Consider the following 56449-nt stretch of genomic DNA (forward strand, 5'->3'; position numbering starts at 1 on the left):
GCAAGCCGACCACCATCCCAAACAAACAATGCAACCGGCTGCTTAAACCCGCCCCTTGACATAGGAGCAACGCACGCCCGCGCTGCGCGCGCGCTTACCTCGCTCGGCGGGCCAGCCTCTCGGAGTCCGAAATGAGCACGCTCTTGCCCTCCAAGCGGATCCAGCCGCGATGGGCGAAGTCGGCCAGCGCCTTGTTCACGGTCTCCCGCGAAGCGCCCACCAGCTGGGCGATCTCCTCCTGAGTGAGGTCGTGGGTGACACGCATCGCGCCACCCTCCTGGGTGCCGAAACGCTGGGCTAGCTGCAGCAACTGTTTGGCCACCCGGCCGGGCACGTCGGTGAAGATCAGGTCGGCCAGGTTGTTGTTGGTGCGCCGCAGCCGTCGGGCCAACACCCGCAGCAACTGCTCGGCGATCTCCGGACGATCGCCGATCCAGGCCCGCAGCGCGTCGCGGTCCATTGACACCGCCCGCACCTCGGTGATCGTGGTCGCGCTGGATGTCCGCGGACCCGGGTCGAAGATCGACAATTCCCCGAACATGTCCGACGGGCCCATGATCGTCAGCAGATTCTCCCGGCCGTCCGGGGAACGCCGTCCGATCTTTACCTTCCCGGAAATGATGATGTACAGCCGATCGCCCGGCTCCCCCTCGGCGAAAACCGTGTGTCCGCGCGGGAAGTCGACGGGTTGCAATTGCTTGGTCAGCGCGGCGACCGCGCCGGGCTCAACCCCTTGGAAGATTCCTGCCCTTGCCAGGATCTCGTCCACGTTGCCTCTTCAGCTTTCCAATTTTGTGATACGGGCAGGCCAACCCTTGCCCGTGTGACGTAAGTCTAGAGCTAGGCCAATTATGTCCAACGTGCCACGCTACACACGATCGACATAACTGGCGCCACTAAATTCCGGATTGACGCGCGAATGGGTTCGGAGGTGCGTCGGTCATCCGACCTGACCGCGGTCAGCGAAGGCGGGGGCAAACTCCGGTGCGGCGTGACGCGGTCCGATGTAGGCGCGGGCCGGCGGCGAATCGGCCGGCCGCAGGGCCTGGCGCCGGTGCAGGTATTCCAGCGCCTCGGGCATGCCCTCTCGGGCCAGCGTATGCACATCGACGGCCTCCGCACACTCGAGGAACTCGTCGACATCGGTCGCCGTCACGGTGTCATGGGCCAGCTCTTTTTCCAGGCGCCCCAGACCGAGCGTCGCGAGCATCAGCAGCCCGGGAACGCACGCCACCAGCAACCATGACACAAGGAGAGTAAACATGGCCTTGAATCAACACGAGGTCTCAGCCAGATCACGAAATCAGTACTCTGTCGTAGGTGACAGCGGCAAAGTCATCTGGGCGCTCCAAGTCGATGCCGGCCAATTCCGATGGTCCCCTCGCCCGTCGCTGGGCGCAGGAAAGCCGAGTGGGGTTGGTGCGACGAGCCCGCCGGATGAATCGCGTTCTGGCCCAAGCGTTTCCGCAGGCCCACTGCGAGTTGGATTTCACCACGCCGCTGGAGCTGACGGTGGCCACCATCCTGTCGGCGCAGAGCACCGACAAACGGGTCAACCTGACGACGCCGGCGTTGTTCGTGCGCTACCGGTCGGCTCTGGATTATGCGAAGGCGGACCGCGCCGAACTGGAGAACCTCATCCGTCCCACCGGCTTCTTCCGTAACAAGGCGACCTCGCTGATCGGGCTCGGGCAGGCCCTGGTCGAACGGTTCGACGGCGAGGTGCCGTCGACCATGGCCGAGCTGGTCACGCTGCCTGGGGTCGGGCGCAAGACCGCCAACGTCATCCTGGGCAACGCTTTCGGCATCCCCGGAATCACCGTCGACACCCATTTCGCGCGGTTGGTGCAGCGGTGGCGGTGGACCGCTGAGAAGGACCCGGTCAAGATCGAGCACGCGGTCGGTGAACTGATCGAACGCCGCGAGTGGACCATGTTGAGCCATCGGGTGATCTTTCACGGCCGCCGGGTTTGCCACGCCCGCAAACCGGCGTGCGGCGTATGCCTGCTCGCCAAGGATTGCCCCTCCTTCGGCCTCGGCCCCACCGAGCCGCTGCTCGCCGCGCCCCTGGTGCAGGGTCCGGAAGCCGAGCATTTGCTGGCCCTGGCGGGGCTGTAACACCGGGGCCGGCGACCTTGAGCGCCAAGACCCGCTGGACCATTGCGATATTGGCGGTGGTGGCGGCGCTGACGGCGGCGCTGGTGACACAGCTGCGCGACGATGCGGCGACGACGCCGACGACCGCGACCACCCAGCCCGTCGCAGACCGGGAACACCGCGACGCCGACACCCCCGCCGCGTTGGCCGGTCCGCGGGAGCGTGCCAACCTGCCACCCTGCCCGGCGCCCGGCGACGGGGCCGGCCCGGCCGCACTGCGCGGTGTGACGGTGGAATGCGCCGCGGACGGTTCGACCGTCGACGTGGCCCGCGCGCTGGCCGGCCACCGGGTGGTCCTCAACTTGTGGGCGTATTGGTGCGCGCCGTGTGCGGCCGAACTCCCCGCCATGGCGGAGTATCAACGTCGGGTCGGGACGGACGTGATGGTGGTGACGGTGCATCAAGACGAAAACGAGGCCGCCGCCTTACTGAGGTTGGCGGAGTTGGGCGTTCGGCTGCCGACACTGCAGGACGGTCGTCGCCGCGTCGCGGCGGCCCTGCGGGTGGTAAATGTGATGCCCGCGACGGTCGTGCTGCGGTCGGACGGTAGCGTTGCCCAGACGATGCCGCGGCCCTTCGCCAGTGCCGACGAGATCGCGGCCGCAGTCGGAAACGACGCGGGATAGGCAGTTGGAGAGGGAGGCGACGGTGGGTTCAGCCCTTCCGCTGACACCTGACGTCTGCCCATCGTGGTTGCGGCCGTTGGTCGATAACGTCGAGCAGATCCCCGACGCGTTTCGGCGTCGGCTCCCGGCCGATGTGCTGGCGATGGTGACCGCCAAGGTGGCGTCCTCGGTGGCGTCGTTGCGTGGCGACCAGCGCGAGGCCGCGGTTCTGGTGCTGTTTTCCGGTCCGGAATCCATGCCGGCTGGCGAAGGTTTTCCCGACGACGCCGACCTGTTGCTCACCGTGCGCGCCTCGAGCTTGCGCCACCACGCCGGCCAGGCCGCGTTCCCGGGCGGCGCCTCCGACCCCGGCGACGACGGTCCGGTGGCCACCGCCCTGCGGGAAGCCCACGAAGAAACCGGTATTGACGTCAGCCGGCTGTATCCCCTGGCCACCATGGAGCGGACGTTCATCGCGCCGTCACAGTTTCACGTGGTCCCGGTGCTGGCCTATTCGCCCGACCCGGGACCGGTGGCCGTCGTCAACGAGGCCGAAACGGCGGTAGTGGCGCGAGTTCCGGTGCGCGCCTTCGTCAATCCGGACAACCGGCTGATGGTCTACCGCAGCAACCTCGGCGTGCGTTGGGCCGGCCCGGCGTTCCTGTTGAACGAGATGCTGGTGTGGGGATTCACTGGCCAGGTGATCTCTGCGATGCTCGACGTGGCCGGCTGGGCCTTGCCCTGGGACACCAGCGACGTGCGTGAGTTGGACGAGGCGATGGTGTTGGTCGGTAATGAGGGTGGGGATCGATGAATTCGATGACCCCGTCGCAGTGGCTGGACATCGCGGTCCTGGCGGTCGCGTTCATCGCGGCCATCTCGGGCTGGCGTTCGGGCGCGCTCGGCTCGCTGCTGTCGTTCGTCGGAGTGTTGCTCGGCGCGATCGCGGGCGTACTGCTGGCACCCCACATCGTCAGTCACATCGCGGCGCCCCGCGCCAAACTGTTCACCGCGCTGTTTTTGATCCTGGCGCTGGTCGTCGTCGGCGAGGTCGCCGGCGTGGTGCTGGGACGCGCCGTGCGCGGTGCAATCCACAGTCGCACAATCCGTTCCATCGATTCGGTGATCGGGGTGGGGGTCCAGCTCATCGTGGTGCTGACCGCCGCCTGGCTGCTGGCCACGCCACTGACGCAGTCCAAGGACCAGCCCGAGCTGGCCGCCGCGGTCCGGGGTTCGCGGGTGCTGGCTCAGGTCAACGAGGTCGCACCGCCGTGGCTGAAGACCGTGCCCAAACGGCTGTCGGCGCTGTTGAACACCTCCGGGCTGCCCGCGGTGCTGGAGCCGTTCAGCCGCACTCCGGTGATTCCGGTCGCATCACCTGACCCGGCCCTGGCCACCAACCCGGTGGTGACCTCCGCCGCGCCCAGCGTCGTCAAGGTGCGCAGCCTGGCGCCCAGCTGCCAAAAGGTGTTGGAGGGCAGCGGTTTTGTGATCGCGCCCGATCGGGTGATGACCAACGCACACGTCGTCGCCGGGTCCAGTAGCGTCCAGGTCTACGCCAGCGGGAATCCCCTCGACGCCACCGTGGTTTCCTACGACCCTTCGGTCGACATCGCGATCCTGTCCATCCCGAACCTGCCGCCGTCGCCGCTGACCTTCGCCCAAACCGAGGCCAAGAGCGGCGAAAGCGTTGTGGTGCTGGGCTATCCCGGCGGCGGCAACTTCACCGCGACCCCGGCCAGGATCCGCGAGGCCATCAAGCTCAGTGGGCCCGACATCTACCGCGACCCGGCGCCGGTCACCCGCGACGTGTACACCATCAGAGCCAATGTGGAACAAGGCAATTCGGGTGGACCGCTGATCGACCTCAACGGTCACGTGCTTGGTGTTGTGTTCGGCGCGGCCGTCGACGACCCCGACACGGGTTTCGTGCTGACCGCCGACGAGGTGGCCGGTCAGCTGGCCAAGATAGGTGCAACGCAACAGGTTTCGACGGGTACCTGCGTCAGCTGACCGCCGGCCCGATTCTCGCTCGCCCGCGCCCGCGCTTACCTCGCTCGGAAACCGTGCAGCTGCTCGAAGAACCTCATCAGGTGTCTGTTGATGTCGTCGGGTGCCTCTTCGTGGCTGAAATGCCCTGCGCCGGTAATGGATACGTAGCGTCCCTGGGGCGCATAGCGCTGGCTGCGGTCAACCGGGTCGGCCAGCACGTAGGGATCGCCATCACCGCGCAGGTGCAGCAACGGCATGCCCAGCTGCTGGGACATTGAGCGCATGAATCGCCGGCCTTCACCGCGCAGCTGGCTGCGGACAGCCCAGCGCTGGTATTCCAGCGCGCAGTGCGCGGCCCCCGGGATCTGTATCGCCGTCCGCAGATAACCAATGGTCTGGGAAAAGTCCTCGGAGGCAACCCATTTAGCACAACTGCGGCTCCGGACCAGGCGCTCGATCTCGGCCGCGTTGTCGCGAGTCAGCAGCCGCTCCGGCCAGATGGGCACTTGGTATTGCAGCAGCGTCGGCAGCAGTGCGTAGCCCTGGTCACGCCGCGTCAGCGTGGACCGCCGCAGCGCGGCCGGGTGCGGCGAGCTGATCAGCGCGATGGCGCGCACCAGCCGCGAATGCAGCAGCGCGGTGGCCCAGCAGGCCAGCCCGCCGTCGGCGTGGCCGACCAGGGTCGCCGACGAATGGCCGAGCGCGCGAATGAGTCCAGCCGCGTCCCCTGCGAGCGTCCAGCCGTCATAGCCGCGCGGTGGCTTGTCGCTGCCGCCGTAGCCGCGCAGGTCGACCGCGACCACCCGCACACCGGTCAGGCCGCGCAGCTGATGACGCCAAGACCACCAGAACGAGCCGAACCCGTGCAGCAACATCACCAGCGGCCGCGCCGTCGCCGGCGTGCTCGGATCCTGGCCCGCCGGCTGGCCAGTGGGAAGGGCTTCGACGACGTGGAAGCGGATGCCGTTGGCATGGATGTCCAGATGGCGCCATGGCCCGTCGATGCGGGTGACCGACGGATCTGGTGCGGGCATCTACCAACCCGAGGGATCGGTAGGGTTTTCCTTGCCCGGCGATTCGGTGAGCTGCTTCGAATCGGGGGCGGGCTTGTCGTGGCCGGGCGTGAGCGCGGTGCGCGTCTCCTTGACGGATTCGATCGTCTGCCGTGGCCCGCGGATCCGGCGCACCTTCAAAAAGCCCAACAGCCCCAGCACGGCCCCGACCACCACCATGATCGCGAACACGATCAGGAAAGCCACCCAGCGCCACAGCCACGTGTCGAGGAGCTCGGCGACGAAGAAGAAGAAAAAGAACGTGGAGTAGAACAGCACCACCAGGGCGGCGATGAAGTACACGCTGCCGGTGAGGCCCTTCTTGACGTCGCGGGTGATCTCGGCACGGGCCAGCTCCACCTCGGCGCGCACCAGAGTGGACACCTGGGTGGTCGCGTCTTTGATCAGCTCACCGATGGACGGATCGGCCGCCTTGGCATGCGGGTCGGCCAACGGAATCGTGGTCAGGGTGCTGGGCACACCGTTCGTGCGATCGACTTTGCTCACAGAGGGTCCTCTCGCTTCACTCGTCGTGGTTTATGTTGCCATGCGGTGGGGTGCCGCACGAAGGCAGCCGGAGGCCGGCCGACCGGTGAAGTGGAAGGAGTTGGGCGGCAACGTCAGAGGTGACCGGCGGCGAAATCCGCGCCCTGGTCGGCCAGCGAGTCCTCGTATGACGACGCGTTGTGCGCGGCGAATTCCAGCCCGTCGGAGCACACCGGGTCCTCGGGAGCGCACAACTGCAGCGTTTTGCTCGCGTACAGCGGACCGATGACGACCGGAGGCTGGCCGAGGAAGTTCATGGCCCGGACATTCGGTGTTCCGAAGAGGACGACGGCGGCGACATGGTCGGCCACCGCCGGCTGCAGCGGTTTCGGCACGGTCGCGGGGTCGACGCCGTCGGGTACTTCCGCGGAGGTGACGAATCCCATCACGGCCGCGCCTTGGGAATAGCCGCCGAGGACCATCTTTGTGCCGGGACAGTCGGCCGCCATGGAAACGATGTGAGCGCCCGCATCCCGGATCCCGTCGACGCCGGTGGGCCAATCGCTGGTGGCCGGGTAATTGACCGCGTACACGCCGACCGGCCGGCCAATGCGCGAGCGCAGTTTGTCGACGAATGCCTGTCCGACGCCGCCGATTCCGGGCGGCGCGCCGGTACCGCGGGCGAAGACCACTTGGACGTCGGGGCATGATGCCGCGGCTGCGGACGGGACCGGCGCGGTGACCAGCGCCCAGGCCGCAAGGGCGGTCGCCCCGACGATGCGCAAGACGTGCGATGTACTCATGTGCAACAGATGCCCGTACGCAACCTCACCAATCTGAAAGGTTTCTGTGTGTTTTCGAGACGGCAAAAGCGCCGGGGGCGGGATACAGTGATCGATCCCATTGGGCAGGAAGGGATATGGGCAGGGGGTGGCGAGGCCATCGACCTCGGCGGACCGGACCTCTAGACTGTCCAAGCTGCTCGGGATGTCCGACCGTTGACGGGAGTGTTGCTTTGCAGACGGCCCACCGTTGCTACCAGGCGGCGATGGTAGCCGTCCTGCTGCTCCTAATCGGCTTGCCCGCCAACGCAGTCGCCGACGACAGGGTCCCGATGGGTGGCGGTGCGGGCATCGTCGTCAACGGCGACACGATGTGCACGCTGACGACGATCGGCACCGACCCGGCCGGCGACATGATTGGGTTCACCTCGGCGCATTGCGGCGGACCGGGCGCGCAGGTCGCCGCCGAGGCCGCGCAGAACCGGGGCACGCTGGGCGTCATGGTCGCCGGCAACGACAGCCTCGACTATGCGGTCATCAAATTCGACCCGGCCAAGGTCGCTCCGGTGGCCAACTACAACGGCTTTGTGATCGCGGGCATCGGCCCCGACCCGGCGTTCGGCCAGATCGCCTGTAAGCAGGGCCGCACGACCGGGAATTCGTGCGGGGTCACCTGGGGGCCAGGCCAGGATCCGGGCACCATCGTCATGCAGGTCTGTGGTCAGCCGGGTGATTCCGGGGCGCCCGTGACCGTCAACAACCTGCTGGTCGGAATGATTCACGGGGCGTTCAGCGACAACTTGCCGACCTGCGTCATCAAATACATCCCGCTGCATACCCCGGCCGTGGTGCAGTCGTTCAACGCCATCCTGGCCGACGTCAACGCCAAGCACCGGCCCGGCGCGGGGTTCGTGCCGCTGCCGGACTGACGCGGGGCGGCAAGTCTACTTCGCGGCCTTGATCGCGTCGAACACGCCGGGGTCCAGCAGCGTCGACGTATCACCCAACTCGCGGTTTTCGGCGATATCGCGCAGCAGCCTGCGCATGATCTTGCCGCTGCGGGTCTTGGGCAGCTCGGGCACCACGTGGACCTCACGCGGCTTCGCGATGGGCGAGATCTCGCGGGCAACCTCGACGCGCAACTCGTCGACGATCCCGTCGTGCACCTCGAAGTCGGCGCACAAGACGACGAACGCGCAGATGGCCTGTCCGGTGGTGTCATCGGTCTTGCCCACCACGGCCGCCTCGGCCACCGCGACATGGCCGACCAGCGCCGACTCCACCTCTGCGGTCGAGAGCCGATGTCCTGACACGTTCATCACGTCGTCGATGCGGCCCACCACCCAGATGGCGCCGTCGGCGTCGTAGTAGGCGCTGTCGCCAGCGAAGTACCAGCCCTGCTCACCGAACCGGGACCAGTAGGTCTCGACGTAGCGCTCCGGGTCGCCCCAAATGCCACGCAGCATGGACGGCCACGGCTGGTCCAGGACCAGGTAGCCGGTGACGTGCTCGCCCTTGTGGGCGCCCGGCGACAGTTGATCGCCGTGGTCGTCGACGATCTTCGCCGAGATGCCCGGCAACGCTCTCATCGCCGAACCAGGTTTGGCCGCAGCGACTCCGGGCAGCGGGGTGATCATCGCGGCACCCGTTTCGGTCTGCCACCAGGTGTCGACGACCGGCACGCTGTCGGCGCCGATCACCTTGCGATACCAGCGCCACGCTTCCGGGTTGATCGGTTCGCCGACCGACCCCAGCAGTCGCAGACTCGACAGGTCGTGCGCGTCGGGGATCTCCCGCCCCCACTTCATGAAGGTGCGGATGAGCGTGGGCGCAGTGTAATAGATTGTCACGCCGTGCTTTTCGACGATTTCGAAATGTCGGTGCTGGGTTGGTGAGTCGGGGGTGCCCTCATAGAGGACCTCGGTGACCCCGTTCGACAGCGGGCCGTAGACACCGTAGGTGTGTCCCGTGACCCAGCCGATGTCGGCGGTGCACCAAAACACGTCGCTCTCGGGCTTGATGTCGAAGACGTAGTAGTGCGTGTAGGAGCACTGGGTCAGGTAGCCGCCGCTGGTGTGGACGATGCCCTTGGGCTTGCCGGTGGTGCCCGAGGTGTACAGCAGGAAGAGCGGCTGCTCGGCGTCGAACGCCTCGGGGGTGTGTTCGGCGGACGCCGCGTCGACGACGTCGTGCCACCACAGGTCGCGGTCGTCGTTCCACGGCACGTCAATTCCGGTGCGGCGCACCACCAGAACGTGCTCGACGGGGCTGTCGCCGTCGGGACCGGAAGCCGTGTCATCAATGGCCTCGTCGGCCGCCTCCTTCAGCGGCGCCGGCTTGCCGCGGCGGAACTGCCCGTCGCTGGTGATCAGCAGCTTGGCCTGGGCGTCGGCGATGCGGGCGCGCAGTGCCTTCGCGGTGAAGCCGGCGAAGACGACGCTGTGCATGATGCCAAGGCGCGCGCAGGCGAGCATGGCGATCACCGCCTCGGGGATCAACGGCATGTAGATGGCGACCCGGTCGCCGGCGACCAGACCCAGGTCGGTCAGCGCGTTGGCCGCCTTGCACACTTCGGCCTGCAGGTCGGAATAGGTCAGGCTGCGGCTGTCGCCGACGGGTTCGCCCTCCCAGTGGATGGCGACCCGATCGCCGTGGCCGGCCTCGACGTGGCGGTCGACGCAGTTGTACGCGACGTTGAGCTTGCCGTCGCCGAACCACTTGGCGAACGGCGCCTGCGACCAGTCCAGCACCTCGGTGAACGGCGTTGACCAGGTGAGCCGGTTGGCCTGCTTGGCCCAGAACGCCAGCCGGTCCTTCTCAGCCTCGTGGTAGAGCTCCTCACCGGCGTTGGCCTGCTCGGCGAACTGCGCCGGCGGCGGATACGACGACGGTCCCTCGGTGTGGGTGGCGGTCACTGGTTCCTCCTAGGCGTCGAGGATCGTCAACCGTCAGAGAGCCTAACCCTGCAAGGTGAAGAGACGCGCTCCGATCCCGGGTCAAAAGTGTCGCTATGCCGAATAAGCCGTCGTGGAGGGCACGGCCGTCGACGCCGCCGGCAACTCATGCCCCACCTACACCGGGTCGGCCGTCACCTCTACCGTGCCGGCCACCATCGACGCCTGCCAGCTGCAGGTGCATCCGGTCACCGCGGGCTGATCAACACCGCACGGGTGACTAGCCCTCTTTAGCCCTCTTTGGCCAAGCAGTAGACACGTGGGGGAATCGGGAACGCCCTGGCCGTCATCCCGGGCGGGCACAGCGTTTCGTCCGTGCTGCCGTCGATGCGCTTGTCGACCCTGAACTTTGCGTATCGCGCATTGGCGCAATCAGTCGGCGTCCACGTCTTCGTCGTGTTGGCGTCAGTCCTCAGGTAGCACTGGCCTTGTTGCAGGTTGAGTGCAAAGCACAGCGTGAAGGATTCGTTGGTGAGGCGCGCGTAGACAGAGCCATCTCGTTTGCCGTCCGGGCAGGTCGCTGTCGGCCCGCCTTTGGCGGCGAGCTCATAGGTCGCCACCGGGTCAGTGCAGCTCTCGGGCGCGCCGTTGAGAGAACCAATGCCCAATTCGAATTCGCCGAAACACCGGCCGATCTCGGGCGTTGGGGCTTCGGTGGACGGATGCGACCGATCGGCACCCGGCAATCCTTGCGGCCGCTCGGAATTGACGCGAGCGAGGTTCCCGACGATCCCCACCCCGCCCAACGTCAGCAGCAGCGCACCGATGATGATCAGCGCGGTGCCCGACTGTCCCGTTCGGCGCCGCGGTGGCAGTCCGGGTGGGTAACCCGGATAGGGGAAACCGGGATACGGGCCCGGATATCCCATCGGTGGCGGCGGCGGGTACGGATAGCCGGGGGGCACCGGAGGGGGCGTGCCGTATGGCGGTGGGTACGGACCGGGACGCTGACGACTCCGTGAGCGCTGCACCAGCCCGATCACCAGGCAGACCAACCCGATAACGGGAATGCCGAACATCGCCGCCAGATAACCCGCGTGAACCTGGGATTCATGCGAGGCGAGATACGCGGCCGTCACACCGGCGATCCTAGGTTGGGAGGACCCGACCCGGCACTTCACCGCCGCTCGACGCCCGGCAGGCCCTAGGGTCGCTGGCATGCGTCGGATGCGGGTGGGGGCACTGGTGGCCGCCGGCATGCTGGCGGCCGCATCGCTGGTTGGTTGCGGCGGCGGCATCTTGAGTCCCGATCTGGTGCTGGTCAACGGCGGCGAACCGCCCTACCCGTTGGTCCCGACGAGCACCAACGACAGCAACGGCGGACGGATCCTCGATCGACTCTTCGCGGGACTGGTCTCCTACGACGCGGCGGGAAACACCGCGAACGAGGTCGCCCAGTCGATCGACACCACCGACAACGTCAACTACCGGATAGTGCTCAAGCCGGGCTGGAAGTTCACCGACGGCTCGCCGGTGACGGCCCACTCGTTCGTCGACGCGTGGAACTACGGCGCACTGAGCACCAACGCCCAACTGCAGCAAAGCTTTTTCAGCCCGATCGACGGCTTCGACGAGGTGTCCACCGCAGATACAAAGCGGACCACCATGTCCGGACTGCAGGTGGTCAACGACCTCGAGTTCACGGTGCGGGTGAAGGCGCCGACCATCGACTTCCTGTTACGACTGGGCCACAGCGCGTTCTATCCCTTGCCTGACATCGCGTTTCGCGACATGACGGCGTTCGGCCGCAACCCGATCGGCAACGGCCCCTACCAGCTGGCCGACGGCCCGGATGGCCCGGCATGGGAACACAACGTCAAGATCGACCTGCGGGCCAACCCCGACTATCACGGCAACCGCAGGCCCCACAACAAGGGCATCAGGTTCGAGTTCTACTCCAACCTTGACACCGCCTACGCAGACCTGCTGTCAGGCAATCTCGATGTCCTGGACACGATTCCGCCGAGCGCGCTGCCAGTCTACAAGCGCGACCTGGTCGACAACGTCACCAGCGGGCCGGTGGCGGTCAAGCACAGCCTCGACACCCCGCTGCGTCTCCCGCATTTCGGCGGCGAGGAAGGGCGCCTACGGCGGCTCGCGCTGTCGGCCGCCGTCAACCGCGCGGAGATCTGCAACCACATCTTCCTGGCCACCCGTACCCCGTCGCGGGACTTCACGGCCCGGTCGCTGCCGGGTTTCGACCCGAACCTGCCGGGCGCCGACGTGTTGAACTTCGATCCTGAACGCGCCCGGCAACTTTGGGCGCAGGCCAACGCGATTTCGGTGTGGAGTGGCCAATATGCGATCGCCTACAACGCCGACGCCGGAAATCAGGAGTGGGTGGACGCGGTGGCCAACAGCATCAAGAACACGCTGGGCATCGACGCGGTCGGCGCGCCGCAGCCGACCTTCGCCGGGTTCCGCACCGAGATCACCAACCACACGATTTCGACGGCCTTCCGCGCCGCATGGCAGGGCGACTACCCGTCGATGATCGAGTTCCTCGCCCCGCTGTTTGCCACCGGGGCGGGTTCCAACGACGTCGGCTACTCCAACCCCGAGTTCGATGCGTCGCTGGCGAGCGCCGAGGCCGCAGCGACCATTCCGCAATCGGATGCCCTGGCCAACTCCGCACAACGAATCCTGTTCCACGACATGCCGGTTATCCCGCTGTGGGACGACATCGGCGTGGTGGGGTGGTCGATGCAAGTCAAGAACGTCCGCGTCACCTGGAACGGCCTGCCCGACTACGAGAACATTGTGAAGGGCTGAGATGGGCTGGTACATCGCGCGCCGAATCGCCATCATGGTGCCGGTCTTCCTCGGTGCCACATTGCTGATCTACGGCTTGGTGTTCCTGTTGCCCGGGGACCCGGTGGCGGCGATGGCGGGGGACCGTCCGCTGACTCCCGCGGTGGCCGCGGCGCTGCGCGCCCGTTACCACCTCGACGATCCCTTCATCGTCCAGTACCTGCGCTACCTGGGCGGCATCCTGCACGGCGACCTGGGCCGCTCCTACTCCGGCTTGCCCGTGAGCGCCGTTCTGGCGCACGCCTTTCCGGTCACCATCAGGCTGGCTCTGATCGCGGTGGCGGTGGAAGCCGTGCTGGGCATCGGCTTTGGCGTGATCGCCGGCCTGCGTGAGGGCGGGATCTTCGACTCCACGGTGCTGATCGCGGGCCTGGTCATCGTCGCGATCCCGATCTTCGTCCTGGGCTTTCTGGCGCAGTTCGTGTTCGGTGTCCGGCTCGGTATCGCGCCCGTCACGGTCGGGGACCGGGCGAGCTTCGCGCGGTTGCTGCTGCCCGGAATCGTCTTGGGTTCGGTCTCATTCGCGTACGTCGTGCGGCTGACCCGGTCGGCTGTGGCCGCCAACGCGCACGCCGACTACGTCCGCACCGCCACCGCCAAGGGTCTGTCACGACGACGCGTGGTGACGGTCCACATCCTGCGCAACTCGCTGATTCCGGTGGTGACCTTCCTCGGCGCCGACCTGGGTGCGCTGATGGGCGGAGCGATCGTGACGGAGGGCATCTTCAACATTCACGGTGTCGGTGGTGTGTTGTACCAAGCGGTCACCAGGCAGGAGGCGCCGACGGTGGTGTCCATCGTGACGGTGCTGGTGCTGATCTATCTGATCGCCAACCTGGCGGTGGACCTGCTGTACGGCGTCCTCGATCCGCGGATTCGATATGGCTGAGCGACATGGCTTTTGGCGCGACACCTGGCGCAACCTGCGCCGGCGACCAAAGTTCGTCGTCGCGGCCGCGTTGATCGCGTTCATCCTTCTGGCCGCGATGTTCCCGGCGTTGTTCACGGGGATCGACCCCACCTACGCCGATCCCAGCCAGAGCCTGCTGCCCCCGTCGGGCGCACACTGGTTCGGCACCGATCTGCAGGGCCACGACATCTACGCGCGCACGGTTTACGGCGCGCGGGCCTCGGTCACCGTGGGGCTGGGCGCCACCCTGCTGGTGTTCGTCGTCGGCGGGGCGTTGGGCGCGCTCGCCGGCTTCTACGGCGGCTGGATCGACGCGGCGGTCTCCCGTATCACCGACGTCTTCTTCGCGTTGCCATTGCTGCTGGCCGCCATCGTGATCATGGGGGTGATGCGCCACCGCACGGTGTGGACGGTGATCGCCATCCTGGCGTTGTTCGGCTGGCCGCAGGTCGCCCGGATCGCTCGCGGCGCGGTGATCGAGGTGCGGGCCAGCGATTATGTGCTCGCGGCGAAAGCGCTGGGGCTGAGGAACTTTCAGATCCTGCTGCGCCATGCGCTGCCCAACGCGTTGGGTCCCGTCCTTGCGGTGGCCACCATCGCCCTGGGCGTGTTCATCGTCACCGAGGCGTCGTTGTCCTACCTCGGCGTCGGGCTGCCGACGTCGGTGGTGTCCTGGGGCGGCGATATCAACCTGGCGCAGAGCCGGTTGCGGTCCGGCTCGCCCATCCTGTTCTATCCGGCCGGCGCGCTGGCGATCACCGTGCTGGCCTTCATGATGATGGGTGACGCGTTGCGGGATGCCCTGGACCCGTCATCGAGGGCGTGGCGCGCATGAGCGGCACCGGCGAGGCGCCGCTGCTGTCGGTCGAGGGCCTGGAGGTCAGGTTCGGGGCCCATGCCCCGGCGGTGCGCGGCGTCAATCTGGCTGTGCCCCGCGGCCATACCGTCGCGGTGGTGGGTGAATCGGGATCGGGGAAATCCACCACCGCCGCCGCGATTCTCGGTCTGCTGCCGCCCGGAGGCCGGATCACGTCCGGCCGCATCGTTTTCGACGGGCGCGACATTACCGGGGCCGACCGCCAGCTGCTGCGCTCGCTCCGAGGCCGGGACATCGGCTACGTGCCACAGGACCCGATGACCAACCTCAACCCCGTCTGGAAGGTGGGCTTTCAGATCCGGGAAGCCTTGCGGGCCAATACCGACGGTCGCGACGCGCGGCGGCGCGCCCTCGAGTTGCTCGCCGAGGCGGCCATGCCAGATCCGGTGAAACAGGCCGGCCGCTACCCGCATCAGCTCTCCGGCGGCATGTGTCAGCGTGCGCTGATCGCCATCGGATTGGCGGGCCGGCCCAAGCTGCTCATTGCCGACGAACCGACCTCCGCGCTCGACGTCACCGTGCAACGACAGGTGCTCGACCATCTGCAGGACCTCACCGACGAACTGGGCACCGCGCTCCTGCTGATCACCCATGACCTGGCGCTGGCCGCCGAGCGCGCCGAGACCGTCGTTGTCGTCCACCGCGGGGCGGTGGTGGAATCCGGTGCGGCGCAGGACATCCTGCGCGATCCGCAACACGAATACACCCGGCGTTTGGTGGCCGCCGCCCCGTCGCTGGCCGCGCGGAGCTCACCGAGAATCCAGTCGCGCGCCGCGAGCCAACCTTCCGGCGACATTCTCGTCGCCTCCGAGCTGACCAAGGTGTTTCGAGAGTCGCACGGGGCGCCTCACTGGCCAGGAAAGCGGCGAGCGGAGTTTCGTGCCGTCGACGCGGTGTCGTTTCGGCTGCGCCGGGCGAGCACCCTGGCGGTCGCAGGGGAGTCGGGGTCGGGCAAATCGACCATGGCGCGCATGGTGCTGGGCCTGCTGCAACCCACCTCCGGCAGCGTGGTTTTCGACGGCACCCCAATCACCGGCCCACTAGACCACCGCCGGGCGATGGCCTTCCGCCGGCGAGTGCAGCCGATATTCCAGAATCCTTACAGCAGTTTGGATCCCATGTATACGGTGTTTCGCGCCATCGAGGAACCGTTGCGGATTCACCGGGTCGGCGACGGTAAACAGCGCGAACGGGCGGTGCGCAAGCTCGTGGACCAGGTGGCACTGCCGTCGTCGGTGATGGGCCAGCTGCCTAGGGAGCTGTCGGGCGGTCAGCGGCAACGGGTGGCGATCGCCCGGGCGCTGGCGCTGCGGCCCGAGGTGCTGGTGTGTGACGAGGCGGTCTCGGCGCTCGACGTTCTGGTGCAGGCGCAGATCTTGGATCTGCTCGCGGACCTGCAGGCCGAACTCGGCCTGACCTATCTTTTCATCAGCCATGACCTGGCGGTGATCCGACAGATCGCCGACGAGGTCCTGGTGATGCGCGCCGGCCGGGTGGTGGAGCAGGCGCCCACCGAGGAGCTGTTCACCCGACCCGGCCACGACTACACCCGCCAGCTGCTGGAGGCCATCCCCCGGCCATCCTGAGCCGTCCGGTACCCCCGGAGATAGGTTGACAACCTGTGACCGATGACCCGCTGGCCCCGCTGATGGAGCTGCCCGGCGTCGCCGAGGCCAGCGACAGGGCTCGCGACGCGCTGGGCCGCGCGCATCGCCACCGGGCCAACCTGCGGGGCTGGCCGGTGACCGCCGCCGAGGCGGCGTTGCGGGCGGCGCGCGCCTCGTCGGTGCTCGATGGCGGTCCGGTGCGGCTGGAGGACCTGGCCGACGCCGCCTTGCCGAATGGGGGTGTCAGTGATCCGGTGTTCGGCGGCGCGCTGAGGGTGGCGCAGGCGCTGGAGGGCGGCGGGGGCCCCGTCGTTGGGATATGGCAGCGGGCGCCGCTGCAGGCGCTGGCCCGTCTGCATGTGCTGGCGGCGGCCGATCTGGTCGACGAAGAGCGGCTGGGCCGCCCGCGCGGCGACGCCGAGGTGGGGCCCCGGCTGGAGTTGCTGGCGGAGTTGGTGACCGGACGCACCCGCGCGCCGGCGCCGGTGGTGGCCGCGGTCGCACATGGAGAACTGCTGACGCTGAGGCCGTTTGGCAGTGCGGACGGCGTGGTGGCGCGCGCCGTGTCGCGGCTGGTGACCATCGCCAGCGGACTGGATCCGCACGGATTGGGTGTGCCCGAGGTGAGTTGGATGCGCCAGCCCGCGGATTACCGCGCTGCCGCGTTAGGGTTCGCCGCGGGCACGCGCGACGGGGTCGGCGCCTGGCTGGTGCTGTGTTGCCGGGCGATGCGAGCCGGCGCGCAGGAGGCGATGACGATCGCGGAGTCGCTCGGAAAACGGTAGCCAACAGCGCCCGAAAACGGTGTGGCACAAATGTAAAGCGGGCGGCGTCCCGAAATATTCGGTCCGCCGCCCGCTAACACGGAACTCGGTTACCAAGCGTGCATTTCTGGGCTGCGCGGGTTGGCCTCGGCGATCTTGCGACGCCTCCGGTTGCGACCCCACCCAAAGGGCCGTCGACACCTTCCGCTTTTCGCAATTACGCAGGCCCGCAACACTTCTGCCATTATCGCGGCTATGACTCCGCGTGGGTGCCGGGTTCCGTGCTGGGCGCCCGATTCGGGAGAACGATCCTTCTCCTCCGGATCGACCTTGGCCTCACCGGGCTTCCGTGGTTCCTTTGTACTACTAGACCACTGGCACAGCAAGGCCTAATTGCGAAGCAAAATTTATTGCGCGAGCGGCAAGTTTGCTGGCCGCGGTGGCCGAAGTTTAGAAGGCGAAGCGCCGCAGCAACGAGTAGGTGACCGCCCCGGCGGCGAGCGCGCTGATGCCCACGGCGGCGGTCGTCGCGATCGCGGCACCCGACGGCGCCGGGATCCGGTCGCGCAGCGACACCGGCCGCGAGAACGTCAATACCGGCCATCCGCGCTCGACGGCTTCTTTGCGCAAGCCGCGGTCGGGATTGACCACGCTCGGGTGGCCGACGGCCTCGAGCATCGGCAGGTCGGTGATCGAGTCGGAGTAGGCGTAGCAGTGCTCGAGCGGGTAGCCCTCCCGGGCGGCCAATTCGCGGATCGCTTGCACCTTGCCCTCGCCGTAGCAGTAGAACGCGACCTCGCCGGTGTACTTGCCGTCCTCGGCGACCATCCGGGTGGCCATCGCGTGGGTCGCGCCCAAAGCCCGGGCGATCGGCGCGACGATCTCTTCCCCGGACGCGGAGACCACTACGACGTCACGGCCGCACAATTTATGGCCGGCGATCAGGTCGGCCGCCTCGGCGAAAACCAGCGGAGTGACGATGTCGTGCAGCGTCTCGTTGACAATGGACTTGACCTGTTCCACGTCCCACCCGGTACACATGTTGGCCAAGTGGGTGCGCATCCGGTCCATCTGGTCATGATCGGCACCGGAGAGCAGAAAGATGAACTGGGCGTAGCTGGACTTGAGCACGGCGCGGCGGTTGAGCAGTCCCTGGTCGAAGAACGGTTTGCTGAACGCCAGCGTGCTGGACTTGGCGATGATCGTCTTGTCCAGGTCAAAGAAGGCGGCGGTACGGGCGCCGGGAGCGGCGGTTGCGGCTGCTTGCGGTGAGGTTTGCTGCCGCGCGGCCGGGTCGGAGACGGTCACCGATCCAGCATAGGTCGGTATCGCGACGGCCCCGCCACGGTTGGGCGGGAAACACCGCGCCTCGCCGCTGAACAGAACATACCGTCGGTATTTTTCCCGCTCAACGCACTTTTCGTTCAACTAGCTACTTGCGTTAGTGCGGACTGTCATGTGTATAGTAAGCATTACTCGGCCTAGGCCGAGGGTGTATCAGCCCGACCCCCCGGGGCTGATACACGACGACCCTCGCCTCCTCCCCCCCTGGCGGGGGTCGTCCCTTTTCTGGGGTAAGTAATTTTCGGCGTTACGCCCTTGAGCGCGGCCCGCTGCGCGTTGCGGGAAAGCGCCATCCGTGTGCTGGCACAGTGCCCGGCGGACCCCTTTGTGCACACTCGCGTCTCTATCCACAAATCCGGCTTTGGGACTGGTGTGCCAAGGTCACGGCCCCGCAAGGTGGGTGGGTGACCGCCACCAGCCGCGAGAGATCAGCGGGCGCGTCGGGCGTGTTGGCGGTGCTGACGGACCCCGAGTTGCGCGACGAGTTAGACCGGGTGGCGGCCGCCGTCGGCGTCCGGGTTGTTCATGCCGGCGGGCCGGTCAGTCGGAAGGCATGGGCGGCAGCCGCGGCGGTGATGCTCGACGAGGCGGCGGCGGATCGGTGCGGTCGGGCGGCGCTGCCGCGGCGGGCTCACGTCATCGTGCTGACCGTCGCCGAACCTGCGCCGGCGACGTGGGCGGCGGCCCTCGCCGTCGGCGCTCAACACGTGCTCAGGCTGCCCGAGCGAGAGCGCGACCTGATCGGCGCCCTCGCCGAGGCCGTCGAATCGGCGCGCGATGACGCTGCACGTGGTCACGTCGTCGCCGTCATCGGAGGCTGTGGCGGCGCTGGGGCGTCGTTGCTCGCCGTCGCGCTGGCGCACGCCGCCGCCGATGCGCTGTTGGTGGACCTCGACCCCTGGGGCGGTGGCATCGACTTGTTGGTGGGCAGCGAGACCACGCCGGGGGTGCGCTGGCCCGATCTGGCGCTGCAGGGTGGGCGGCTCAACTGGCCGGCCGTGCGCGAGGCGCTGCCACGCCACCGGGGCATCAGCCTGCTGTCCGGCACCCGGCGTAGCTACGAGTTGGACGGCGCGCCGGTGGACGCGGTTGTCGACGCCGGACGCCGCGGCGGCGTCACCGTGGTCTGCGACGTGCCGCGTCGCCTCACCGATGCGACGCAAACCGCGCTCGATGCCGCCGATCTCGTGGTGGTGGTCAGCCCGTGCGCGGTGCGGGCGTGCGCGGCGGCGGCGGCGATGGCTCCGGTGCTGGCCGCGATCAACCCCAACCTCGGGTTGGTCGTTCGGGGTCCGTCGCCCGGGGGACTGCGGGCAGCCGAAGTCGCCGACATCACCGGCCTGCCGCTGTTGGCGTCCGTGAAGGCCGAGCCGCAACTTGCCGAGCAGTTGGAACGCGGCGGTCTGCGGTTCGGGCGGCGATCCGCGCTCGCGGTGGCGGCCGGGCGTGTGCTCGCGGTGCTGCCGAGCGCCGGTTCTTCGCAGAGCGGCAGGGCGGCGTGAGCGGTTCACTGATCGAGCGGGTACGCGAGCGGCTGGCCTCCGAATCCGCCCCGCTGCGGCCCAGCTTGGTGGCGGACGCAATCCGTGCCGAGTCCGGCGGGGTGCTCGGCGACACCGAGGTGCTTGCCAACCTTCGGGCGCTGCAGACGGAGCTGACCGGTGCCGGCATCCTCGAACCGCTGCTGGGCGCCGACGGCACCACCGACGTCTTGGTCACCGCGCCGGATGCGGTCTGGGTGGACGACGGTAATGGCCTACGCCGCACCGGGATTCGTTTTGCCGACGAGGCGGCGGTGCGGCGGTTGGCGCAACGGCTGGCGCTGGCCGCCGGGCGCCGTCTCGACGACGCGCAGCCCTGGGTGGACGGCCAGCTGACGGGCGTCGGCGCCGGGGGGTGCGCGGTGCGGTTGCACGCGGTGCTGCCGCCCATCGCGGCCGGGGGAACGTGCCTGTCTCTGCGGGTGTTGCGTCCGGCGACGCAGGACTTGGCGGCCCTGACCGCGGCCGGCGCGATCGATCCCGGGGCCGCCGCGCTGGTCGCCGACATCATCGCTGCTCGGTTGGCGTTCCTGGTGTGCGGCGGGACCGGCGCCGGCAAGACGACCTTGCTCGCGGCGATGCTGGGCGCCGTGCCGGCGACGGAACGGATCGTGTGCGTCGAGGACGCCGCCGAGCTCGCCCCTCGTCATCCGCACCTGGTCAAGCTGGTCGCGCGGTGCCCCAACGTCGAAGGTGTCGGCGAGGTCGCGGTGCGCGAACTCGTGCGACAGGCGTTGCGGATGCGGCCCGACCGCATCGTGGTCGGCGAGGTCCGCGGCGCCGAAGTGGTGGATCTGCTCGCGGCGCTGAACACCGGCCACGACGGCGGCGCCGGCACGGTGCATGCCAACAGTCCCAGAGAGGTTCCGGCCCGGCTGGAGGCGCTGGGCGCCCTGGGCGGTCTGGGTAGGGCCGCGCTGCATAGCCAACTCGCCGCGGCGGTCCAGGTATTGCTGCACGTGGCCCGGGACCGGACCGGTCGACGCCGGCTCGCCGAGATCGCCTTGCTCCGTCGAGTCGAGGGGCGTGTCGGCGCGATCACCGTGTGGCATGCCGACCGCGGCGCGACGGACGAGGCAAGCGAGCTGCGGCGCTTGTTGGACAGCCGGGTGCCGGCATGAACGGCGTTTCGGTTGGCGCACTGTTGTTATCGGCTGCGCTGGTGGTGTTTCCGTCGTCACCGCGGCGCCGGCTGGCGACGCTTGGTCGCGACCGGCGGCTGCCGAAGGGTGCGGCCGGCTGCGTCGCGACATGCGCCCTGGCGGCCGCCGCAGTGCTGCTGCCGTTGACGACGGTCCTGACCGTCGCTGTGGTGGGCGCAACGGTGGGCCTGCGTCACCGCCGCCGCCGCCGCATCCGGCGTGCGGTGGATGAGGGCCGCACGCTGGAAACCTCCCTCGATGTGTTGGTGGGCGAGTTGCGCGTGGGCGCTCATCCGGTGCGCGCCTTCGGCGTGGCCGCCGACGAGACCGGTGGGCCGGTTGGGGCTGCCCTGCGCGGCGTCGCGGCGCGGGCCAGACTGGGCGCCGACGTCACGGCCGGCCTGCTCGTGGCGGCACGATCCTCGGCCCTGCCCGCCCATTGGGACCGGCTCGCCGTGTGCTGGCAGCTGGCCAGCGACCAGGGGCTGGCGATCGCCACCCTGATGCGCGCCGCGCAACGCGATATCGCTGAGCGGCAACGGTTTACCGCGCGCGTGTCGTCGAGCATGGCAGGGGCGCGCGCCACGGCGGCGATACTGGCGGGCCTGCCGGTGCTCGGCGTGCTGTTGGGTCAGCTGCTCGGGGCGCGGCCGCTGAGCTTCTTGCTGAGCGGGAGCGCGGGCGGATGGCTGTTGGCCATCGGATCGCTGCTGGCCTGCACCGGGCTGTTGTGGGCGGACCGGATCACCGATCGGCTGGCGGCGTGAGCCGCGCGGCGACGATGCGGTGGGGGCACCCCCAGCCGCGCAGCGGCGAGGGGGACGAAGCGATGAGGAGAAGCGGCGCATGACCACCGCGGCAGTGCTGCTGGCCATCGCGTTATGGATCGGCCCCGGCCCCTCGGCGGTGCGGGCGCGGGCGGGGCTGCGGGGTCGCGCGCACCGGCCGCCGCCGCCCCCGCCGGCCGGGGGCGCCGCCCCGCTGGCCGTCGCGTCCAGTCTCGACGTGCTGGCCGTCTGTCTGGAGGCGGGCATGGCGGTGTCGGCCGCCGCGGCGGCGACCGCCCCGTCCGCCCCACCGAAGCTCGGCAGGGTGTTGCGTCGGGCCGCCGACCTGCTCGCGCTGGGCGCCGATCCGGCTGTCGCATGGTCGAACTCGCCGGACGCACCGCCGGTCGACGCGCACACCGAAGCGTTGCTGCGACTGGCGCGCCGGTCGGCGTCCTCGGGCGCGGCATTGGCTTGCGGTGTAGCCGAATTGGCCGACCAGTCTCGTCATGAGGCCGCGCACGCGGCCACCGCGGCCGCCGAGCGCGCGGGGGTACTGATCGCCGGGCCGCTCGGGCTGTGCTTTTTGCCTGCGTTTGTGTGCCTGGGCATCGTCCCGGTGGTGGCGGGTCTGGCCCGCGATGTCTTGCAATCGGGCCTGCTGTGAAACGAAGGGAAGGTATTGATGCACAACATGTTCCGCGGATTCCTGGCTCGCATGGCCGTCGTGGCGACCGACGAATCGGGCATGTCGACGGTCGAGTACGCCATCGGCACCATCGCGGCGGCCGCCTTCGGCGCGATCCTCTATACCGTCGTCACCGGCGATTCCATCGTGTCGGCGCTGACCAACATCATCGGGCGCGCGCTCAACACCAAGGTCTAGCCGGCTGTGCCGGGGCGAGCACCGTCGAGGCGGCGCTGGCGATCGCCGCGCTTGTCGTGGTGCTGGTGCTGTGCGTGGCCGGTGTCACCGCGGTGTCGATGCAGGTGCGCTGTGTCGACGCCGCCCGTGAGGCGGCCAGGCTGGCCGCGCGCGGTGACGAACGTGTGGCGGTCGACACCGCGCGCCGCATCGCGCCCGCGCGGGCGCGGATCCGGATCGACCGCGACGGCGATTTCCTGGTGGCGACGGTCGTCGCGCGCTCAAAGCTCCTGCCCGCGTTGGACATCGCCGGCAGGGCGGTTTCGGCGGCCGAGCCTGGAGGATGACCGCGGCTCGGCGACCGTGCTCGCGGCCGCGATGGTGGTGGTGTTGCTGTGGGTCACCGGCGCCGGTGCGTATCTCGGCTCGGCGGTGGTTGCGCGTCATCGCGCGCAGGCCGCCGCCGACTTGGCCGCGCTGGCCGCGGCGGCCTGGCTACCCTCCGGGGCCGCGGCGGCCTGCACGCGCGCGACAGCGGTGGCGCACGAGATGCGCGTCGACGACGCCCAGTGCGCGGTGGATGACCTCGACGTTGTAGTCACCATTGAAGTGGCCGTGGCATTCGGCGCCGCCGCTCGCGCCGCCGCGCGCGCCGGGCCGGTCCAAGGCGGCGCCTAGGTCGTCTCGTCTGAGGCTCGCGGCAGCCCGGCGGCGACGACTTCCTCGTCGGTCGGCAGTCGCAAGGACACCAGTCCGGCGAAGGTGTCCGGCTCGAGTTCCACCCTGTTGACCGTGACGTGCACCGGGACCCAATCGACGTCGTGGCCCCGCATGCGCAGCACCCGGCTGGTCGGCGCCTCCTCAAATTCTTTCGTCATTTCGGTCAACAGGTGTTCGTCGTCCGGATGAACCTTCGGCCTGTCGGCCCTTCCGCCCCGCCAGTCATAGAAGCTGCACGGCTCGTCGAGCCATTTCAGTAACGTCCAGCTCTTGAGGTCGACGAGCGCGCGGTGGACCCCGGCCTGGGCCAGCCCGTTGAGGATCCGTTGCGCCAGATCGTCCGTCGACACCGGTGGCCCCTTGAGCTCGGTGCGCCAGTTCATCGCTCGGGCCACCAGGTGATCCCGGCCGTCGGGTCCCGATTCCAAACCGGTGCGTGCGACGAAACCTATCCGAATGGGGTGTCCCTGCCAGTCGGTGACATCCCATGTGCTGCAAAGGGTTTGGTCGGGCTTGGCCTTGACGGCCATGGCCAGCACCTTGGCTTCATTCGGGTTGAGTTCGCGCGACGGTAGGTCCTCGGCGAAGGCCCTTCCGAAGGTCACTTCGGCGTCGGGATTCTTGCCGCTGTTGGTCAGCGACTCCCGGGTATCGGTGGCCACGCCAAGGGTGAGGTCCCACTTCAGCGGCCCCGGGACGGGCCGCTCGGCCGGTTCGGCGTCGGCGGGGCCGGTCCACACGTGCACGCCGTGGATGTAACCGTCGGACATCACCACCGGCTCGGTGCGGATCACGCGGTCACGCTTGGTGGTGATGCTGGTCAGGCTCTGGCCGCTCTGAACCGTCTCGGCGATCGCGGTCCGGACCGCGGCCAGATGCGGACTGCGGCGCAGGAACGTCGTGATCGGGACGAGGTTCTTGAGTTGCCGTCCCTGCGCCACTACGGCGGGCTCGCCCCCTAGCGTCTCCACGAGCAACCAGTCGTGGGCCATGGGAGCATTTTACGGCGGTGCGATGGCCGGCTGAGCCGCGCCACTCCTGGCGCCTAGCCCACCCCGTGGCCGGGATCATGAATGGTTTGCGTTTCCGCCCATTTGTCGGCCTGGACGGTGGTACGTTTGCATTTCTTCAGCAGCGAGGAACCGGCGCCTGTCACGACGCAGTCCGTGGAGGTCGACCGTTCGAGGGGTCGGTCGCCGTCCTCGGATTGCCGAGCATGGCTTCCGCGCTGCGGTGGCTGGGCCTATGCGCAACCCCGTTCAGGCCCAGCAGGCGGCCGGGGTCAGAGGCGTCGCCGTTGCCACCCCGGTGGCCGCTCGGCTTACGACCGCCGTTCCAGCCGCTACAAGCGCGCTGGTTCACCGTGACTCTCGGGCCAACTCCGCCAGCACCAGTCGCAGCACCCGCACGGCGCCCGCCTTGTCGAGCGGGTCGTTGCCGTTGCCGCATTTGGGCGACTGCACACACGACGGGCAGCCGCCCGGGCATTCGCACGCCTGGATGGCCGAGGCGGTGGCGCCCAACCAAGTGCGGGCCTGGCGAAAGCCGCGTTCGGCGAATCCGGCCCCGCCCGGATGGCCGTCGTAGACGAAGACACTGGGCAGCCCGTCGGGACCGATCGCGGTGGACAGGCCGCCGATGTCGCCGCGGTCGCAGCTGGCCACCAAGGGCAGCAGCCCGATGGCCGCATGTTCGGCGGCGTGCAGCGAGCCGGGTATCTGTGGTGCATCAATACCGTTGCGCAGCAATGCCTCTGTGCTGATGGTGTACATGGCGGCGGTGGTCGGCAGCACGTGCTCGGGCATGTCCAGCTCGATGAAGTCGATCACTTCCCCGGAGAGCCGGCGCCGCAGGTAGCCCACGACGCGATGGGTGACCTTGACCGGCACCAGCCCAAGGGTGACCGGACCGAACCGGGAGCGTTCACCGGTCCCGGTCACGACGATGTCGGTGAGCTCGCGCGCGAACGTCGCGTAGCCGGGATCCTCGGCGTGGACGAATGCGATGCCGTCGTCGAAGTCGAGGGAGTCGACGACGTACGTCTCGCCCTGATGCAGGTACACCGCGCCCGGATGCACCGACGCGGGGGCCCGGTCGACCCCGGTGCCGCCCAGCAGCCGCCCGGTGTCGGCCTCCACGATGACGATCTGGCCGCCGGTCGAGCCCCGGATGTCGACCGCGCCGTGCGGTTCGATGCCGGCCGCCGGAAAGTACTTGCCGTTACGGCGCCGCAGCAGCCCGTCGTCCACCAGGTCCTGCGCCACCTGGGTGGCGCCGAAGTCGCGCACCTCCGCCTCTTCGAGCGGCATTTCGGTTGCCGCGCAAAGCAATTGGGGACCAACGATGTAGGGGTTGGCCGGATCGATCACCACCCGCTCGACCGGTTTGCCCAGCAGCGCGTCGGGATGGTGGACCAGGTAGGTGTCCAGCGGATCGTCGCGGGCGATCAGGACCACCAGCGCACCCTGACCGCGCCGGCCCGACCGACCGGCCTGCTGCCAGAACGAGGCGACCGTCCCTGGGAAACCGGCGAGCACCACCGCGTCCAGCCCGGCAATGTCCACCCCCAGCTCCAGCGCGTTGGTGGTGGCCAGGCCGCGCAGCCGGCCCTCGGCCAGCGCGCGCTCCAGCGCGGTGCGGTCCTCGGCGAGATAACCGGCCCGATACGACGCCACCTTCTGCGAGAGCTCCGGGGCGATGTCGGCCAGCCGCGCCTGGGCCCCCAGCGCGGTCAGCTCCGCGGCGCGCCGCGACCGGACGAACGTCAGGGTCTGCGCCCCCTCGGCGATCAGGTCGGCCATCACCCGCGCCGCCTCGGCACCGGCGGAGCGGCGCACCGGCGCACCGTTCTCGCCGAGCAGGTCGGACCGCAACGCGGGCTCCCACAGCGCCACGGTCCGGGACCCCTGCGGCGAGCCGTCCTCGGTGACCTCCTCGACCGGAAGGCCGATGAGTTCGGCGGCCGTCGCGCCCGGGGAATCGGTCGTCGCGCTGGCGAAGATCACCGTCGGGGTAGCCGAGTACCGCTCGCACAGCCGCAACAGCCGGCGCAACACCATCGCCACGTTTGAGCCGAAAACCCCGCGGTAGTAATGGCATTCGTCGACGATCACGAATCGAAGGCCACGCAACAAGACCGCCCAGCGGGCGTGGTTGCGCAAGATCGACAAATGGATCATGTCGGGGTTGGAAAACAACCAGCGGGAGCGTTCGCGCGCGAAGCGGCGCACCTCGGCGGGGCTGTCGCCGTCGTAGGCGGTGGGGGCGATCGCAAAACCAGGATCGCGCAGCCGCGGGATCGCGGCGGTCAGCGCGTGCGCGGCGCGCAGCTGATCGTGACCGAGCGCTTTGGTCGGAGACAAATACAGCACCCGGGCCCGGGGGTCCGTCGCCAGCGCGTTGAGGACGGGAAGCTGATAGGCCAGCGACTTGCCCGACGCGGTGCCGGTGCTGACCACCACGTGGCGCCCGGTGTGGGCCAGCTCGGCCGCCGCGGCCTGGTGCGACCACGGGCAGCTGATGCCGCGGTCGGCGAACGCGCGCACCACGTCGGGCTCGGCCCACTCCGGCCAGGTGTGCGGCCGGCCGCCTCGTGCCGGCAGCTCGGCGACGTGGCGCAGCGGGTGTTCGCCCGCCGAGGTACCGGCGAGCGCGACGGAAAGCAGGTCGCTGCCGAAACTCGCCAAGTTCACACCCTCCTAACATCAGCCGGTCACACAAGTCTGTCGCCGACGCGACGAACATGATTGGATGATTGCGGTCGCAAGCTTCTGTGTTCGTGCAAACTTTCGCAGGAACAACGTTGCGGCCGCGGTTCCTGCGAGGTTATCGGTCGGGTGAAGTTCCGGCGACTACGCGAGGTATGGCGGTCGCAGCTGGCCCGGGGCACCGAAAGGCGGTGCACCGCACCCATAAGAGAAGGAAAAATCAAGAAATGCCACAGGGAACTGTGAAGTGGTTCAACGCGGAGAAGGGGTTCGGGTTCATTGCCCCCGAAGATGGTTCCGCGGATGTTTTTGTCCACTACACGGAGATCCAGGGTTCGGGCTTCCGCACCCTCGAAGAAAACCAGAAGGTCGAGTTCGAGATCGGCCACAGCCCTAAGGGCCCCCAGGCCACCGGAGTCCGCTCCGTCTAAGGAGAGCAGCCACTCCACCGGAACCCCCCGAGCAGTCCCGCCCAGCGGGCCCCGCCGGGGGGTTTTCGTTTTGCGTCTTGCGACCAGAGGTGGGAAACCGCCGCCGCGCCGGTTAACTGAAGGCGCGGACGGACGACCTGGCCTACTGTCGGTGGCGTGAGCCAGCTTTCCTTCTTCACAGCGGAGTCGGTGCCCCCCGCGGTCGCCGATCTCTCGGGGGTGCTGGCGGCCTCAGGCCAGATCGTTTTGGTAGGCGCTGCGGAGACGCAGGGTGCCCGGCTCTCGGTTGTGGTGGACCAGCCGTGGCGCGCCGCGGCGCTGGCCGAGATGATCCGTGAGGCGGGCCTGGAGCCCGAGATCGCCCGCACCGACGAAGACACCCCGCTGGTGAGGACGGCGGTGACCCCGTCGTTGGTGGCCCTGGCCGCCGAGTGGACCCGCGGCGCGGTCAAGACAGTGCCCCCGCGGTGGCTGCCCGGGCCGCGCGAGCTGCGGGCGTGGACGTTGGCGGCCGGTCACCCGGAGAGCGAGCACTATCTGCTCGGTCTGGATCCGCACGCGCCCGACACCCATTCCCCGCTGGCGTCGGCGCTGATGCGCGTGGGGATCGCGCCCACCCTGATCGGCACCCGAGGCGGCCGGCCGGCGCTTCGGATCAGCGGCCGCCGCAGGCTATCGCGCCTGGTAGAGAACGTGGGAGAACCGCCGGACGGCGCCGGGGCACTGCCCCTGTGGCCCACGGTTTAGCGGTTTGCCGCGGCCCGGATTTTGGCTAGCCGGTTTGCGCAGCCGTGCCCCAGGGTGCGAAATTGTCAGGTGCCCGAAAGGGAAGGAACGCTGGCGTACCCGAATTTCACCGGAATTTCAGCCGCCAGCCTGTCATTCTTCCTGCAGGGCGGTCTCGTAAGGGGCCGGTATAAGAGATGGAGCGTAAGCGCAGTTGGCTGATCCGAAGCTAAAGGACCCACCAAGCCCGAGCAGCGGCGGAAATGGGAGCCGTCGGCGACTCGTCATCGTCGAGTCGCCGACCAAGGCGCGCAAACTGGCCGGCTATCTGGGCTCCAGGTACATCGTGGAGTCTTCCCGCGGCCACATCCGCGACCTGCCGCGGGCCGCGGCCGATGTGCCCGCGAAGTTCAAGTCCGAGCCGTGGGCCCGGCTCGGGGTCAACGTCGACGCCGACTTCGAGCCGCTCTACATCATCAGCCCGGAGAAGAAGAGCACCGTCAGCGAGCTCAAGGGCCTGCTCAAGGACGTCGACGAGCTCTACCTGGCCACGGATGGTGACCGCGAAGGCGAAGCCATCGCCTGGCACCTGCTGGAAACCCTCAAGCCCAACATCCCGGTCAAGCGGATGGTGTTCCACGAGATCACCGAACCGGCGATCCGGGCGGCCGCCGAGCACCCACGGGACCTGGACATCGACCTCGTCGACGCCCAGGAGACCCGCCGCATCCTGGACCGGCTGTACGGCTACGAGGTCAGCCCCGTGCTGTGGAAGAAGGTCGCGCCCAAGCTCTCGGCGGGCCGCGTCCAGTCCGTGGCCACCCGCATCATCGTGCAGCGCGAACGCGACCGCATGGCGTTCCGCAGCGCGTCCTATTGGGACATCGTCGCCCAGCTGGACGCCAGCGTGTCCGACCCGCAGGCCCAGCCGCCCACCTTCACCGCCCGGCTGTCAGGCGTGGACGGCCTGCGCGTGGCCACCGGCCGCGATTTCGACTCGGTGGGCCAGCTGCGCAAGGCCGATGAAGTGGTGGTGCTCGACGAGGCGGCCGCCACCGAGCTGGCCTCGGGGCTGCGGGGCGCGCAGCTGTCGGTCGCGTCGGTGGAGGAAAAGCCCTACACCCGGCGCCCGTACGCGCCGTTCATGACGTCGACGCTGCAGCAGGAGGCCGGCCGCAAGCTGCGGTTCTCCTCCGAGCGCACGATGAGCATCGCCCAGCGCCTCTACGAGAACGGCTACATCACTTATATGCGCACCGACTCGACGACGCTGTCGCAGTCGGCGATCAACGCCGCGCGCACTCAGGCGCGCCAGCTCTACGGCGAGGAGTACGTCTCGCCGTCGCCGCGCCAGTACACCCGCAAGGTGAAGAACGCGCAGGAGGCGCACGAGGCGATCCGGCCGGCCGGCGAGACGTTCGCCACCCCGGACGCGGTGCGCCGCGAGCTCGACGGCGACGAATTCCGTCTCTACGAGCTGATCTGGCAGCGCACCGTGGCCTCGCAGATGGCCGACGCGCGCGGCACCACGCTCAGCCTGCGGATCTCCGGGATGTCAGGGGGCCAGCGGACCCCAAGGGAGGTCGTGTTCGCCGCCAGCGGGCGCACCATCACCTTCGCCGGCTTCCTGAAGGCCTACGTGGAAACCGTCGACGAGCTCGCCGGCGGCGAGGCCGACGACGCCGAGCGCCGGCTGCCGCGCCTGACCGAAGGGCAGCGGCTGGAAGCCCTCGACCTCACCCCCGACGGCCACGCAACCAACCCGCCTGCGCGCTACACCGAGGCCTCGCTGGTCAAGGCGCTCGAGGAGCTGGGTATCGGTCGCCCGTCGACGTATGCGTCGATCATCAAGACCATCCAGGACCGCGGCTACGTGTACAAGAAGGGCAGCGCGCTGGTGCCTTCGTGGGTCGCGTTCGCCGTCACCGGCCTGCTCGAGCAGCACTTCGGCAGGCTCGTTGACTACGGCTTCACCGCGGCAATGGAAGACGAGCTCGACGCGATCGCGTCGGGCAACGAGCGGCGCACCAACTGGCTCAACAACTTCTACTTCGGCGGCGAGCACGGCGTGCCCGACTCGGTGGCCCGCTCGGGCGGCCTCAAGAAGCTGGTCGGCGTCAACCTGGAGGGCATCGACGCGCGAGAAGTCAACTCCATCAGGGTGTTTGACGACGCGCAGGGCCGTCCGGTCTATGTTCGGGTCGGCAAGAACGGTCCCTACCTCGAACGCATCGTGACGGGTGACGACGGTCAGCCCACGCCGCAGCGGGCCAACCTCAACGACTCGCTGACCCCCGACGAGCTGACGCTGGAGGTCGCCGAGGAGCTCTTCGCCACCCCGCAAGAGGGACGCGTGCTGGGCGTGGATCCCGAAACCGGCCACGAGATCGTCGCCAAGGACGGCCGGTACGGGCCGTACGTGACGGAGATCCTGCCGCCGCCGCCCGAAGAAGACGACGGTGGAGCCCCCACGAAGAAGGGCAAAAAAGCCCCCGTTCCCAAGGGCCCCCGCCCCAGAACCGGCTCGCTGCTGCGCAGCATGGACCTGCAAACCGTCACGCTCGAGGATGCGCTGAAGCTGCTGTCGCTGCCCCGGGTCGTCGGCGTCGACCCGCAGACCGGCGAGGAGATCACCGCGCAGAACGGCCGCTATGGCCCGTACCTGAAGCGCGGCAGCGATTCTCGTTCTTTGGCGAGCGAGGACCAGATCTTCGACATCACCCTCGAGGAAGCGCTGAAGATCTACGCCGAGCCCAAACGGCGTGGCGGGCAAGGCGCGTCGGCGCCGCCGCTGCGTGAGCTGGGGACCGATCCGGCGTCGGGCAAGCCGATGGTCATCAAGGACGGCCGGTTCGGGCCGTATGTCACCGACGGCGAGACCAACGCCAGCCTGCGCAAGGGCGACGACGTGATGTCGATTACCGACGAGCGCGCCGCCGAACTGCTGGCGGACCGGCGGGCCCGCGGTCCGGCGAAGCGCCCCGCGAAGAAGAGCACTCGCAAGGCGCCGGCGAAGAGGGCCGCCAAGCGCAGCTAACGCCCGGTTTAGTAACCGGGGCCGATCGATTCGCTGGACACCTGTTCGGGGTTGGCCCGCACGGGTTGGGCGTCCGTGATTCCGGCCAGCTTCACCGGCCTGGCCAGCTGAGTTGGTGCCGTGCGCCCGCGCAGCTCGACGACCTCGCCGACATCCCAGCACAGCGCCTCGGCGTCCAGTGCGCCGCTCACCGCGATCGCCGACGCCAGCACATGGCCGGCCTCCAGCTTGGCCAGCTCGGTGAGCCGCGCGGCCTCGTTGACCGGGTCGCCGATCACGGTGTACTCGAACCGGGCCTGCGCCCCGATGTGGCCGGCGATGGCCCGGCCGGAGGACACCCCGATCCCGAACTCCGCCGAACCGATCACCGGCAACAGCTCGTCGTGCAGCTCGCGGGCCGCGGCGAGCGCCCCGCCGGAGGCGTCCGGGTGTTCGATCGGCGCACCGAAGATGGCCAGCGCCGCGTCGCCCTGGAACTTGTTGACGAACCCGCCGTGCTTGCCGACGGTGTCGACCACCACCCGGAAGAACTCGTTGAGCAGGTGGACCACCTCGGCGGGCGGCCGCGTCGCGGCCAGCTGGGTGGAGCCGACCAGGTCCACGAACAGCACCGCCACGTCCCGTTCCTGCCCGCCCAGCTCGGTGCCTCGTTCCAGGGCCCGGCGGGCGACGTCCTCGCCGACGTAGCGGCCGAACAGGTCACGTAGCCGCTGCCGCTCGGACAGGTCGCGGACCATGTCGTTGAAGCCGGCCTGCAGCAGGCCGAGTTCGCTGGCGTCGTAGATCTGCATGTGCGCGTTGTAGTTTCCGCGCTGCACCTCCGACAGCGCCCAGCGCAGCTGGCGCAGCGGGTCGGCGATCGACATTGCCACCAGCAGGGTGCTGACCAGACCGATGCCCAGCGCCGCCAGGGCCAGCAGCAGGATCGGGTTGAACAGCTTCTCGGGCGTGGCATGCAGCAGGGAGGCCTTGTCGGCCACCACGGCCAGCACGATGGCCAGCAGCGGCACGGCGGTGGACAGCATCCAGCTCAGCATCTGCCGCAGGATGACGCCGGGCGCCTTGACGTTCTCGGGCACGCCGCTGCGCAGGGCCGCGACTGCCACCGGCCGCAGCACGCGCTCGGACTGCAGGTAGCCGATGATCGCCGTCGCTGCCGCGCCCAGCGCCGTGGCGACCGCCACGACGGGCGCCGTGTACTTGGCCACCGACCAGCTGGCGATGATGAACACCACGCCGCCGATGCACCAGGCCCCCATGCTGGTCAGCGTGCGGTAGAACGGCATGCGCAGGGCGCGGCTGCGGGCCAGTTCGGTGCCGGCCGGATCGGCATCGGCCAGCAGGTTGTCGCGGCGCTGCCAGCGGAAGACCGGCAACAGCAGCTTGAGGTTGAACACGATGCCCGCGAGGAACAGCGTGATCACGACGCTGATGAAGATCGCCAGGTTGACCGGCGGCAGGTCCTGCAGCTGGATGCGGTCCTGGGGCGGCAGGCCGTAGCGCAGGAAGCCCAGAACGAACAGACCGCCGATGATGTCGGCCTGCAGCATGCTCAGCGAAAACAGCGGCCACGGGGTGCGCACCACCCACCGGACGAATCCGCTGATTCGCCCGGGCAGTTCCGCCGTGGTTGCCACCAATCCACCGTATCCGGCGGTACGGACTTGACGGAAAAGTTCGCGGATCTCGGCAAGTCGCCTATAGCTGCTGAAACGCCCGGAAACGTCACGGAATTGTCCCGATCCGGTGGCTGCTCGGTGTCGGTCGGTCGGTGTCACTACTGTTGCCGGTGATGTCCGGGGTGTTTACGCGGCTGGTAGGCCAAGAGGCGGTGGTGGCCGAACTGCGCGCCGCCGCCCGGGCCGCGCGCGGTGATTCGGCTCACAGCGAGTCCGGCGCCGGGACTATGACACATGCGTGGCTGATCACCGGTCCCCCCGGTTCCGGGCGCTCGGTCGCCGCGGTCTGCTTCGCGGCGGCGCTGCAGTGCACGTCCGACGGGGAGCCGGGCTGCGGGCAGTGCCGGGCGTGCGCGACAACGATGGCCGGCACCCACGCCGACGTGCGCCGGGTGATCCCCGAAGGCCTGTCGATCGGCGTGGACGAGATGCGCGGCATCGTGCAGATCGCGTCGCGCCGCCCGACCACCGGACACCGCCAGATCGTCGTGATCGAAGACGCCGACCGGTTGACTGAAGGGGCCGCGAACGCGCTGCTGAAGGTCGTCGAGGAACCGCCGCCGTCGACGGTGTTTTTGCTGTGCGCGCCGTCGGTGGACCCCGAGGACATCGCGGTCACGCTGCGATCCCGGTGCCGGCACGTCGCGCTGGTGACTCCGCCCACCGAGGCCATCGCGCGCGTGCTGGCCGACGACGGCCTGGACGCCGAAACGGCGAACTGGGCGGCCTCGGTCAGCGGCGGTCACGTGGGCCGCGCGCGCCGCCTGGCCACCGACCCCGAGGCCCGGCAGCGACGCGAGCGGGCGCTCGGGCTGGTGCGCGACGCCGCGACGCCGTCACGCGCCTACGCGGCCGCCGAGGAGCTGGTGGCCGCCGCCGAGGCCGAGGCCGTCGTGTTGACCGCCGACCGCGCCGAGGCCGAAACCGAGGAGCTGCGAACCGCTTTGGGCGCCGGCGGCACCGGCAAGGGCACCGCGGGTGCGCTGCGCGGAGCGACGGGTGCGCTCAAGGACCTCGAGCGGCGGCAGAAGTCACGGCAGACCCGGGCGTCGCGCGATGCGCTGGACCGCGCGCTGATCGACCTGGCGACCTACTTCCGGGACGCGCTGGTGGCGTCGGCGAACGCGGGCGGCGTGCGCGCCAACCACCCCGACATGGCCGACCGGGTGGCGGCGCTGGCCGCCCATGCCTCGCCCGAGCGGCTGCTGCGCTGTATCGAGGCGGTCCTTGAGTGCCGCGAGGCGCTGGCGATCAACGTCAAACCCAAGTTCGCAGTCGACGCCATGGTCGCCACCATCGGCCAGGAACTTGGGTGAGTCCGCCCGGCTGCCGTACACTCGTGCCGCCCGGCAGGGCACGCCACCTTAGCTCAGTCGGTAGAGCGGCTCACTCGTAATGAGCAGGTCAGGAGTTCGATTCTCCTAGGTGGCTCCGACTTCAGGTGGCTCCGACTTCAGCGGATACGCTCCTATACCGATTTACTTGCATTGGCAGGGTTGGATCCACAAGGGGGAGTGGCTGATATGTCGTTTGTGATCGCGGCGCCGGAGGTGTTGGCGGCGGTGGCTACGGACTTGGCGGGGATCGGCTCGACGCTCGGTGCCGCCAACGCGGCCGCGTCGGGCCCGACCACGGCACTGCTGGCCGCGGGCGCCGACGAGGTGTCAGCGGCGATCGCGGCGGTCTTTTCGGGCCAGGGACAGACATTTCAGGCGCTGACGTCGCAGGCCGCGGCCTTCCATGCGCAATTCGTCCAGAACCTAGCCTCGGCCGGAGCCGCGTACGCGAGCGCCGAGGCCGCCACCGCCTCCCCGTTGCAGGATGCGCTCAACGCGGTGAACGGACCCACCCTTGCGCTGTTCGGGCGACCGCTGATCGGCAACGGCGCCAACGGCGGAACCGTCGGGGGCGTGGGCCAGAACGGTGCGCCCGGCGGGTTGTTGATCGGCAACGGCGGGGCCGGCGGTAACAGCACCAATCCCGGAGCGCCCGGCGGAAACGGCGGGGCCGCTGGGCTATTCGGCACGGGCGGGCCCGGCGGGGCCGGCGGTGCGAGCCCGACGGGCATCGGCGGGGCCGGAGGCGCCGGTGGCGCCGGCGGGCTGTTCGGAGCCGGCGGTACCGGTGGCGCGGGCGGATACGGCTTGGTCCAGGGGGGCCAGGGCGGCACCGGCGGCATGGGCGGGCTCTTCGGTTTCGGCGGCCCGGACGTCATCTCCGGCGGGACCGGCGGCACCGGCGGAGCCTCCGGGGGGATCGGTGGAAACGGCGGCACGGGCGGGGCCGGTGGCCTCGTCTTCGGCTCCGCGGGAACCGGCGGCACCGGCGGGGAGGGCGGCAACCTCGGAGGCAACGGTGGCGCCGGTGGCTCGGCCGGGGTGTGGGGCAATGGCGGCACCGGCGGCATGGGCGGCGTTGGCGCGGCGGGCACCGGCGGCACCGGGGGCGCGGGCGGTAACGGTGGCAGCTTTGAGGGACTGGGCGGCAACGGCGGGACCGGCGGCACCGGCGTCGGGGGCAACGGCGGGGACGGCGGCGCCGGCGGCGCGTCGATCGGGATCTCGGGCAACGGCGGCCTCGGCGGCCTCGGCGGCACCAGCACCACGGGCCACGGCGGCAACGGCGGGGCCGGCGGCAACGCCGACCCCTTCATGGGCGCCGGCGGCTCCGGGGGCGCGGGAGGTACCGGTCTGACCGTCGGCGGCAACGGCGGGAACGGCGGGGCGGGCAGCACCTTCGACGGCTCCGGTGGCACCGGTGGCACCGGCGGTTTCGGTCGGACCGGCGGTGCGGGCGGCACCGGCGGCAACGCCGGGACGATCGGCAATGGTGGCGCCGGCGGCGCCGGTGGCGCCGGTTTGGTGACCGGCGGAAACGGCGGTAACGGCGGCAATGCCCAGGTGATCGGCAACGGCGGCGACGGCGGCGCCGCCGGGACTGGCCCGGCCCCAGGCGCGCCGGGTACCGGCGGCGCCGGCGGGGTCTTCGGCGCGCCCGGCAATAACGGCTGACCTAGCTAGGCAGGCGCGACGAAGCCCACCGGTCCCGACGCGAGGCACAACGCGAGTGCCGTGGTGTTGGCCCGCACGGCGATCGCGTCGCCGGCACCCGGCAGCCGGACGAACACCCGGTTGAGACCCGGGTGCACCGGCACCTTGACGTCGGGTCCCTGGTTCAGCGACAGCGTCATCGACCCGTCGCTGTTGGCCAGGTAGTTGAGTTCGACGGTCCAGTCGGCCGGCAGCAGCGGCCCGTCCAGAACCAGCCGCGCCGGCTTGTCCGGTTGGGCGAAGTAGCCGCAGCGCGGCATGGGTCCGGGCGCGATGGTGCGGATCCAGGTTACCCTCGCGTTGACCAGCCGACCCGAGCTGTCGATCATGCGTAATTGCGTTGTTGCCGAGGAGAATTCGGGCCTATCCCGCAGCAGTGCGAACATGTGGCTGGCGAGGTTCTGCGGCGCGGCCACCCGCTGCAGCACCAGCGGATCTACCTCCTGGTCCAGCAGCGGCGCATCCGAGGCCGCCCGCGCGGCGGCCAACCCGGCCCGGGCGTTCTGCAGGTAGGGCCGCGCGGGGTTGTCGCGCCAGCTGGTCAGAAACGTCGCCGTCGAGTACAGGCTGCTGGCGACGAACGCCACCGCCAACACGGCCGTCGCCACAGTGCGTTTCGGCGCGTCGTCCAGCCAGCGCGCCGCGAGCGGCCGGTTCGGCGCGCACAGCGCGACCGCCGCCAGCAACGCCAGCACCACGACGAGGTCCGGCAGATACCGCAATGTCTGGGCCAGTTCCAGAGCGGTCTGCTTCGACGAGCGCATCAGATAGATCGGCGCCTGGCAGGCCACGGCGTAACCGGCGGCGGTCAGCCACACCGGCCCGATGCGTTGCTTGCGGGTCACCGACAGCGCCAGCACGGCGGCAAGGACCAGCCAGCCCAGCGCCATCGCCAGCGGCGGGGGCGTGGCCCACGGCGAGGCCGGTGCCCAGCGGTCCCAGTGCCAGGGCCCGCCGGCCAGCCCCGGCACGATGCCGTGGGTGATCGACCGCCACAGCAGATCACCGGTCATCGACAGGTCGGTGCTCCACCGCTTTTGGTTGACCACGGCCAGATACAGCGCGACCCAGCCGACCGTCAGCGCCAGCGACGCGACCCACAGCCGCAGACCGGCCCGCCACACCGTCTGCACCGGCGACCCGTCACCCGTTACGTGGCAGAGCAGGGCGGCCACGGCGAAGGCGACGAACGGGATCACCGCGGCCTTCTCGAAGAACAGCAGCCCGCCGAGGTAGGCCAGCACGCCGGTCACCGCGTAGCGCTGGTTTCCGGTGCGCACCAGCAGGATCGTGTCGGCGCACACCCAGGCCAGCGCCGCGAGCATGGGCAACGAGTTCAGCGCGGCCGCCCACCACGCGAAGCCCGGCACGGCCAGCGGGGTGAACAGCGCGAACGTCAACGGGATCAGCAGCACGCGACGCCAGCCGAGGATGACGTGCAGCGCGCGCAGCAGCGACAGCGAGGCGAGCAGCTGCAACACCAGCAGGCTGACCGCCGGCCACGTCCAATCCAGCGGCGCCAGCCGGATGATGGCGCCGGCGACGAGGAAGGCGGCCGGCATCACGTGGCCGTCGTGGTCGTCGAACAGGTACGACGGCGACAGCAGTCCCTCGGTGCCGGCTTTGCCGACCAGGATCAGGTCGTCCCAGTAGAAGTAGCCCCCGAACGCCAGCACCGCGCGTATCACCAGCTGGACGACGATCAGCGCGGCCGCGGCCAGGGCCACCGGAGGCACACGGCCCGCGCCCGCGGCCCGCCGGTATGGTGGGCCGGTGCAAGCACTGGTCACCGGGGCAGCCGGATTCATCGGCTCGACGCTAGTCGACCGCCTGCTGGCCGACGGTCACACGGTGGTGGGGCTGGACAATTTCGCCAGCGGCCGCGCGACCAACCTCGAGCACCTGGCCGACAACCCGGCGCACGTCTTCGTCGAGGCGGACATCGTGACCGCCGACCTGCACGCCATCCTCGACGAGCACCGCCCCGAGGTGGTGTTCCACCTGGCGGCCCAGATCGACGTCCGGCACTCGGTGGCCGACCCGCAATTCGACGCCTCGGTCAACGTCATCGGCACGGTGCGGTTGGCCGAGGCGGCGCGCCAGACCGGGGTCCGCAAGATCGTGCACACCTCGTCGGGCGGATCGATCTACGGCACCCCGTCGGTCTTCCCGACCCCGGAGACGGCGCCCACCGACCCGGGCTCGCCCTACGCCGCCGGAAAGGTGGCCGGCGAGATCTACCTGAACACCTTCCGCAACCTCTACGGCCTGGATTGCTCGCACATCGCCCCGGCCAACGTCTACGGCCCCCGCCAGGACCCGCACGGCGAAGCGGGCGTGGTGGCGATCTTCGCCCAGGCGCTGCTGTCGGGTAAGCCCACCAAGGTGTTCGGGGACGGCGGCAAGACCCGCGACTACGTGTTCGTCGACGACGTGGTGGACGCCTTCGTCAAGGCCGCCGGGGACGTGGGCGGTGGGCAGCGGTTCAACATCGGCACCGGGATCGAAACCTCCGACCGCCAACTGCATTCGGCGGTCGCCGCGGCCGTCGGGGGGCCCGACGACCCGGAGTTCCATCCGGATCGCCTCGGCGACCTGAGGCGGTCGTGCCTCGACATCGGTTTGGCGGCAAGCGTTTTGGGTTGGCGTCCCCAGGTTCAACTGGACGATGGGGTGCGTCGCACGGTGGAGTACTTCCGGGACGCACGCACCAGCTGAGCTCGCGCCGAGCGTGCAGCCATTGCGAAATCCGGGCAGTTTTTTCGCAATAGTTACACGTTCGGCGCCGGTTCGGGCTCCTGCGCGCCCTCCAGCGCCACCGCCCGGGCCAGCCGCGCGTAGCGCAACTCCAAGTCCTTGAACCGCATGTAGGTGCTCAGCGTCGTGAAGCTGAACGCCATGATCAGCGCGTAGAGCATCAGGTCGGTGCCGCGGCGCACCCCGAACCAGTGCGCGATCACCGTGGTGTCGTCGGGCCGCAGCACGGCATAGATGCCGCCCAGCACGAACAAGACGTATCCGACCTTCACCCATGCCCGCGACCGCGCATTCCTGCGCGACCGCAGCAGGTAGAACAGCAACGCGACGATCGACCCGATCAGCAGCACTTGGATCCAGTTCACCTCGGAATCCTCCCTCTCAAGAACCCGTCGAAGATTATATTGACGCCGTTGAGCAGTGGCTGCCCCTTCGACTTCGAATATTCGGTGTAGAGCACCTCGACCGGGTATTCGGCCACGCGCCAATGGTTTTCGGCGATCAGCATGATGATTTCGTTGGCGTGGCTCATGCCGCTCATGGTGATGTTCAGCCCGTCGGCGACCTTCTTGTTGAACACCCGCAGCCCATTGTTGGTGTCGGTCAAGCCAAGTCGGCGACCGCGCCGGCTCAGCCTCGCCGCGGTCCGCAGCACGGTCCGCTTCAGGAACGGTGGGCGGCTGCCCTCGTTGGTGGCGAACCGCGTGCCGATGACGACGTCGACGTCGCCGGCGCCGAGCCGGTCGATCATCGCGACCACGTCCTTGACGCGGTGCTGGCCGTCGGCGTCGAAGGTGGCGAAAACCTGCGCTCCGGGCTGCTTTCGGGCGTATTCGACGCCGGTCTGGATGGCCGCGCCCTGGCCCAGGTTGATCGGGTGGCGCACCAGATAAGCCCCTGCCCGCCGGGCGATCTCGCCGGTGCCATCGGTGCTGCCGTCGTCGACGCAGACGACGTGGTCGAAGACCGAGCGCACATCGGCGATCACCTCGCCGATGACGGCGGCTTCGTTGAAGGCGGGAATGACGATCCAGACGCCGGGGTAATGCGTTTCACTGTCCATTCAAGCCCACAAGGTACACGCGGAATCAGCCGGTCGAGCGTCCGGCGCGCGCCAGCGCCACCAGGTGCACCCCGATTCCCACCAGCGGCCCGCACAGCAGGCCGACCACTGTGCGGGTCTGCAACGGCAGCGGCAACAGCAGCAGCAGCCCCGATGCCACCGTCGCGCCCACCCAACCCACCGCATAGGCCCGATGCAACGCGGCCGCCACCGCGGCGGCGCCGGTAAGGGTCAGCATGGCGATCGCGACGGCGGCCGCCGTCAGCCACGCCAGCAGCGCGCTGCTGGCCTGGTACTGCGCCCCGAAGCCGACCCGCAGCAACCACGGGCCCACCACGCCCGCCGCCACCACCCCGACCACGCCGATGCCGGCGACGATCGCCGCCGGCGCGATGAGCGCCCGAAGCCGGTCGGTGCGCTGGTCGACGAAATGGGCAATCAAGTTGCCCTGCATGGCCGTCAGCGGCACCAGCAGCGGCGCGCGCGTCAGCGTCACCGCCAGGATGATCACGCCGCCCTCCGACCCCAGCTGCGTGCTGGTCAGCTTGAGCAGCACCGGAAAGCCCATCACCAGGATCGCGCTGGCGCCCGCCGCGGTGATCGAATGTGCGGCGCCGCGCAGAAACGTCGCGGTGCCGCCCGGCGTCAGCAGCCGGGCCGCCCCGCGTGCGGTGGGGGAGGCCGCCAGCACGATCAACCAGGCCACCGCCCCGGCCACGGTCGCCCAGAGGAACCCGATCAGACCCCACCCGATCACGAAGGTGGCCCCGGCGACCGCCACCCGGATCACCGCGTCGGTCACCATCAGCGCCCCGTACACGGTCCATTGATTGGTGCCCGCCAGCATGCCCAGCAGGGTGGCGTGCAGGCAGAACCCGGCCAATCCGACGGCGAGCAGCCCCACCGACAGCCAGCGCGCCTCGACGAACACCCGCCCGCCCCACAACGGCGACGTCCCGGCGATCACCACGGCGGCCGCCACCCCGAGCATCGCGGCCACCCGCAGCGGATGGGTGCGGCTTCCGACCATCTCGACGTACTGCGTCGAGCGAACCTCTCGGGTGGCCTCTTGCAGTAGCCCATTGGCCGCGCCGGTGACCAGGCCGAACGCCCCCCAGAACACCCCGAACACCGAGAAGCCGCTCGGAGCCAGGTCGCGAGCGGCCAGGTAGATCACCGCGTACCCGCACAGTGCGGTCAGCGCGGTCGCAGTGGCGACCCGGGCCACACTGCCGCGCGCGATCGGCCCCGCCCCCGTGGAGGCTTCGGTACCGCCGACTTCGGGCATCGCCACAATTTGAAAATAGTAAGTGCGCCAGCACCGAAGGCCCGCGTCGGCGAGATGGTCGCTAGGGTGGGCGACTGTCGGGAAAGGATTCATGGCCGCGTTCCGCACCTTCGGTTTTTCGTTGTTGTGCACCGTTGCGGCCCTCGCCGTCGGCTACGCGCACGGCGGCCTGAACGCCCTTTTCCTGCTGCTGGTGCTGGCCGTACTTGAGGTGTCGCTGTCCTTCGACAACGCCATCATCAACGCGGCGATCCTGAAGCGGATGAGCCCGTTCTGGCGGCAGATGTTCCTGACGGTCGGCATCCTGATCGCGGTCTTCGGCATGCGGCTGGTCTTCCCGTTGGCGATCGTGTGGGCGACCGCGGGCATCGGCCCGGTTCGCGCGATGGAGCTGGCGCTCAATCCGCCGCCGCACGGCGCGCTGGAGTACCCGGACGGCTCGCCCAGCTACGAGAAGCTGATCGTCGCGGCCCACCCGCAGATCGCCGCCTTCGGCGGTATCTTCCTGCTGATGCTGTTTTTGGATTTTGTCTTTCACGACCGAGACATCAAGTGGCTCAAGTGGATTGAGGTGCCCTTCGCCCGCATCGGGCGGCTCGGCCAGGTATCGGTGGTGGTGACCGGCGTCGCGCTGGTGCTCGTCGGGACCGAGCTGACGCACTCCAGCGACGAGCGCGCGACGGTGCTGACCGCCGGGGTGCTGGGCCTGGTCACGTATCTGGTGGTCAACGGATTTAGCCGGGCGTTTCGGCCGCCGGACGTCGGGGCGGCGACGGTCGACAAAACCTCCGGCCCCGCGGTCGGCAAGGCGGCCCTGGGCCTGTTTCTGTATCTCGAGGTTCTCGACGCCGCCTTCTCCTTCGACGGGGTCACCGGCGCCTTCGCGATCACCTCGGACCCGATCGTCATCGCGCTGGGCCTGGGGCTGGTGGGCTCGATGTTCGTCCGCTCGATCACCATCTACCTGGTTCAGCAGGACACGCTGGACCGTTACGTGTACTTGGAGCACGGGGCGCACTGGGCGATCGGAGCGCTGGCCGTGATCATGCTGGCCTCCATCGAGCCGCGGTTCGAGGTTCCCGAGGTCGCGACCGCGTCGGTGGGTGTCGTCTTCATCGGGGCGGCCCTGGGCTGGAGCATGTGGCAAAACCGGCGCGCCGCCCGGGCCCCCGCTCTAACCGGTTAATCCCAACCGTCAGGCCTCGATCTGGCCGGCGATGCGCCGCTCGATGCTGGCCCGCGCCGGGGCCGGCAGCACGATCAGCCCGTCGAGCTCCTTGGTGGCCCGGGCGTAGGCGCTTTGTCGTTCCTCGCGGGTGGCCGCCTCGTCGGCAGCCAGGTGCAGCAGGTGCTGGGCGCGGGCCAGCCGCTGCTGGTCGTCTTCGGAGAAGTCGCTGCGGCGGCGCCGGATCGCCTCGGTCTCGGCGATCTCGAACGCGCTGATGTACTCGTGCACGGCGTCGCGGTACTCGAGCTGCGCGCCCCGATCGCCGACCAGGGCCTGCACGTCCTGGGCCCGTTCCGGCCGCAGCAGGTCGGCGCGCCGCTTTGCCTTGTGAAAGGCGATGGTCAGCGGGGCGCGCATGTCGGTCATCATCGGGAAGTCCAGCAATTTCGCGATGTCGATCTCGTAATCGAACCACCGCGCGTCGATACGATCATGTGCCGCAAGGAGTTTGGCGATCTCGCGGCGGGAGACTTCCGCGTTGGTTTGCTTACGCCCGGCCGCCTCGGCCGCGGCGATCTTGGCCTGCTGCTTCAGCCGGTAGCGCTCCAGCCGTCGTTCGGCCCGCCGCTCGTTGGCCGCGGCGATCGCCCTGATACCCGTGCCGACCGCGCCGCCCAGCGGGAAGATCAGCCACCAGAAATTGGCCGCGAAATGCAGCATCGGGGTCACACCGCCAGGATGCCACCGAGCCGCGCGGCACGGTTACGCCCAGAGCGTTAGTGCCCGGCCTTGAACCGCTCCACCGAACGCTGCACCTCGGCCTCGGCTTCGGCGCGGTCGACCCAGTTGGCCGTCTTGACGAACTTGCCCGGCTCGAGCGCCTTGTACTGCGAGAAAAAGTGCTTGATCACGTCGAGCTCGAATTCCGGGACGTCGCCGATGTCCTGGACGTGGTCCCAGCGGTAGTCGCCCGCCGGTACGCACAAGACCTTGTCGTCGCCGCCGGCCTCATCGACCATCCGGAACATTCCGACCGGACGCGCCTCCACGATCACACCGGGATACACCGGCTGCGGCAGCAGCACCAGCGCGTCCAGCGGGTCGCCGTCCTCACCGAGGGTGTCCTCGATGAAGCCGTAATCCGTGGGGTAGGCCATCGACGTGTAGAGGTAGCGGTCCAGGCGCACCCGCCCCGTCTCGTGATCGACCTCGTACTTGTTGCGCTGGCCTTTCGGAATTTCGATGGTCACGTCGAATTGCACCGTGCCGGCTCCTTATGAGGGGTAGTCCTGGTAGCTCATTGGGTCGGGCATCCACCCTAGTCGAGCGCAACGAGGCCGATTCGGCAGAATGGGTTCAAACAGTCAGGAGAGTGATGGGTCGTACTCGCTGGCGGAAATCCACCCAAGTGTTCATTGGGTTGGCCGTGCTGGCGTTCGTCGCCGCCGTAGTGGCCGCGGCAACGTTTTTCACCACGGGTGGCCACGGCGCCGGCGCCGCACACGCCCCCGTGCCCCCACCGCGCCCGCCGACGGTCAAGCCCGGGGTGGTCCCCGTCGCCGACACCGCCGAGACACCCAGCCCCGCCGGTGTGGGCGCCACGCTGGCCCCCGCGGCGGCCGACCCCAACCTGGGCAGGCTGGGCGGCCGGATCACCGACGCCATCACCGGGAAAGAGCTCTGGCAGGTCGCCGACGACCTGCCGCTGGTGCCGGCGTCGACCAACAAGGTCCTGACGGCGGCCGCGGCGTTGCTGACGCTGGACCGTCAGGCCCGGATCAGCACCCGCGTCGTGGCCGGCAGCCAGAACGCCCAGGGGCCCGTCGTGCTGGTGGGTGCCGGTGATCCGCTGCTGTCGGCCGTGCCGCCGGGGGTGGACACCTGGTACCGGGGGTCGGCGCGCATCAGCGACCTGGTCGAGCAGATCCGCCGCAGCGGCGTGACGCCGACGGCGGTGCAGGTGGACACCTCTGCGTTCAGCGGGCCCACGATGGCGCAGGGCTGGGATCCCGCCGATGTCGACAACGGCGACATCGCGCCGATCGAGTCGGTGATGATCGACGCCGGACGCATCCAGCCGACCACGGTCAATTCGCGGCGGTCCAAGACGCCCGCACTCGATGCCGGGCGCGAGCTCGCCAAAGGGCTGGGCCTGGACCCCGGCGCGGTGACGATCGCGACGGCGCCCTCCGGGGCGCGGCAGCTGGCCGTCGTGCAGTCCGCGCCCTTGGTCCAGCGGCTGCAGCAGATGATGGACCACTCCGACAACGTGATGGCCGAGTGCATCGCCCGGGAGGTGGCGGCCGCGATCAACCGGCCCCGCAGCTTCGCCGGCGCGGTCGACGCGGTGACCAACCGGTTGAGCACCGCGCACGTCGACACCGCCGGGGCCGCTCTGATGGATTCCAGCGGCCTCTCGGTCGACGACCGGTTGACGGCGAAAACGCTCGACGGCGTGGTGCAGGCCGCCGCCGGCCCGGACCAGCCGGCCCTGCGCGCGCTACTGGACCTGCTTCCCATCGCCGGCGGCAGCGGGACCCTGGCCGACCGGTTCCTGGACCCGGCCACCGACCGCGGCCCGGCCGGCTGGCTGCGCGCCAAGACCGGTTCGCTGACCGCCATCAACTCCCTGGTCGGGGTGCTCACCGACCGCACCGGACGCGTGCTGACATTCGCGTTCATCTCCAACGCCGCCGGACCCAACGGCCGCAACGCGATGGACGCCCTGGCCAGCCGGCTGTGGACGTGCGGGTGCGCATGACGCCGTCGTCCAACCTGACCCTGGGAAACGCCGTCGACTGGCGGTTCGCGGCCACGGTCGGCCAGCGCCTGGCCCGGCCGGGTCCCGCAGCCAGCGACTACACCCGCCGCCAGGTGATCGACGAGCTGACCCGCGCGGCCGCCAAGGCCGAACCGCCGGTGCGTGACGTCACCGGCCTGGCCAGCAAGGGCTTTGACAAGAGCGACGTGCCGCCGGCCCGCATCGTCGACCGCGCCGAATGGATTGGGGCGGCGGCCGAGTCGATGCGGGTGATGACCAACGGGGGCGACAAGCCGCGGGCATTTCTCACCGGCCGCATCACCGGGGCGCAGACCGGCGCCGTACTGGCGTTCGTGTCCTCCGGGATCCTCGGCCAGTACGATCCGTTCGCCACTAATCAGGGGGCCAATGAGGGCCTGTTGCTGCTGGTGTATCCGAACGTCATCGCCGTCGAACGCCAGCTCAGGGTCCAGCCGTCCGACTTCCGGTTGTGGGTGTGCCTGCACGAGGTGACCCACCGGGTGCAGTTCACCGCCAACCGCTGGCTGTCCGACTACATGTCGCAGTCGCTGGGGCTGCTGACCCAGGACGCCGGGGAGGACATCGCCCAGGTGGCGCGGCGGCTCGCCGAGTTCGTCCGCAACCGCGGTGACGTGGCCGCCGACGGTGGCTCGTCGGGGATCATCGGCCTGGTGCGCGCCGTGCAGTCCGAGCCGCAGCGCAAGGCCCTCGATCAGCTGCTGGTGCTCGGCACCCTGCTGGAGGGCCATGCCGACCACGTGATGGACGCGGTCGGCCCGAGGGTGGTGCCGTCGGTGGCCACCATCCGGCAGCGGTTCGACGAGCGTCGTCACCGCAAGCAACCGCCGCTGCAGCGGCTGCTGCGCGCGCTGCTGGGCCTCGACGCCAAGCTGAGCCAATACACCCGCGGCAAGGCGTTTGTCGACCACGTGGTGGGCCGGGTCGGGATGGAGCGGTTCAACACCGTCTGGTCGGGTCCCGAGACGCTGCCGCTGCCCGCCGAAATCGAAGACCCCCAGCGATGGATCGACAGGGTGCTGTAGGGCAGCTGCGCGCGGCTGTCGAAGCGTTCGCCCAGAGGCATCTCGGCGGCGAGGAGCGCTGGTGCGTGGCGCTGTCCGGCGGCCCGGACTCGCTGGCGCTGACGGCGGTTGCGGCCCCGCTGCGGCCCACCACCGCGCTGATCGTCGACCACGGCCTGCAGGCCGACTCTGCCGCCGTCGCCGAGACCGCGCGCAGGCAAGCGCTCGACGTGGGATGCGTTGCGGCACAGGTGCTTCAGGTGAAGGTCGGCGCTGAAGGCGGTCCGGAGGCGGCGGCGGGCGCCGCCCGCTACGCCGCGCTGGGCTCCCAGCGCGACGGCGCGGTGCTGCTGGCCCACACGCTCGACGATCAGGCGGAGACGGTGTTGCTGGGGCTGGGCCGCGGCTCCGGGGTGCGCTCGATCGCCGGGATGCGCCCGCATGACCCGCCGTGGTGCCGGCCGTTGTTGGGGATGCGGCGCGCCGCGACGCACGCCGCATGCCGGGAATTGGGCCTGACCGCGTGGCAGGACCCGCACAACAGCGACCGCCGCTTCACCCGCGCCCGGCTGCGCCTCGACGTGCTGCCGCAGCTGGAGGACGTGCTTGGTGGCGGAGTGGCCGAGGCGCTGGCCCGCACCGCGACGGCGTTGCGCGAGGACACCGAGCTGCTCGACGCGCTCGCCGAGCAGGCCCGCCCCGGAGTGCAGGAGGACTCCGGGCTGCGAGCGCGAGCCCTGGCCGAACTGCCCGACCCGGTGCGCCGCCGGGTGATCCGCGGCTGGCTAATGGCCGGGGGCGCGACCGGGTTGACCGACAAGCAGATCCGAGGCGTGGACGCGCTGGTCACCTCGTGGCGCGGGCAGGGCGGGGTGGCCGTCGGCTCGGCGTTGCGCGGTGAGCGCCTGATCGCCGGGCGGCTCGACGGCGTGCTCACAATGTGGCGCGAACCTGTGTAAATGGGGGCTGCCGTTGGTTATTCGCCAGTTAGCGTGGCACTCTGTGGTCGTGGCCCAGATCTCCTCGGCGAGCACCCCCGCTCAGCCCGCGGAGCTGTATCCGGGGGACATCAAGTCGGTGCTGCTCACCGCCGAGCAAATCCAGGCCCGCATTAGCGAACTGGGCGAGGAAATCGGCAACCACTACCGCGACCTGGCCGCCGAGACCGGCCAGGACCTGCTGCTGATCACCGTGCTGAAGGGGGCGGTGATCTTCGTCACGGATCTGGCCCGCGCGATCCCGGTGCCAACCCAATTCGAATTCATGGCGGTCAGCTCCTACGGGTCCTCGACGTCGTCGTCGGGTGTGGTGCGGATCCTCAAAGACCTGGACCGCGACATCAATGACCGCGACGTGCTGATCGTCGAGGACGTCGTCGACTCGGGGCTGACCCTGTCGTGGCTGCTGCGCAATCTGAAAAGCCGGCACCCGCGCTCGCTGCGCGTGTGCACACTGCTGCGCAAGCCCGACGCGGTGCGTGCCAACGCCGAGATCGCCTACGTGGGCTTCGATATTCCCAACGATTTCGTCGTGGGCTACGGCCTGGACTACGACGAGCGTTACCGCGACCTGTCGTACATCGGCATGCTGGACCCGCGGGTCTACGAGCAGTAGTCACTAGTTGGGTGGTGGCGACCCGCCGCGCCCGGCTACGCCGCGCTTGCGATCTACGCCGCGCTTGCGATCGCCACTGGTCCGATGGTGGCGACCCGCCGCGCCCGGCTACGCCGCGCTTGCGATCGCCACTAGTTCAGTTCCCACACCGCGGTCACCGAGAAGCTCACCGTCTGCTCGCCAGGTTCCAGCGGAACCATGGCCGCGGCACGGGGCGGCGCGGGCGGGCCTCCCGGCGTGGGCGCGCCGCCGGAAGCCTCCGAGATGGACAGCACCCTGCCCAGCCGCAGGCCGGACAGCTGGGCGTACTGGTCGGCCCGGCCCTTGGCGTCGTTGAACGCCCGCGCGCGGGCGTCCTTGACCAACTCCGAGTCGTCGGCGATGGAGTAGCTCACCGAGGTGATCCGGGTGGCGTCGCCGCCGGTGCCGACGATGACGGCCAGCATGCGCGACGCCGCGTCGGTCGGGTGGATCTTGACCCGGATCGCATTGGTGGCGCGATAGCCGGTGATGTTGGCGGCGCCGGGCTCGGCGTTGCTGTACTGCGGCTGCAGCGTGACCGTGGTGGTGCTGATGTCTTTGCGGTCCACGCCCGCCCCGACGAGCGCGTTGATCACCGCCTGCTGGCGATCGTTGGTCTGGTTCATCGCGGAGGTGACGTCGGGCGCGGTGAACTCGATGCCGACGTCGGCGGTGAGGGTGTCCGGGACGCCTTGCACGTGCCCGGCGCCGACGACGGTCACCTGGCGTGGATTGGCGCCTGGTAGTGCCGGGCTGTGCTTGTCACACGCCGCCACCGCGGCGACGGTCAGTGCCACCACGACCAAAGCGATCGACCAGCGGACCAACCTCGGGGCGTTCGTTGCGATCGGCATGTGTGGACCCTAGCCCCTCCACTGCGCCGACGATGCGCGACAACCAGTTCGATATGACGGCCATCGCGAACAACTGCGCGATCACAAGCGCGAGAGGAAGATCCGCGGCGATGGTGACCCAAATCAGCGCAGGAGTTGCGAGCGGTCCGGCCGTCAATCCCGCCAGCACGCCCAGCGCTTGTACTGAGCCCGCTTCGCGCGTGTTCCTTCTCACGTCACGACAGGTGGACGGGAAGCGCGGCTAGTCCTCGCATCAAAGTGCTGCTGCGGTACTGCAGAGAAACGTTGTCATCGAGGTTAATTCGCTCGAATCGGCTGAGCAGCCTTCCGATCGCAATCTCACCCTCGAATCGCGCGAGCGGCGCTCCAAGGCAGTGGTGAATGCCGTGGCCGAACGCGATGTGGGGGTTAGGAGTTCTGGTCACGTCGAGGCGATCGGGATCGTCGAACTTGCGATCGTCGTGATTGGCCGCCAGCAGAGCCACCAACACCGGTTCGCCCGCGGGTATTTCGACATCGCCAACCCGAACGGCTTCGGTGGTGAAGCGCTGCGTGGCCATGTTGAGCGGGCTCTCGAACCGCAAAAATTCCTCCACCGCCCGCGGCAGCAGTGCGCTATCCGCACGCACCGCCGTCAACTGAGATGGATTGCGCAGCAAGGCCAGGACGCCGTTGCCGATGAGGTTCACCGTGGTTTCGTAGCCCGCCAGTATCAGCAGGAAAGCCGTCGACACCACCTCGTCGGCGGACAGTCGATCGTCGGCGTCCGACGACTGCACCAAAGCGCTGAGCAGGTCATCCGCGGGCAGCCGGCGCTTAGCGTCGACCAATCTGGCCAAGAGGTCGACTAGTGCGTTCTCAGCGGCGCTCAATTCATCCGGATTGGTGCTGGTCAGCAGAGGTTCGACGTGCATACGAAACTGGCTGCGATCCTCTGAAGGCACGCCCAGCAACTCGCTAATGACCCGCAGCGGCAACTGGACCGCGTACGACTGCATCAGGTCCACCACGCCCCCGTCCGCGGCCGTGGCTGCGATGCGCTCAAGCAGTTCGTCGGCGATCCGGACGATGTCGGGCCTCATCTTTTGCACACTGCGCGCGGTAAACGCGTTGGCAACCAGTTTGCGCAACCGAGTGTGATCGGGCGGATCCTGCAGCAGCATGTGGCTGTAGAGCAATGCCCTGTGCGGACCTTCATCGCCCGAGGGGAAAAGCTCCATCACCCCACGCCAATCCTTGCTCAGCCGTGGATCGATCAAGGCGGCCTTCGCCTCGGCGTAACGGGTGATCAGCCATACCCGACGACCACCCCACATCACGACGCGACACGCTGGGCCGCCGGCGCGTAGCTGGCGATACGCGGCGTGCGGATCCTGGATGAACGCCCTGCCAAGCCGCGGCAAGTTCTGCGCCGGAACAAGCTCGTCGTCGACCCGGCAGTCGTTCTGGCTCATAACTCGGATAGTGCACGGGCCGGCCGCAGTTATCCAGGACGCCCAATTCCTGGTAGCGCTGCACCCAGGCTCAGCCGTTGACCATCCGGCGGAGTCCGGCTTCGGACGCGGAACCAGGTTCGGCCCAGTACGCCACGAGCCAGTGACCCGTTGAGGGCAACATCATCTGCTGATAGTTGAGATCCAGCGGCCCAACCCGCGGATGGTTCACCAACATGACTCCGGCGGCTTCCTGCTTCACGTCGTGGCGGGCCCACAGTTGTCGGAACCGGGCACTGTGCTGCCGCAACTCACACACCAGGTTGAGCAGAGCTGGGTCCGGACGCTGCCCGTATAAGGAGCGAAGTAAAGGCACCGCCCAGGCGGTCAACGGCCTCCAGTTGCGGTGGAAATGTCGCATCTCCGGTTCGAGAAACAACGCCCGTATCGTGTTCGCCCCAACGGAATAGTGTGGTGAGAACGCCGCGGCGAGCTTGTTTGCGGCAACCACGGTCAGGCCTGGGTCCACCACGTGCCCGATCGCCAGCGGCCAGCCGTCGATAAGAGCCTCGATCCCGGGATGCAGCTCCTGCAACGAGTCAACTCGTGTGTTCGAATGGTGCATCAAGTTGCGCATGTACGCGACGGCCTGGTCATCCAGTCTCAATGCACGCCCGATGGCGTCGAGCACCTGCTCCGACGGATTGTCTTCTCGTCCTTGCTCTAGACGCAGGTAGTAGTCGGTGCTGATACCGGCGAGCACCGCGACTTCCTCGCGGCGTAGCCCTGCGACTCGGCGGCGTCCGCCGGCCGGCAGACCGACCTCGGCGGGCTGCACCAGGCTCCGCCTGGCTCGCAGAAACTGCCCCAGGGCAGATCCCTCGGCCATCGGCCCTCCGTCTCGTGCAAGCTGTGAATCACCCGCCTCCGCGAGCATAACTCCGCAGATCGCCGCACAAGCTAACCCCCTGTACGCCGGACCGACTGGCAAAGTGCCAGCAAAGCCTAGTGCCCGCCATGGCAATCGGATCAATCTTCATGTCAAACTCTAAACATATTGGTTTGCAACCACTTTCATTGAACACCCATAAATTGCAGCATATCCGATCAGCTAAATGAACAGTTTTTGACTCGGCCATGAACAGGTGCCCGGAAGCCTTGTGATGCCCGGACGGTGCAGGCCTAACCTCTGAGCTGCTTCGGTGACGTCGTCGTCACTGAAAACCCTTGATCGAACGCTCTTTTGGGGAGGACTCATGTCGCTCGTGATCACACAGCCCGAGACGCTTGCAGTGGCCGCGGCCGAAATGCAGGCACTGAATGCGTTGGTGTCGTCGGGAAACGCCGCCGCCGCGTCACCGACCACCGGGGTGGTTCCCGCCGCCGCCGATGTGGTGTCGGCGTTGACCGCCGTTCAATTCGCTTCGCATGCACGGCTTTACCAGGAGATCAGCGCCCAGGCCACAGCGATGCGAGAGCAGTTCGCGGCAATACTGGGCATCAGCGCCGGCTCGTATTCGGCCACCGAGGCCGCCAACACGAACACGGTCGGCTAGCCATGCTGGATTTCGCACAGTTGCCACCCGAGATCAATTCCGCCCTCATGTATTCCGGCCCCGGATCGGGTCCCATGCTGGCCGCCGCGGCGGCATGGGACGGGCTGGCCACCGAGCTGCGCGACACCGCGTCCTCCTACGGGTTGTTGATCACCGGCCTGACCGACGGACCGTGGCAGGGTCCGGCGGCGGCGTCCATGGCAGCCGCGGCCGCGCCCCAGCTGGCGTGGCTGACCGGGACTGCGGGCCAGGCGGAACAGGCGGCGGCCCAGGCCGCCGGGGCGGCGAGCGCCTATGAGGCGGCGTTTGGGGCGACGGTGCCGCCGCCGGCGATCGCGGCCAACCGGGCGCTGCTGATGGCGTTGCTGGCGACCAACTTCCTCGGTCAGAACACGGCGGCGATCGCGGCCACCGAGGCGCAATACGCCGAGATGTGGGCCCAGGACGCGGCCACGATGTACAGCTATGCGGGCGCGTCGGCGGCGGCTGCGGCGTTGACGCCGTTCACCCCGGCCGCGCCCAGCACCGACCCGGGCGGGCCGGCCGCACAGGCCGCCGCCGTGGCCCAGGCGGTCGGGTCGGCCTCCGGCGCGCAGGGGGTGTACGGGATCCCCAATGTGCTGCTGGGCCTGGCCGGATTGACGAATTCTCCGCCGTGGTTGGCCAATCCTGCGGCCGCGCTGGGTCTCACCGGGCACGTCTGGAACAGCAATGGTGACGGGATCGTCGTGAGTGGAATGTTCGGCGACCTGGTGGAGGGGTTAACCGGCTCGGCCACCGTGGACGCCAGCACCGGATTTGACGCGTTCATCCGATTGATTTCTCCCACAAGGCTTTTCACCACCGCATTCAAGGACATCCAAGGCTTGGCGCAGGCGGTGATGCCGCAGGCCGCGAAGGCGGCCGAGGGCGCCGCTAAGGCCATCGAGGCGGTGCCGCACGCCGTTTCGGGCGCCGTTGGGGGTGCCGCCGGGGGTGTGGGCAGGGCGGCGTCCGTGGGCGGATTGTCGGTCCCGGCTTCCTGGGTTGGCGCGGCGCCTTCGGCGAGCCCGGCCGTCTCGGCGCTCAACGGGATGGGCGCCGCCGCGGCCGCCGAGCCCGTCACGAACGCGGTGGGCGGACTGCCGATGATGGGTGCCGGTTCGCGCGGCGCAGCCCACTTTGCCGCTCCACGTTACGGATTCAAGCCGACGGTGGTGACGCAGCCCCCGGCGGGGGGATGAGGTAGAGCGGGTCGGCCGGAAGGATCGTCGCGGCCTTTCCGCCAGACGGTCCCTAGAGCCCGGCTTATCCGTCGATGTGCGTCGGCGGGTCGGCGAAGGCGAGATCCCCCGGTTGCTGGTCAGGGCCCATCAAATCGCAATATCTTTCGGGCACCAGGTAGGAACTGGCACCGTGAGGAACGAACTGAGGCGTGTCCACGCAACGTTGCCAGGTGCCGTCGGGCTGGATGGGTCCATCGCACTTGCTGAGAAAGCCGTCTCCGTACTGGCAGCCGGCGCTGGCCGGCGGCGCCGAGGCGATCAGCCCTGCGGTCATCAGCAGGGCAGCCAATCCTGCGACGATGCTGCGTTTCATGATTGCCTCCGTTCGGACTACGGCGTCACCAAAATCTTGCAGTGCCGCTCGGGGTCGGCGAGGTCGTCGAAGGCCTGCCCGACGCCGTCCAGGCCTACCTCTCCAGTGATGAGCGGCGTGACGTCGATGTCGCCTTCGGCCAGCGCGCGCAACGAGTCGCCGAACTCGTCGGGCGTGTAGGCCAGGACGAACTGGACGTTGATCTCCTTGGCGATCGCGAAGAACGGGTGCACGGTGTCGGGCTGCATGCACACCCCGGCGACCACCAGGCGGGTGCCCGGCCGCGCCCGCCGCAGCACATCGTCGATGATCCCAGGCACCCCGACCGCCTCGAACACCACAGCGGGCTTGACGGTGTCGAACGGCGAGCCCTGCGCCGCATCTAGCGTCTGATGTGCGCCCATCGCCGTCGCCAACTCGCGCCGCTTTGTCGAAAAGTCCGATGCCGCAATGTTTTCCACCCCACGAACTTTGAGAGCGGCTATGATGGCGACACCGATCGGGCCGCAACCAAGCACCAGGGCGGTCTCACCCGGCTGAATGTTTGACTTGTTGACGGCGTGCAGCCCCACCGCCATGGGTTCGGTCAGGGCCGCGTGTTTGAGGTCAAGACCGTTGGGGATCGGCAGCAGTAGTGGCGCCGACAGCAACATCCGCTCGGCGAAGCCGCCAATTGTGTTGTTGCTGGACAGGATCGGCTCGACGCGCTTTCCCGACAGCAGCACCGGAATCGAGGTGACCGGTGTTCCGGGCGGGTGGGTGTCGGTGTCGGGGCCGACGTCCAGGATTTCGGCGCTGTATTCGTGCCCCATGAAAATGTCCTGGCCCAGGTCGACATTCATGCCTGCAGCCCCGAGCCCCATCTGCTCGCTCAGCTCGAGCATCTCCGCGCCGTGGGCGGCGAAATGCAAGTCAGTACCGCATATTCCACATGCTCGCACATCCACCAGCACCTGGCCCGGCCCGGGCGCCGGCTCAGGCACGTCGTCCCGGTACACCATGCGGCCGTCCCGCAATACCGCAGCGCGCATCAGCTTCTCACGCCTTTCTGTTCGTCGACATGCTCGGTGATGGCCTTCACCACGGCCTCACCGGCGCGGCCGATCAATTGGTCGCGCTTGCCCCGGGCCCAGTCGTGAGACGACCGCGACGCCTCGAGCTGCCCTTTGAAATGCGGAATCACCTTGCGGGCGACCAGGTCATAGCTGTGGTAGGTCGCCTCGGGGCAGGCCCAGTCGTGGCCCAGCATCAGCAGCGTCCCGAAACCGCCCGAGCGCTCCAGTAGATTCTCGATGTGTTCGATCGCGTCGTCGGGCGTGCCGATGCAGCAATTGCCCTTGGCCGCATAGTCTTCCACGAACTCGTACGGTGTCTGGGTTGCTCCGTCGACGGTGTTGGAAAGCGGGACGAACCCCGCCGCGCCAAAATAGTCCGCGAAATCCTGTAAGCCGTAGGTGCAATCGTCGATTGCCTGCTCTCGGGTGTCGGCGATGTGCATGATGCTCAGAACGCGCCAGTCGGCGCGGTCCGGCTCGTTGCGGCCGACTTTGGCGGCCTGCTCGCGCACGACGTCCCAGGTGTTCTCCAGCGCGGCGTAGCCGCCGGGCACCGACATCGACAGGGATAGCAGCGACGTCCCCAGCGCACCGGCCAGTCGCGGTCCGGACGGCGATATCATTGCCGCCGTGGCGATCTCGGGGTAGGGCCAGGTGAACGGGCGGATGTGTAACTGGGCGTCGCGCAGCGTGAACCAGTCGGTGTGGCGGTCGATTCGCTCGGTGGGCCCGGCGCGGAACAGCGCTAGGATCGCCTCGAGGGACTCCTGCATCATGTGCCGCTGGTCGACGGGGTCGATGCCCATCATGTACGCATCCGACGGCAGCGCGCCGGGACCGGTGCCGAAGACGACCCTGCCCCGGGTCAGATGGTCTAACAGCACCCAGCGGTCGGCCACCATCAGCGGATGGTGGTAGGGCAGCGACACCACCCCGGTACCCAGCCGAATGTGCTTGGTCCGTTCGGCCGCGGCCGCAATGAAGACCTCCGGGCATGCGATCAGCTCGTAGCCACCCGAGTGGTGCTCACCGAACCAGGCCTCGTCGAAGCCGAGGCGGTCCAGCGCGACGACACGCTCCATGTCGTATTCCAGTGCCACCGTGGGGGATTGGCCGGTGGGATGAAACGGCGTGATGAAGACGCCGAAACGCAGGGGTGCGCTCATCGCAACTCCAATCCGTTGAGGAACTCCAACAATGTCGCGTTCACCTCGTCGGGCCGCTCCTGCTGCAGCCAGTGCCCCGCGCCCTCGATCATCATCTGGCGGTACGGGCCCGAGATAACCTCGGCCGCCTGGTCGATGCGGGTGAACGCCAGCACCGGGTCGGCCGTCCCGGCGATAAACAGGCATGGCACGCCGATTTTCGCGCCATTGAGGTCGGCGGTGGTCTCCCAGTTGCGGTCGAAGTTGCGGTACCAGTTCAGGCCACCGGTGAACCCCGTGCGGGAGAATTCGCTGATGTAGTGGTCGAGCTCGTCCTGGCTCAGCCAGTCCGGCAGTCGGTCGGGCTCGGGAAGGCGATCGATAAAGCCCTCCGGGCCGGGGGTCAGCATCCGCGACGCGGTGAGCGAGTCGCCGGATGCTCGTACGGCGCCCAGCATCCGGCGCATCGTGCGGGCGGGATCACCGTTGAGCTCGGCATCGGCAACGCCGGGCTCCTGGAAGTACAGGATGTAGAAGAAGTTCTCACCAAAATTTTTGCGCCACGCTTTGGTGGGCGCCGAATGCGAGCGGGGCAGCGCCGGCACGCTGAGCGCGGCGACCGCCGCGACCCGGTCGGGGTGCAAGAGCGGGGCATGCCACGCCACGGGCGCACCCCAGTCGTGACCAACCCACACGGCGCGCTCTGCGCCGACGTCGTCGAGCAGCCCCACGATGTCGGCGGTCAACTCGTGAATGTTGTACGCCTCGATCGCATCCGGACGCGATGAGCCGCCGTAGCCGCGCTGATCGGGCGCCAGCACGTGGTAGCCGGCCTCGGCGAGAACCGGTATCTGGTGCCGCCAGGAATACGCCAGCTCGGGGAAGCCGTGGGCTAGGACCACGACGGGCGCTCCGCGATCACCGGCCTCGGTCACCCGCAGCTGCACACCGTTGGTGTCTACTAACCGTTCGGTTGATGAGCGCACCGTCTCACCAAATCACAACGGCCTCCGGCTGAGAAGGGCTCGATGTGATGGGAATGGGCGTAGATATCGCCGGTGCCCGCCGCGCATCATGAGATGTTGGTGATTGGGGAAGGCGAGGTGG

At 68.8% G+C, this 56449-nt stretch carries 54 protein-coding genes, 1 tRNA gene and 1 pseudogene; 32 read left to right on the forward strand and 24 right to left on the reverse strand.

What is annotated here, in order from left to right; translation table 11 throughout:
* Positions 1 to 94: 94 nt before the first annotated feature.
* Both crp and A5764_RS07570 read right to left on the reverse strand, forming a co-directional pair.
* Positions 95 to 769 (reverse strand): cAMP-activated global transcriptional regulator CRP, encoded by a 675-nt coding sequence (gene crp, locus A5764_RS07565; protein ID WP_067111005.1) that lies wholly within the window; start codon positions 767 to 769, stop codon positions 95 to 97.
* Positions 770 to 976: 207 nt separating this feature from the next.
* Positions 977 to 1264, reverse strand: a pseudogene (locus A5764_RS07570) (hypothetical protein); the annotation flags it as partial.
* Between the two features lie 92 nt (positions 1265 to 1356).
* Between A5764_RS07570 and nth the strand changes: the two are divergent.
* The 4 genes from nth to marP are packed head-to-tail and all read left to right on the forward strand — an operon-like array spanning position 1357 to position 4775.
* Positions 1357 to 2118 (forward strand): endonuclease III, encoded by a 762-nt coding sequence (gene nth / locus A5764_RS07575; protein ID WP_082951566.1) that lies wholly within the window; start codon positions 1357 to 1359, stop codon positions 2116 to 2118.
* Positions 2119 to 2135: 17 nt separating this feature from the next.
* Positions 2136 to 2783, forward strand: coding sequence for a TlpA disulfide reductase family protein (locus tag A5764_RS07580; protein WP_067111015.1), 648 nt, complete (start codon positions 2136 to 2138; stop codon positions 2781 to 2783).
* A 22-nt stretch (positions 2784 to 2805) separates the two neighbouring features.
* Positions 2806 to 3576, forward strand: coding sequence for a CoA pyrophosphatase (locus tag A5764_RS07585; RefSeq protein ID WP_067111018.1), 771 nt, complete (start codon positions 2806 to 2808; stop codon positions 3574 to 3576).
* A gap of 5 nt (positions 3577 to 3581) precedes the next feature.
* Positions 3582 to 4775, forward strand: a complete 1194-nt coding sequence (gene marP, locus A5764_RS07590; RefSeq protein WP_156664564.1) for an acid resistance serine protease MarP — start codon at positions 3582 to 3584, stop codon at positions 4773 to 4775.
* A 35-nt stretch (positions 4776 to 4810) separates the two neighbouring features.
* Here marP and A5764_RS07595 read toward each other — a convergent pair whose 3' ends face one another.
* The 3 genes from A5764_RS07595 to A5764_RS07605 form a co-directional block, all read right to left on the reverse strand.
* Entirely contained in the window at positions 4811 to 5788 is a 978-nt protein-coding gene (locus tag A5764_RS07595; protein WP_067111025.1) for an alpha/beta fold hydrolase, read from the reverse strand.
* Positions 5789 to 6313, reverse strand: a complete 525-nt coding sequence (locus A5764_RS07600) for a phage holin family protein (protein WP_067111028.1) — start codon at positions 6311 to 6313, stop codon at positions 5789 to 5791.
* Between the two features lie 113 nt (positions 6314 to 6426).
* Positions 6427 to 7095 (reverse strand): cutinase family protein, encoded by a 669-nt coding sequence (locus A5764_RS07605; RefSeq protein WP_067111033.1) that lies wholly within the window; start codon positions 7093 to 7095, stop codon positions 6427 to 6429.
* Between the two features lie 212 nt (positions 7096 to 7307).
* Between A5764_RS07605 and A5764_RS07610 the strand changes: the two genes are divergently transcribed.
* The gene (locus tag A5764_RS07610; RefSeq protein ID WP_156664557.1) at positions 7308 to 8003 is read left to right on the forward strand and encodes a serine protease; all 696 of its coding nucleotides are present in this window, start codon (positions 7308 to 7310) and stop codon (positions 8001 to 8003) included.
* Between the two features lie 15 nt (positions 8004 to 8018).
* On the opposite strand, the gene acs is transcribed toward A5764_RS07610, so the two are convergent.
* Positions 8019 to 9989 carry an acetate--CoA ligase gene (gene acs / locus A5764_RS07615; RefSeq protein ID WP_067111036.1) on the reverse strand — a complete coding sequence of 657 codons (1971 nt, stop codon included), beginning with the start codon at positions 9987 to 9989 and terminating at the stop codon, positions 8019 to 8021.
* A gap of 112 nt (positions 9990 to 10101) precedes the next feature.
* Between acs and A5764_RS29670 the strand changes: the two genes are divergently transcribed.
* Complete coding sequence (locus A5764_RS29670; protein WP_255361069.1) at positions 10102 to 10230, forward strand: hypothetical protein; 129 nt, start codon at positions 10102 to 10104, stop codon at positions 10228 to 10230.
* A 28-nt stretch (positions 10231 to 10258) separates the two neighbouring features.
* On the opposite strand, the gene A5764_RS07620 is transcribed toward A5764_RS29670, so the two are convergent.
* Positions 10259 to 11107 (reverse strand): hypothetical protein, encoded by an 849-nt coding sequence (locus A5764_RS07620; RefSeq protein ID WP_156664558.1) that lies wholly within the window; start codon positions 11105 to 11107, stop codon positions 10259 to 10261.
* 79 nt (positions 11108 to 11186) lie between these two features.
* On the opposite strand from A5764_RS07620, the gene A5764_RS07625 reads away from it, so the two are divergent.
* From A5764_RS07625 to A5764_RS07645, 5 genes are read left to right on the forward strand one after another with little or no spacing between them, the layout of a single operon-like run.
* Positions 11187 to 12800 carry an ABC transporter substrate-binding protein gene (locus A5764_RS07625; RefSeq protein ID WP_067111040.1) on the forward strand — a complete coding sequence of 538 codons (1614 nt, stop codon included), beginning with the start codon at positions 11187 to 11189 and terminating at the stop codon, positions 12798 to 12800.
* A 1-nt stretch (position 12801) separates the two neighbouring features.
* Positions 12802 to 13728: an ABC transporter permease gene (locus tag A5764_RS07630; protein WP_067111042.1), complete on the forward strand. Its 927-nt coding sequence runs from the start codon at positions 12802 to 12804 to the stop codon at positions 13726 to 13728.
* Positions 13721 to 14584 carry an ABC transporter permease gene (locus A5764_RS07635; RefSeq protein WP_067111044.1) on the forward strand — a complete coding sequence of 288 codons (864 nt, stop codon included), beginning with the start codon at positions 13721 to 13723 and terminating at the stop codon, positions 14582 to 14584. The genes A5764_RS07630 and A5764_RS07635 overlap by 8 nt, the downstream gene beginning before the upstream one ends.
* Positions 14581 to 16212 carry an ABC transporter ATP-binding protein gene (locus A5764_RS07640; protein WP_082951569.1) on the forward strand — a complete coding sequence of 544 codons (1632 nt, stop codon included), beginning with the start codon at positions 14581 to 14583 and terminating at the stop codon, positions 16210 to 16212. Before A5764_RS07635 ends, A5764_RS07640 begins: the two co-directional genes overlap by 4 nt.
* 35 nt (positions 16213 to 16247) lie before the next feature.
* The gene (locus A5764_RS07645) at positions 16248 to 17018 is read left to right on the forward strand and encodes an oxidoreductase (RefSeq protein ID WP_067111050.1); all 771 of its coding nucleotides are present in this window, start codon (positions 16248 to 16250) and stop codon (positions 17016 to 17018) included.
* Positions 17019 to 17447: 429 nt separating this feature from the next.
* Here the strand turns inward: A5764_RS07645 and A5764_RS07650 are convergent, their stop codons facing one another.
* A complete protein-coding gene (locus A5764_RS07650) occupies positions 17448 to 18305 on the reverse strand; it encodes an HAD-IB family hydrolase (RefSeq protein ID WP_067111063.1) in 858 nt (285 codons plus the stop codon).
* 491 nt (positions 18306 to 18796) lie between these two features.
* Between A5764_RS07650 and ssd the strand changes: the two genes are divergently transcribed.
* From ssd to A5764_RS29255, 7 genes are all read left to right on the forward strand, one after another.
* On the forward strand, positions 18797 to 19843 hold the full coding sequence (ssd, locus tag A5764_RS07655; protein ID WP_082951570.1) for a septum site-determining protein Ssd: 1047 nt from the start codon (positions 18797 to 18799) through the stop codon (positions 19841 to 19843).
* The gene (locus A5764_RS07660; RefSeq protein ID WP_067111072.1) at positions 19840 to 21003 is read left to right on the forward strand and encodes a TadA family conjugal transfer-associated ATPase; all 1164 of its coding nucleotides are present in this window, start codon (positions 19840 to 19842) and stop codon (positions 21001 to 21003) included. Before ssd ends, A5764_RS07660 begins: the two co-directional genes overlap by 4 nt.
* Positions 21000 to 21791 carry a type II secretion system F family protein gene (locus tag A5764_RS07665; RefSeq protein ID WP_067111075.1) on the forward strand — a complete coding sequence of 264 codons (792 nt, stop codon included), beginning with the start codon at positions 21000 to 21002 and terminating at the stop codon, positions 21789 to 21791. The genes A5764_RS07660 and A5764_RS07665 overlap by 4 nt, the downstream gene beginning before the upstream one ends.
* Positions 21792 to 21870: 79 nt before the next feature.
* Complete coding sequence (locus A5764_RS07670) at positions 21871 to 22458, forward strand: type II secretion system F family protein (RefSeq protein WP_197501234.1); 588 nt, start codon at positions 21871 to 21873, stop codon at positions 22456 to 22458.
* An 18-nt stretch (positions 22459 to 22476) separates the two neighbouring features.
* Complete coding sequence (locus A5764_RS07675) at positions 22477 to 22677, forward strand: DUF4244 domain-containing protein (RefSeq protein WP_067111078.1); 201 nt, start codon at positions 22477 to 22479, stop codon at positions 22675 to 22677.
* 35 nt (positions 22678 to 22712) lie between these two features.
* The gene (locus A5764_RS29250; RefSeq protein ID WP_304441318.1) at positions 22713 to 23003 is read left to right on the forward strand and encodes a TadE family type IV pilus minor pilin; all 291 of its coding nucleotides are present in this window, start codon (positions 22713 to 22715) and stop codon (positions 23001 to 23003) included.
* A 16-nt stretch (positions 23004 to 23019) separates the two neighbouring features.
* A complete protein-coding gene (locus tag A5764_RS29255) occupies positions 23020 to 23334 on the forward strand; it encodes an Rv3654c family TadE-like protein (protein WP_067111086.1) in 315 nt (104 codons plus the stop codon).
* Here A5764_RS29255 and A5764_RS07690 read toward each other — a convergent pair.
* Together A5764_RS07690 and A5764_RS07695 are read right to left on the reverse strand one after the other, a co-directional pair.
* Positions 23331 to 24368, reverse strand: a complete 1038-nt coding sequence (locus A5764_RS07690; protein WP_067111092.1) for a PAS domain-containing protein — start codon at positions 24366 to 24368, stop codon at positions 23331 to 23333. The two genes, A5764_RS29255 and A5764_RS07690, sit on opposite strands and share 4 nt — an antisense overlap.
* A 366-nt stretch (positions 24369 to 24734) precedes the next feature.
* Positions 24735 to 27062, reverse strand: a complete 2328-nt coding sequence (locus A5764_RS07695; protein WP_067111186.1) for a DEAD/DEAH box helicase — start codon at positions 27060 to 27062, stop codon at positions 24735 to 24737.
* 248 nt (positions 27063 to 27310) lie between these two features.
* Between A5764_RS07695 and cspA the strand changes: the two genes are divergently transcribed.
* The 3 genes from cspA to topA all read left to right on the forward strand — a co-directional run bounded on the left by cspA (position 27311) and on the right by topA (position 31277).
* On the forward strand, positions 27311 to 27514 hold the full coding sequence (gene cspA / locus A5764_RS07700; RefSeq protein ID WP_007166602.1) for a cold shock protein CspA: 204 nt from the start codon (positions 27311 to 27313) through the stop codon (positions 27512 to 27514).
* Between the two features lie 156 nt (positions 27515 to 27670).
* The gene (locus A5764_RS07705; protein WP_067111095.1) at positions 27671 to 28261 is read left to right on the forward strand and encodes a hypothetical protein; all 591 of its coding nucleotides are present in this window, start codon (positions 27671 to 27673) and stop codon (positions 28259 to 28261) included.
* 193 nt (positions 28262 to 28454) lie between these two features.
* The gene (gene topA / locus A5764_RS07710) at positions 28455 to 31277 is read left to right on the forward strand and encodes a type I DNA topoisomerase (RefSeq protein ID WP_067111098.1); all 2823 of its coding nucleotides are present in this window, start codon (positions 28455 to 28457) and stop codon (positions 31275 to 31277) included.
* 8 nt (positions 31278 to 31285) lie between these two features.
* On the opposite strand, the gene A5764_RS07715 is transcribed toward topA, so the two are convergent.
* Complete coding sequence (locus tag A5764_RS07715; RefSeq protein WP_231989647.1) at positions 31286 to 32962, reverse strand: adenylate/guanylate cyclase domain-containing protein; 1677 nt, start codon at positions 32960 to 32962, stop codon at positions 31286 to 31288.
* Positions 32963 to 33069: 107 nt separating this feature from the next.
* On the opposite strand from A5764_RS07715, the gene A5764_RS07720 reads away from it, so the two are divergent.
* From A5764_RS07720 to A5764_RS07730, 3 genes are all read left to right on the forward strand, one after another.
* A complete protein-coding gene (locus tag A5764_RS07720) occupies positions 33070 to 34272 on the forward strand; it encodes a DNA polymerase III subunit delta' (protein WP_067111101.1) in 1203 nt (400 codons plus the stop codon).
* Positions 34273 to 34314: 42 nt separating this feature from the next.
* Positions 34315 to 34387, forward strand: a tRNA-Thr gene (locus tag A5764_RS07725).
* A gap of 92 nt (positions 34388 to 34479) precedes the next feature.
* Entirely contained in the window at positions 34480 to 35967 is a 1488-nt protein-coding gene (locus A5764_RS07730) for a PE family protein (protein WP_067111103.1), read from the forward strand.
* A gap of 5 nt (positions 35968 to 35972) precedes the next feature.
* Here A5764_RS07730 and A5764_RS07735 read toward each other — a convergent pair whose 3' ends face one another.
* A complete protein-coding gene (locus A5764_RS07735; protein WP_231989646.1) occupies positions 35973 to 37814 on the reverse strand; it encodes a hypothetical protein in 1842 nt (613 codons plus the stop codon).
* On the opposite strand from A5764_RS07735, the gene A5764_RS07740 reads away from it, so the two are divergent.
* Entirely contained in the window at positions 37780 to 38724 is a 945-nt protein-coding gene (locus A5764_RS07740; RefSeq protein ID WP_067111106.1) for an NAD-dependent epimerase/dehydratase family protein, read from the forward strand. The two genes, A5764_RS07735 and A5764_RS07740, sit on opposite strands and share 35 nt — an antisense overlap.
* A 53-nt stretch (positions 38725 to 38777) precedes the next feature.
* Here A5764_RS07740 and A5764_RS07745 read toward each other — a convergent pair whose 3' ends face one another.
* Genes A5764_RS07745 through A5764_RS07755 form a run of 3 tightly spaced genes read right to left on the reverse strand, consistent with a single transcriptional unit; the run spans position 38778 to position 41114 of the window.
* On the reverse strand, positions 38778 to 39128 hold the full coding sequence (locus A5764_RS07745) for a DUF2304 domain-containing protein (RefSeq protein WP_067111108.1): 351 nt from the start codon (positions 39126 to 39128) through the stop codon (positions 38778 to 38780).
* Complete coding sequence (locus A5764_RS07750; RefSeq protein ID WP_067111110.1) at positions 39125 to 39826, reverse strand: glycosyltransferase family 2 protein; 702 nt, start codon at positions 39824 to 39826, stop codon at positions 39125 to 39127. Before A5764_RS07750 ends, A5764_RS07745 begins: the two co-directional genes overlap by 4 nt.
* A gap of 25 nt (positions 39827 to 39851) precedes the next feature.
* Positions 39852 to 41114, reverse strand: a complete 1263-nt coding sequence (locus A5764_RS07755) for a hypothetical protein (protein ID WP_067111195.1) — start codon at positions 41112 to 41114, stop codon at positions 39852 to 39854.
* 91 nt (positions 41115 to 41205) lie between these two features.
* Between A5764_RS07755 and A5764_RS07760 the strand changes: the two genes are divergently transcribed.
* A complete protein-coding gene (locus A5764_RS07760; protein WP_067111113.1) occupies positions 41206 to 42300 on the forward strand; it encodes a DUF475 domain-containing protein in 1095 nt (364 codons plus the stop codon).
* Between the two features lie 9 nt (positions 42301 to 42309).
* Here A5764_RS07760 and A5764_RS07765 read toward each other — a convergent pair whose 3' ends face one another.
* Positions 42310 to 43002 carry a hypothetical protein gene (locus A5764_RS07765; RefSeq protein WP_067111116.1) on the reverse strand — a complete coding sequence of 231 codons (693 nt, stop codon included), beginning with the start codon at positions 43000 to 43002 and terminating at the stop codon, positions 42310 to 42312.
* Positions 43003 to 43058: 56 nt separating this feature from the next.
* Positions 43059 to 43544 (reverse strand): inorganic diphosphatase, encoded by a 486-nt coding sequence (locus tag A5764_RS07770; RefSeq protein ID WP_067111119.1) that lies wholly within the window; start codon positions 43542 to 43544, stop codon positions 43059 to 43061.
* Between the two features lie 113 nt (positions 43545 to 43657).
* On the opposite strand from A5764_RS07770, the gene dacB reads away from it, so the two are divergent.
* The 4 genes from dacB to hpt are packed head-to-tail and all read left to right on the forward strand — an operon-like array spanning position 43658 to position 47700.
* Positions 43658 to 45043, forward strand: coding sequence for a D-alanyl-D-alanine carboxypeptidase/D-alanyl-D-alanine-endopeptidase (dacB, locus tag A5764_RS07775; protein WP_156664560.1), 1386 nt, complete (start codon positions 43658 to 43660; stop codon positions 45041 to 45043).
* Positions 45040 to 46107, forward strand: coding sequence for a zinc-dependent metalloprotease (locus tag A5764_RS07780; RefSeq protein ID WP_067111198.1), 1068 nt, complete (start codon positions 45040 to 45042; stop codon positions 46105 to 46107). The genes dacB and A5764_RS07780 overlap by 4 nt, the downstream gene beginning before the upstream one ends.
* Positions 46086 to 47045: a tRNA lysidine(34) synthetase TilS gene (gene tilS, locus A5764_RS07785; RefSeq protein WP_067111125.1), complete on the forward strand. Its 960-nt coding sequence runs from the start codon at positions 46086 to 46088 to the stop codon at positions 47043 to 47045. Before A5764_RS07780 ends, tilS begins: the two co-directional genes overlap by 22 nt.
* Positions 47046 to 47088: 43 nt before the next feature.
* Positions 47089 to 47700 carry a hypoxanthine phosphoribosyltransferase gene (hpt, locus tag A5764_RS07790; RefSeq protein WP_067111128.1) on the forward strand — a complete coding sequence of 204 codons (612 nt, stop codon included), beginning with the start codon at positions 47089 to 47091 and terminating at the stop codon, positions 47698 to 47700.
* A gap of 131 nt (positions 47701 to 47831) precedes the next feature.
* Here hpt and A5764_RS07795 read toward each other — a convergent pair whose 3' ends face one another.
* The 3 genes from A5764_RS07795 to A5764_RS07805 form a co-directional block, all read right to left on the reverse strand.
* Positions 47832 to 48575 (reverse strand): SIMPL domain-containing protein, encoded by a 744-nt coding sequence (locus A5764_RS07795; protein WP_067111131.1) that lies wholly within the window; start codon positions 48573 to 48575, stop codon positions 47832 to 47834.
* Positions 48576 to 48790: 215 nt separating this feature from the next.
* A complete protein-coding gene (locus tag A5764_RS07800) occupies positions 48791 to 49795 on the reverse strand; it encodes a cytochrome P450 (protein WP_369807287.1) in 1005 nt (334 codons plus the stop codon).
* A gap of 304 nt (positions 49796 to 50099) precedes the next feature.
* A complete protein-coding gene (locus A5764_RS07805) occupies positions 50100 to 50897 on the reverse strand; it encodes a helix-turn-helix transcriptional regulator (protein ID WP_067111135.1) in 798 nt (265 codons plus the stop codon).
* A gap of 367 nt (positions 50898 to 51264) precedes the next feature.
* Here A5764_RS07805 and A5764_RS07810 point away from each other — a divergent pair, with 367 nt between their 5' ends.
* The gene (locus A5764_RS07810) at positions 51265 to 51564 is read left to right on the forward strand and encodes a PE family protein (RefSeq protein WP_067111138.1); all 300 of its coding nucleotides are present in this window, start codon (positions 51265 to 51267) and stop codon (positions 51562 to 51564) included.
* A gap of 2 nt (positions 51565 to 51566) precedes the next feature.
* Positions 51567 to 52787 carry a PPE family protein gene (locus tag A5764_RS07815; protein WP_067111141.1) on the forward strand — a complete coding sequence of 407 codons (1221 nt, stop codon included), beginning with the start codon at positions 51567 to 51569 and terminating at the stop codon, positions 52785 to 52787.
* Between the two features lie 64 nt (positions 52788 to 52851).
* Here A5764_RS07815 and A5764_RS07820 read toward each other — a convergent pair whose 3' ends face one another.
* From A5764_RS07820 to A5764_RS07835, 4 genes are read right to left on the reverse strand one after another with little or no spacing between them, the layout of a single operon-like run.
* Positions 52852 to 53142, reverse strand: a complete 291-nt coding sequence (locus A5764_RS07820; RefSeq protein WP_067111144.1) for a hypothetical protein — start codon at positions 53140 to 53142, stop codon at positions 52852 to 52854.
* 17 nt (positions 53143 to 53159) lie between these two features.
* Positions 53160 to 54173 carry a zinc-binding dehydrogenase gene (locus A5764_RS07825; RefSeq protein WP_067111147.1) on the reverse strand — a complete coding sequence of 338 codons (1014 nt, stop codon included), beginning with the start codon at positions 54171 to 54173 and terminating at the stop codon, positions 53160 to 53162.
* Positions 54173 to 55363: an LLM class flavin-dependent oxidoreductase gene (locus A5764_RS07830; protein WP_067111150.1), complete on the reverse strand. Its 1191-nt coding sequence runs from the start codon at positions 55361 to 55363 to the stop codon at positions 54173 to 54175. Before A5764_RS07830 ends, A5764_RS07825 begins: the two co-directional genes overlap by 1 nt.
* The gene (locus tag A5764_RS07835; protein WP_156664562.1) at positions 55360 to 56328 is read right to left on the reverse strand and encodes an alpha/beta fold hydrolase; all 969 of its coding nucleotides are present in this window, start codon (positions 56326 to 56328) and stop codon (positions 55360 to 55362) included. Before A5764_RS07835 ends, A5764_RS07830 begins: the two co-directional genes overlap by 4 nt.
* Positions 56329 to 56449 lie beyond the last annotated feature (121 nt).

This window comes from Mycobacterium sp. 852002-51057_SCH5723018 (genome assembly GCF_001667035.1).
Lineage (GTDB): Bacteria > Actinomycetota > Actinomycetes > Mycobacteriales > Mycobacteriaceae > Mycobacterium.

Excerpts from the sequence above, each read along its gene's own strand:
- nth (WP_082951566.1), top strand. The coding sequence starts at position 1,357 with ATGCCGGCCAATTCCGATGGTCCCCTCGCCCGTCGCTGGGCGCAGGAA.
- marP (WP_156664564.1), top strand. The coding sequence starts at position 3,582 with ATGACCCCGTCGCAGTGGCTGGACATCGCGGTCCTGGCGGTCGCGTTC.
- A5764_RS07595 (WP_067111025.1), bottom strand. The coding sequence starts at position 5,788 with ATGCCCGCACCAGATCCGTCGGTCACCCGCATCGACGGGCCATGGCGC.
- A5764_RS07605 (WP_067111033.1), bottom strand. The coding sequence starts at position 7,095 with ATGAGTACATCGCACGTCTTGCGCATCGTCGGGGCGACCGCCCTTGCG.
- A5764_RS07625 (WP_067111040.1), top strand. The coding sequence starts at position 11,187 with ATGCGTCGGATGCGGGTGGGGGCACTGGTGGCCGCCGGCATGCTGGCG.
- A5764_RS07630 (WP_067111042.1), top strand. The coding sequence starts at position 12,802 with ATGGGCTGGTACATCGCGCGCCGAATCGCCATCATGGTGCCGGTCTTC.
- A5764_RS07635 (WP_067111044.1), top strand. The coding sequence starts at position 13,721 with ATGGCTGAGCGACATGGCTTTTGGCGCGACACCTGGCGCAACCTGCGC.
- A5764_RS07640 (WP_082951569.1), top strand. The coding sequence starts at position 14,581 with ATGAGCGGCACCGGCGAGGCGCCGCTGCTGTCGGTCGAGGGCCTGGAG.
- A5764_RS07665 (WP_067111075.1), top strand. The coding sequence starts at position 21,000 with ATGAACGGCGTTTCGGTTGGCGCACTGTTGTTATCGGCTGCGCTGGTG.
- A5764_RS07670 (WP_197501234.1), top strand. The coding sequence starts at position 21,871 with ATGACCACCGCGGCAGTGCTGCTGGCCATCGCGTTATGGATCGGCCCC.
- A5764_RS07675 (WP_067111078.1), top strand. The coding sequence starts at position 22,477 with ATGCACAACATGTTCCGCGGATTCCTGGCTCGCATGGCCGTCGTGGCG.
- A5764_RS07690 (WP_067111092.1), bottom strand. The coding sequence starts at position 24,368 with ATGGCCCACGACTGGTTGCTCGTGGAGACGCTAGGGGGCGAGCCCGCC.
- cspA (WP_007166602.1), top strand. The coding sequence starts at position 27,311 with ATGCCACAGGGAACTGTGAAGTGGTTCAACGCGGAGAAGGGGTTCGGG.
- A5764_RS07720 (WP_067111101.1), top strand. The coding sequence starts at position 33,070 with ATGTCCGGGGTGTTTACGCGGCTGGTAGGCCAAGAGGCGGTGGTGGCC.
- A5764_RS07730 (WP_067111103.1), top strand. The coding sequence starts at position 34,480 with ATGTCGTTTGTGATCGCGGCGCCGGAGGTGTTGGCGGCGGTGGCTACG.
- A5764_RS07735 (WP_231989646.1), bottom strand. The coding sequence starts at position 37,814 with ATGAATCCGGCTGCCCCGGTGACCAGTGCTTGCACCGGCCCACCATAC.
- A5764_RS07750 (WP_067111110.1), bottom strand. The coding sequence starts at position 39,826 with ATGGACAGTGAAACGCATTACCCCGGCGTCTGGATCGTCATTCCCGCC.
- A5764_RS07755 (WP_067111195.1), bottom strand. The coding sequence starts at position 41,114 with ATGCCCGAAGTCGGCGGTACCGAAGCCTCCACGGGGGCGGGGCCGATC.
- A5764_RS07760 (WP_067111113.1), top strand. The coding sequence starts at position 41,206 with ATGGCCGCGTTCCGCACCTTCGGTTTTTCGTTGTTGTGCACCGTTGCG.
- A5764_RS07765 (WP_067111116.1), bottom strand. The coding sequence starts at position 43,002 with ATGCTGCATTTCGCGGCCAATTTCTGGTGGCTGATCTTCCCGCTGGGC.
- dacB (WP_156664560.1), top strand. The coding sequence starts at position 43,658 with ATGGGTCGTACTCGCTGGCGGAAATCCACCCAAGTGTTCATTGGGTTG.
- A5764_RS07780 (WP_067111198.1), top strand. The coding sequence starts at position 45,040 with ATGACGCCGTCGTCCAACCTGACCCTGGGAAACGCCGTCGACTGGCGG.
- tilS (WP_067111125.1), top strand. The coding sequence starts at position 46,086 with ATGGATCGACAGGGTGCTGTAGGGCAGCTGCGCGCGGCTGTCGAAGCG.
- A5764_RS07795 (WP_067111131.1), bottom strand. The coding sequence starts at position 48,575 with ATGCCGATCGCAACGAACGCCCCGAGGTTGGTCCGCTGGTCGATCGCT.
- A5764_RS07800 (WP_369807287.1), bottom strand. The coding sequence starts at position 49,795 with ATGGAGCTTTTCCCCTCGGGCGATGAAGGTCCGCACAGGGCATTGCTC.
- A5764_RS07805 (WP_067111135.1), bottom strand. The coding sequence starts at position 50,897 with ATGGCCGAGGGATCTGCCCTGGGGCAGTTTCTGCGAGCCAGGCGGAGC.
- A5764_RS07810 (WP_067111138.1), top strand. The coding sequence starts at position 51,265 with ATGTCGCTCGTGATCACACAGCCCGAGACGCTTGCAGTGGCCGCGGCC.
- A5764_RS07815 (WP_067111141.1), top strand. The coding sequence starts at position 51,567 with ATGCTGGATTTCGCACAGTTGCCACCCGAGATCAATTCCGCCCTCATG.
- A5764_RS07820 (WP_067111144.1), bottom strand. The coding sequence starts at position 53,142 with ATGAAACGCAGCATCGTCGCAGGATTGGCTGCCCTGCTGATGACCGCA.
- A5764_RS07825 (WP_067111147.1), bottom strand. The coding sequence starts at position 54,173 with ATGCGCGCTGCGGTATTGCGGGACGGCCGCATGGTGTACCGGGACGAC.
- A5764_RS07830 (WP_067111150.1), bottom strand. The coding sequence starts at position 55,363 with ATGAGCGCACCCCTGCGTTTCGGCGTCTTCATCACGCCGTTTCATCCC.